We start from the raw sequence: 57,671 nt of genomic DNA, 5'->3' as shown, positions 1-57,671 counted from the left end.
CGATGAGTAACCCTGGCTTGCGCGTGCAACTTTTCCGCTTGATTGATTGCCTTCCCTCTTTGCAGAGTAAAGCGGAAATTGCTCGCCATTTGCAGGAATATCTGGGCGATAAAACTGTCGAGTTACCGGCAGCACTAAAGGGCATGCTCAACTTTGCCAATCCCGACTCCATACCCGGACAAATTGCGGCAACAACCCTTTCTACCGCAGTGGAAACCCTGGCTCATAAGTACATTGCAGGTGAAACCATCCAGCAGGTGATCAAAACCATTGAGCGTCTGCGTAAGGAACGGATGGCGTTTACTGTGGATTTGCTGGGGGAGGCGGTGATTACGGAAGCCGAGGCCCAATCTTATCTGGAGCGCTATCTGGAACTGATGGAGCAACTGACGGAGGCTGCAAACCGCTGGTCAACCGTAGAGCAAATTGACCTGGCTGATGGGGAGCTTTTGCCTAAGGTGCAGGTATCGGTGAAATTGACAGCTTTTTACTCCCAGTTTGATCCGCTAGATGAGAAGGGTAGCCAGGAAAAGGTGAGCGATCGCATCCGGCGGCTTTTGCGGCGGGCAAAGGAACTGGGGGCGGCTGTCCACTTCGATATGGAGCAATACCAGTACAAGGAAATGACCCTCACTATCCTGAAGCAATTGCTGATGGAAGAGGAATTCCGTACTCGCAGCGACATTGGCGTCACGCTTCAGGCTTATTTGCACGACAGTCATCACGATTTGAAAGACCTGATCGCGTGGGCTAAGGAGCGGGGAACTCCCGTAACTGTGCGGCTGGTCAAAGGTGCCTACTGGGACCAGGAAACGATTAAGGCGGTTCAAAAGAATTGGAAACAACCCGTTTTTAATGACAAAGAATCGACGGATGCCAATTTTGAGGCCATGACCCGGTTACTACTGGAAAATCACGAGTATCTCTATGCCGCAATCGGCAGTCACAATGTGCGATCGCAGGCCCAGGCGATGGCGATCGCTCAATCCCTCAACATTCCCCGTCGCCGCTTTGAATTGCAAGTCCTTTACGGTATGGCTGATAAACTGGCAAAAGCTATGGTCGATCAGGGGTATCGTGTGCGGGTTTACTGCCCCTACGGGGAACTCATCCCCGGCATGTCCTACCTCATCCGCCGTCTGCTGGAAAACACCGCCAATAGTTCCTTCCTGCGCCAGAATCTGGAAGAACGCCCGGTAGAAGAACTCCTGGCGCCCCCTGTAATGGCTCCTCAGGAGCCAGGAGTAGAAGGGGGAAGGAGTGATGGAGTGATAGAGTGGAAGAGTAATGGAAAGGACTATCACCCCATTACCCCATCACCCCATTACTCCATCACCTCCCCACTTCCCTTTCAAAACTCCCCCGATACCGATTACGCCGGGGTCGCCCAACGAAAACAGATTGGCTATGCACTGCAATTAGTACGGCAAGAGTTGGGCAAGACCTATCTGCCGCTGATCAATGGGGAATTTGTTCAAACTGAAACCTGTGTCGATTCGTTGAATCCTTCCAACTTTCAGGAGAAGGTAGGTCAGATTGGGTTGATCAGTGTGGACCAGGCAGAACAGGCGATCGCCGCCGCCAGAGCTGCTTTTCCGGCCTGGAAGCGCACCCCAGTTAAAGAACGGGCCGCTGTTTTGCGGCGGGCTGCTGACCTGATGGAGGAGCGACGACAGGAATTGATTGCCTGGATGGTACTGGAAACTGGAAAGGTGGTGAAAGAAGCCGATCCGGAGGTGTCCGAGGCGATCGACTTCTGCCGTTACTATGCGAATGAAATGGAGCGATTAGAAAACGGTATTGCCTACGATTACCCCGGTGAGACGAACCGCTACCGTTACCAGCCGAGGGGCGTTTCCCTGGTTATTTCACCCTGGAACTTTCCCCTGGCAATTCCTACGGGGATGACCGTTGCTTCCTTAGTGGCGGGTAACTGCACCCTGCTGAAACCGGCTGAAGTTTCTTCAGTAGTTGCAGCAAAACTGACCGAAATTCTGGTGGAAGCAGGCATTCCCAAAGGAGTGTTTCAGTATGTCCCTGCTAAGGGATCGACGGTGGGAGCACACATGGTCAAACATCCCGATGTTCACATGATTACCTTTACGGGCTCTCAGGAAGTGGGTTGTCGCATTTACGCCGACGCCGCCATTCTGCAACCGGGACAGCGACATTTGAAGCGGGTTGTAGCAGAAATGGGAGGCAAAAACGCCATCATTGTGGATGAAAGCGCAGACTTGGATCAGGCGGTGCAGGGTGTGGTCCAGTCTGCCTTTGGTTACAGTGGTCAGAAGTGCTCCGCCTGTTCCCGTGTGATTGTGCTGGAGCTAATCTACGATACCTTTTTGCGGCGATTGGTGGAAGCGGCGCGATCGCTCAACATTGGCCCCGCAGAACACCCTAGTACCAGAGTGGGACCAGTCATTGATGCCAGTGCCAGAGATCGAATCAAAGAATACATCGAAAAGGGGCGGGTGGAATGTGAGGTGGCGCTAGAAATGCCTGCCCCGGATGGAGGCTACTTTATCGGTCCCGTCATCTTCCGGGATGTGTCACCCAAAGCCGTTATTGCTCAAGAAGAAATCTTCGGTCCCGTCCTGGCCGTGATGCGAGCCAGAACCTTTGATGAAGCTCTGGAAATTGCCAACGGCACCCGCTACGCCCTGACTGGCGGACTTTACTCCCGCACACCCTCCCACATTGAACGAGCCCAGCAAGAATTTGAAGTGGGTAACCTGTACATTAATCGAGGAATTACGGGGGCGATCGTGGCACGTCAGCCCTTCGGTGGCTTCAAGCTTTCGGGGGTAGGCTCAAAGGCTGGTGGCCCTGATTACTTGTTGCAATTCCTGGAACCCAAAGTTGTAACAGAGAATGTACAACGACAGGGCTTTGCTCCGATTGAGGGTGTAGATTAGGGCAAGAAGACAGACAAACTCTCGCTTCAGATTAGCAAGTCATCGATTCGTTAATATCGATACCGTTTCAAATACTGTTTCCAATGTTCACAAACGCTCTCTTTCTAGGGATCTGAGGGAGTGACTCAAAACTTTTTATTTAAGTAGATAGCCGTAATTATAACGGTAGTCATTGTGGTTAGGTCGGGGTGCAGGGGTGGAACCCCTGGTTGGGGGCGAAGCCCCCACTCCCTCTCTAATTCCAATGTCCTAACGCACCCGCGTAGAGCTATAAAGACCACATTCAAAAACTGGCCCACTCAACCAGCTACACATTTCAGCCGCTACCTTCTTAAAGCCCTTACCCCTAAACGGTTTTATGAATTTCGCCCAAGCTTAGGAATAAGGAGCGGGGAGGCTTGACAGTACTGAACCAATCTGCGGCGAGGGGCGGTCACACAACGCTACAGGGGATCACACTGAACCGCTGGTAGTTTGTATTCCGATCTCATTTCCAACAAAAAGAATTCTCCATGTCAAAGTTGAATCAACCAGGCATCTGATTCCCGACAAAACACTGGGATGTAAAGCTGCCATGCAATCCATAGGGAACATGATGTTTCAGGTACAGGCGAGCAATTGGTCCCTGATTCAAATCACAGGCATCCAGAATGGCGAGATAGGAGCGATCGCAACTTGCATCAAATACCAGAGTCAGTAACCACCCCTCCTCTTCAGCCCCATTGGAGCGAGGCACAAAAACGGGCTCGCCCACATATCCCCTGGGAGCCGCACTCCAGAGTTGGCGATCGCCCGACTCCAGATCGACCTTTAAGATTGCCTGATTGGGAGCATTTCCCTGAGGCGCATGAGCCGCTGCCAGATAAGCGTAGCGGTAGGGTCGCCCAACCTTGCTGGGGTGAACAGAGGGAAACTCACAACAGCGGCTTTCGACAAGCTGACGCTGAACTTTCCCCGTTTCCAAATTCAGTTGAAACCGCCAGAACTGACCCGGTGAAAGCGCTTCAAAGTCGGTTTGTCGGTAATCAGCATCTGGTTCTACGGAGGGCAGGGATGCGTAGCAGATGGAATCAATGATTAACTGATTTCCCTGTTCAAACGCATTCACATGATGAAAAACAAACCCTGACGTAACTTCAAAAATTTTAGCTGGTTCTCCCAGTTGCCGCCCCTTAATGCCTGCCTGCCGCGGAATGAGAACAATCCTGGTGGGTTGATCGGGCTGAAACGTAATACATTGCCCGGCGGAGCGAAAACCCAGTGCATAGGGTAGCGGGTTAAAACTAACCGGATTCTGGAAAAAGATGCAGTAGCGGGGAGTAATCACAAAGTCGTGAATGAAGGCAAAACCCGGAACAACCTGAGAATACTGGTGAACCAGCTTGCCCAATAGGTTGAACTCGTAAATGGTGAATTTGGATGAGAGCCCCGGTTTGATGGAGAAATTGACCAGGCAGGGTTGGCCACCATTGCGATCGCAACCTGGATCAATCCGGGGATGGGCTGCAAACGCCTCTCCAGGCTTTAACAAACCGTCCAGATAGTCCAAACCCAAAGTGTCTAGAGTAGAAGGGTCAAGGCGGTGGGGTTCAGCCGCTTCCCACAATGCCAGCAACTTCCCACCCCAGTAGATGACATGGGTATTGGCGATATTCTTTAAGCGAAAGTCAAAGGCATTTGCCAGCCACCCACCAGGCTTTTGGGTGCCAAATACCCCCCGGTAGAGGATGCATCCCACTTTTTGCTCCTGACAATAGCCTTCCGTCCGAACAAAGCGATTGCGGAAGTGCACCCGTCCATTTTTGAACGAAATAGCACAGATCATGCCATCCCCATCAAAGGGGTGGTGCAGCCGTTCCCCGTTAATATCCAGCAGACCTGGACCATTGCGAAATAGCGTTCCGCACAGGTCGGACGGAATCTTACCATCCACATCCTCAATCCAGTAGTCGAACTCCTCCTTCAAAGAGTTGTAGCCCCTTTGCCAATCCTCTCGGTTGTAGGATTGTTTTGCATGAGGTGCAATCTGTTTACCAGTCAGAGTTTGCATCGCTATTTGAAGTTGTAGATTTTAAGAAAAATGGCCTTCCTCAGTCATCTGACAGGATGAGAGACTCTTCCGTTTCACGGGTTGAGGTATTGACTAGCTCGGTTAGCAGGTCGGGCATGAAGGGTTGTTCCAGGTGTTTGGAGGCGGAGGAGTCAAAATCCAGAGCAACAGGCACGGATTGAAGAGTGGGGGCGGTTTTAGAGCCCTCCTCATCACTTGCAGGTAGCCAACCTAACAGAGGCAAGGGTAACAGAGTACTAAGGTTAGTAATGACTATCAACAGAGCTAGATTGGTGAAATTGTTCTCGGTAATGCCCATCCAGTGCATCAGCAGGGCTCCCGATTCATAGGAAAGCAAACCAGCCAGATTGACCACTGACATCAACAGGGCAAACAAAGTCGCCTCAACCCCCGGAGGACAGAGCCGCGCTGCCAGTACCAGAACGGGCATAAAGGCAATCTGCCCCATGACCGTCAATACCAGGCTATCCCCGATGCTGAACCAGCGATCGCTAATGCCCAGTGCCCGGTTCGCATGGGTTACCAGTAACAGCGTTGACAGCCCCAGAATCGCAGAAATCACCGTAGACCAGCCAAAAATCACTCGATACGGTACGGTTTTCAAAAACCGCTGGAACAGCCATACCCCAATCAGAGCGGCCAGACTCGTTACCAACCGTACCCGCCCCAAAAACTCTGGGTCGAAACCCAATTCATTGGTAGTGAAGAAAAAGAAGGCAGATTCGGCGGTGGGAGTTGCCTGCCAGAGAAACAGAAAGGCCGTAGGCATCCAGATGGACTTCTGACTGACGGCTTCCCGCAGTTGCCCAAGCTGATGCCAGACAACAGACCAATCCGCTTTTTCCGTTATCCGGGATTCACTGATCAGCCACGCCACAAGAGACACAATCAATGGAAAGGTGGCTGTAATACCAAAGACAGTGCGGGTACTGAAATGCTGTAACAGAGAACCGCTGAAGTAGGCAGTTAGAAGTCCTCCCACGGCTGTCGAGCCCCAACAGAGGGACTGGAGTGAACCAGCATCTCCCAGCGACTCTTGTCGTGCCCGTTCAACTACAATGGAATCGACAATCACATCGCTAAAAGCAATGGAAAGAGAACTGAGGGCGATCGCGGCCATAGCTGCCCAGGCAGAGTGAACCACCGTTGCCAGAGCCACCCAGGCAAGCGCACCCATCAACCCAGAAAGAATCAGGTAGGGACGCCGTCGATAGCCCCAAATCGGCATTCCATCCGAGATGAAGCCAAACAGCGGCTTGACCATCCAGGGCAGGGCTGCAAATCCGACAAGAGCAGAAACTTCAGCAGGGCTGAGGCCCAAATCATCTTTGAGAAAAAAGCTTACGGCCAGTCGGGCTAAACCTAAAATTCCCTGCACAAAGTAGACCAGCAGGATCGCGATCAACTCGGCAGAGGGTTCATGCCCTAAGAAAACCTTTTCAGAGAGAGAGTTTTTGATTTTGGCTAGACCTGTGGTCGATACAATCATTGATATTTGTTAATAAATATTTATCAATCGTCCCTATCATAACGAAACCCTCTATAAAAGTCTCGTTTGTGGACAGTGGCATAGCCAACATTAGGGGAGATGGGGGACGGGGAGATGGGGGTTGTCAATTTTTTTGTGGCAATCCTGGAAAGGGGTCAAGGAAATCAGGGTTTCAAGGAGTCAGAGCCCCATTTCTAGAACAGCCTCAGTAATACCCCACCCCCTCACCCCTCACCCCTCCACCCCTCCACCCTCCCTCTCTAACCCCTCATGGAGAAAAACCGAACGAAGTAGGGCGGTTATTGCTCCCTAAAAGATCCTGAGAAGCTTTTAACAATTCGTTACAATCAGAGCATCAGCCAGAGTCAATCTCTGGAATTGGATTTAGAGGTAGCTGTTATGAACGGCAATATCCGCGTTGGGAATTTGTTTGGAATTCCCTTTTACATCAACCCCTCCTGGTTTCTGGTGCTTGTTCTGGTGACCTGGAGCTATAGTGGTGGCTTGGCAGCTCAATTTCCGGGCTTACCCATCGGGGTTCCCTTACTGCTAGGGCTATTTACCGCTCTGTTACTGTTTGCCTCCGTACTGGCCCATGAACTGGGTCATAGCTTTGTGGCTCTGCGTCAGGGAGTAGGGGTAAACTCTATTACACTGTTTCTATTTGGTGGGCTTGCCAGCCTGGAAAAAGAATCTGAAACGCCTGCTGAGGCATTTTGGGTTGCGATCGCCGGTCCCCTAGTCAGCCTGTTTCTGGCTGGGCTGATTGGTATTGTTGGCTATACCTCAGCCGCAACAGGACCGCTGGCCGCCATTCTTGGCCTGCTGGCTTCTGTCAACCTGGCGCTGGCACTGTTCAACCTGATTCCAGGTTTACCGCTGGATGGTGGCAACATTCTTAAAGCGACTGTCTGGAAGATTACGGGCAATCCCTACAAGGGCATGAAGTTTGCCAGCCGAATGGGCCAGGTTGTTGGTTGGGTTGCGATCGCCACCGGCATCCTCCCGCTATTTGTAACAGGTAGTTTCGGAGGTTTTTGGAACCTGTTAATCGGCTGGTTCCTGCTACAAAATGCGGGCCAGGCGGCTCAATACGCCTCCGTGAAAGAACAACTTGATGGGTTAACTGCCGCCGATGCCGTGACCCCCAACAGTCCAGTTGTCTCTGCCCAGCTTTCCCTGCGAGAATTTGCCGACCAGCTCATACTCAACCCAGGTCAATGGCGTAAGTTCCTGGTAGTCAATGCCGATGATCAACTGGTGGGTGAAGTGGCCGTAGACAGTTTAAGGATGGTACCAGGCGATCGCTGGTCAGAAACCCTGGTGGGAGAGCTGGCAAAACCTGTCGATGCTTTCAGAACTGTTCCCTCAAATCAGCCATTGATGGATGTGATCAAGATTCTGGAAGAAAAGCAATTACCCGCCCTGACCGTCATCCGTGATAACGGAATCCTGGTTGGACTGCTTGAGAAACCATCAATCATCAATCTCCTCCAACACCGAACCCAGGCAACCCCTGCCTGACCCTCCCTATTTCCCCTCGTTCCCAGGCTATGCCTGGGAATGTCTATTTGGGGGCTCGGTCTCTGATCAGGTAACAACACTCCCCTACCCGGCAGCCCCTACCTGTAATAACACGAGACGTTATTCCCACTTGATCAATACACTGAACCTATCCCCTATCACCTACTACAGCTTTTCTCCGTAGCCAAATACCTCGCATTCCTATAGCCAAAGCAGCCTGGTAATCTTCTTCAAAGCTATCGCCGATATGCCATGCAAACTCAGGAAGGCAATCGTGTTTTTGGAGAGCGATCGCAAAAATTTTCGCATCGGGTTTAGCTGCTCCCACTTCCGTCGAAATCGTAATCGATGCAAAATAATCCATTAAATCGAGTGCTTGGAGTACCTTGTAAAGACGTGAATCAAAATTAGACAGGACACCAAGCTGCACTCCCATTGCTTGCCATCGTTCTAAGGCCGGACGCACATCGGGATACAGAAACCAGGGTTCAGCCGCAGCAAAGTGAGCATACAGTTCAGCAAAAAATTCTTCAAAGTTGGAAAAGCGCTGGAATGCATCCACCTGCTGAAACGTTTGGATTGCGATCGCCCGCCACCACGCAAACTCCTTCCTCTGAATTGTGACCGGATCCGTTTCCTCAAACGCAGGCGCTCCTGCTGCCTTAAAGCTTCTGAAAAAAGCCCGATTCAGAGCCACCGCAGAAACCTCAACCCCAAACCGACGCGCAACTTCCCCATAAATCTCGCCAACACTCCCCCGCACCCCAAACAGGGTTCCAACGGCATCCAGAAAAATCACCCTGGGAAACTTGCGATCGCTTTTATCTCCCATCACTCATCTCCCCATCTCCCCATCCCCCACTTCTACCCCACTCCTCCCTTAAAATCAAATGTGAACCTTTTCACCCATGGAGGACTCCCCTTGCCCACCCTTGGCGTTAACATTGACCACGTTGCCACGATTCGACAGGCGAGACGGACGGTGGAACCTGACCCCGTTGCAGCAGCGGTTTTAGCAGAGTTGGGAGGGGCGGACGGCATCACCGTTCATCTGCGCGAGGACCGCAGACATGTTCAAGATCGGGATGTGCGCCTGTTACGGCAAACCGTTCGCACCCACCTGAACCTGGAAATGGCGGCTACGGATGAAATGGTCGCGATCGCCCTCGATATTAAACCCGACTACGTTACCCTCGTTCCCGAACGGCGAGAAGAAGTTACCACCGAAGGTGGTTTAGATGTGGCAGGACAGACAGACCGCATGGCAGAAGTCGTGGATAAGCTTCAGGAAGCCGGTATTCCCGTTAGCCTGTTCATCGACGCCGATCCGCGCCAGATTGAAACAGCAGCGGAAGTGAAAGCCAGATTTATTGAACTCCACACTGGCCAGTACGCCGAAGCCCAAACCGAAGCCAGCCGGGAGAAAGAACTCAAGACTTTAGCAGAAGGATGTGGATTGGCGATCGCCGCAGGCTTACGAGTCAACGCGGGACACGGGCTCACCTACTGGAACGTTTATCCAATCGCCTGCCTCCCCGGTATGGAGGAACTCAATATCGGACACACCATCATCAGCCGTGCCGTTCTTGTTGGGTTAGAGCGTGCCGTCCGCGAAATGAAGCAGGCCATCCGGGGAGATTTGTGAGTTAAGAAATATGAGATCACTTCCTTAAGTTTAAATAAAACCCTGAAATCTAAAGACTCTTGTGGACACAAGCTCCTATACTCAATATTTGGAATTAAGTAGGTAGTCATAATTAATTGGTAAGGGGGAAGTGGGGGTTGCGCCCCCAGGCAGAGGGTTTCACCCCCTCCACCCCCGAAATTATCCTTAATTTAATTGTGTCTAGCTACTTACTGGAGATTTCGCTCTTAGTCCTCTGATTCTGAGCGATTTTGTGTTTGAGACCACTCCGCCCCCTCTCCAACCTCTCCTCTTTCCTGACCCTGACCCCTTACTAACAACTAACAACTCTCAAAAATGCAAACCTACTACTACGTCCTTGCCAGCCAGCGCTTTCTGACTGAAGAAGAACCCCTGGAAGAAGTTTTGAGAGAGCGCACTCGCCACTACCAGGAGCAGGAGAAGGAAATCGACTTTTGGTTGATTAAGCAACCTGCCTTCCTGGAAGCGCCAGAAATGGCGGAAATCAAGAAAAAATGTCCCCAACCTGCTGCGGCTATCGTCTCCACCAATCCTCAATTCATTACCTGGCTCAAACTCCGCCTGGAATTTGTGGCTATGGGTGAATTCAACGCCCCGTCAGATACCATTCCTCAACCTTTGGCCTCCTTAGCCACAGCCTCTTGATCCGCTTTTGAAAATCTCCAGTAGAATAGCGCTTCAAAAGTAAAATAGTGTTTCAAACTTGAGTGCTTTAAACTTGCCAGGCGAAAAGGGCCGTCTATCACTCCCAGACTCCCAAAGGAAGGTTCTATGTACCGAACTACCCAAGCATTGAAAGGTTCGCTGAGGCTGACATTGTTAGCTGTGGGGTTATTCTTGGTGCCACAGGCGATCGCCCAGATTTCTCCTCCACCCTTTCCCTCAGACGCGCCCGCTCAGACCCCTGCTTACCCCACCTGCCAGCCCCCCAATCCCGGCGAGTATATTCTGCTGATTAAGAGCGGCACCCCCGAAGTCCAGGACAAAGCGCGGCGGACATTGCCTGCCAGCGCCAGATTTACAGTTTGCAACTATTTAGATGATGTGGTGACACGGGTGAGTGGGTTTACTACGGTAGATACGGCCAATGCCTGGGTCAGGTATTTGAATGAGTCTGCCGGATTATCGGCTTTTGTAGCTCGCCTACGGGAAACTTCAACAGCGGAAGGACAGGCGATCGCCCCTACCCCTTCATCCGAACCTTCGGTAACTCCGCCACTGGCATCCCCGCGTTCCCCAGCTGCCCCAGTTTCCTCCCAGGTTCCGGTGCAAACCGCCGCTGTTTCTCGCCCACCCACGGCCTTCAATCCCAAACCTTTAGGAGCAGGCTATGCAGTTCTGGTTAACTACTTCAATCGCCCAGAACTCGCGCTGAAAGTGCAGCAATTGATTGGCAACGAAATTGGACTGGTTTCCTATGGTCAGCGTCCCTATCTTTTGGCTGTCCACACGGCTGACCAGGCTTCTGCTAATGCCATTTTGCAAAAGTTAACCGATCGCGGCTTCTGGGCCATGGTAGTCGATAGCCGTCGGGTAACCTTGTTGCGACAAACGGTGAATTTGCAACAATCAACGGCAAAGAACTGATGGTAAAGCAAGGAGTGGGGGAGTGATGGAGTAACGAAGACAAAAGGTGAAAGATGAAAGGCGAAAGGGGGCAACTCAAACTCAAAACTTAGAACTCAAAACTTAGAATTCAAAAAACTTAGAATTCAAAACTTAGAATTCAAAACTTCCCCACTCCCTCACCCGATTACTCCACCACTCCTCTCTCCTCACCCTTCACCCACTCGCTCCTGGCTCCCAATTTTCCATTGGCAGACAGATCTGCAGTACACAACAAATCAATTACCTGATCAGCGCTGATCAAACGTTTGAGAACGACTTGACCAATGTTTTTAGCAGAGGAATCGAGCTGGGCTTCGGCGGTTGGCTTTACTTCAACCATGAGCACGGCATCCTCAACGCGGTAAAGCCACAATTTTTTTCCCTGTTCCCATATGCAAAGCTCTAGTTGGTGGATTTCAGGTTTGCGCCTCCAGGCGGTTTCATTCCACAGTCCGCCCAACTCCCAAACCCTGCCAACCGTCCAGCCATCGGATAAGAAAAAGTATTTCACAAATGTTTTCAGGCCCCTTAGAACCAATTGCTTTCAACCTTTCAACAATGTACGCGATCGCAGGAATCTCCGTTTCCCAACTTGGTCAGATCATTTACAAATAATTTCAACTGAAACGGTATCTTGATGGAGTCACTGCCCTGCTACCATGCAAAGGCAGAAAGGTAAACAATCCCTAACCTTAAGTTCATGGACATCAAGACCCTCATTCGCGAAATCCCAGACTTCCCCAAACCCGGAATCAACTTTAAAGACATCACTACCCTCCTGCGCGACGCTGAAGGGCTGCGCTACACCATCGATACCCTGGCAGAAAAGTGCGCTCCCTTGTCAGCGGATTTTGTGGTCGGGATGGAGTCGCGTGGTTTTATTTTTGGCGCACCACTGGCCTGTAAGCTAGGAGCTGGTTTTATTCCCGTTCGCAAACCCGGTAAACTTCCTGCGGCTGTCCATTCAGTGGAATACGAGCTAGAGTACGGTATGGACCGTCTAGAAGTGCATCAGGATGCTCTGCATCCACCCGATAGCAAAATTCTGATTGTGGATGATGTGATTGCAACGGGTGGCACCGCAGGCGCTACGGCAAAACTAGTCCAGCAAACTGGTTGTACCCTGGTGGGCTTTGCGTTCGTAATTGAGTTAAAAGATTTGAGTGGGCGGAAACAATTGCCCGAAGTGCCCATCATTACCCTTGTCGAGTATTAGCATAGCGGCCAGCCAGTTCCCCAATGACCACCTCCAATCAGAGCAGACTAGAAACGGGTATCGATGCCCTCTTCGCGTTTTTTACTAGCGATACCTTTGCCTACATCGTTAAGCGGGTATTGCAGGGGCTTTTAACGCTGTTTCTGGCATCAATCCTGTGTTTTTTCATCATTCAACTAGCTCCGGGAGACTATCTGGATGCCCTACGAGAGAACCCCAAAATCTCTCCTGAGCGGATTGAGCAACTGAGAAAACAGTTTGGACTGGACAAATCCTGGCCTGAACAATACCTTCGCTGGCTCTGGCAGGTTGTTTCCCAGGGAAACTTTGGTACCAGCTTTGTCTACCAGCGTTCGGTTGCATCCTTACTGTGGGAACGGGTGCCCGCTACCCTGCTAATGGCGATCGCCTCTCTCGTGGTTACCTGGACAGTTGCCATTCCCCTCGGAATTATTGGCGCAGTTAATCAGAATCGCCTGGTTGACCGAATTTTGCGTGTCATTAGTTACATCGGGCAGGGCTTCCCCAGTTTCATCGCGGCCTTGATGCTGCTGATCCTGGCACAGAATACGGCTCCTCTCTTTCCCGTAGGCGATATGACCAGCATTGACCATGCCGACCTTACTCCCCTGGGCAAAATCCTTGATATCGGTTGGCATCTCATTCTGCCTACCATTGCCCTCAGCATCACCAGCTTTGCAGGGCTACAACGCATCACCCGCGGGCAACTGCTGGATGTCCTCCGTCAGGATTATATCCAAACCGCTCGTGCCAAAGGGCTGCCCGAAAACAAAGTCATTTATATCCATGCCCTGCGGAATGCCGTTAACCCCCTGATTACGCTGCTGGGCTTTGAATTTGCCAGCCTTCTGAGCGGTGCTTTTATTACCGAATATTTTTTTAACTGGCCCGGTCTGGGACGGTTGATCCTCCAGGCGATGCAATCCCAAGACCTCTACCTGGTCATGGCCAGTTTGATGATGGGGGCTGTCATGCTCATTGTTGGGAATCTCCTGGCAGATCTACTCTTGAAAGTGGTCGATCCGCGCATCAAACTGGATAGTATAAGCTAGCACTCTGACCCTGTTCAAAGGTCATCCATGTATTCTCAAATTTATTACCTGGTTCGCTCCAAACTCGATGGCAGTTACCTGGCTGCTCACCTCAACCGTGCTCCAAAAACAGCAGATCAGAATTCAGATCCAGGCTATCTGCTTGTATTCTCCGAACATTTCGACGCACTCAGCTACCTCAATACCCACGGTTCAGATGTAGCCAATCAATTTGGTGTTGAATCCGTCCCTGGTTCCCAATTAGATAGTTTGCTTAAGCGTTGGGGGTTTGTAGGCGTTGGTGTAGTGCAGGATCCCCTGCTGCCAAAAGTTGAATTTTTAACTCGTCAAACCAATTGGTAGTAACCAGGAAACGGCAGTCTCGGTTTTATCGAAATCATCTTCCTTTAGAAATAAAAATCGGATCGCTCTCAGGAAGAATTAAACCTTTTGAGGAGAACACACACTTCAGTCGAGATATAGATGTGGGATGGGGCTTTAATTTGCGTAAATAGCAATTGTTAGACAAGAAACTCACCTGTATCTCATCACCTGTATCTCAATAGAAAAACTCAAAAACGGTTGCATTCCGACTGCTTTTAATTGCTTTTATTTTGAAGCGGTTTGCTGACTTGAAAATAGCTGTAGCGCTCCTTTTTGAAATTTGAATGGGGTGCAGAGGTTATCCCCCTGCGTGAGGGCTTCGCCCCCACTCCCCCTTGTTCAAAAATAGTTTGGGAGCGGTATAGCAGCCTATTTTCATTCAACACAGTTGTAGTCGCCAATTGTGCAATCAGCTTTGATGTTTAACCCGTTGATTCAAAATGGCAATACTAACTCTGGAGAAATTTGATATGAAACTCATCTCAGCGGTTCTAAACTCTCTGCGCTTTTTAGTGATTATTTTTACCTGTACCCTGCTAATTTTCACTTCCACCGCTCCTGCTTTTGCAGCTTCTAATGACTCCACAACTCAGGAAGGCAAAGCTGCTAAAATTTACACTAAAAGAGCCCAGGATACCCTTCAAAATGCTCCCCAGTCTATGGAGGAGGTCCAGGCAAGAACGGGTGGCGGGTTGAATGAAGTTCAAGGAAAGGCTGGTAAGGAGAATATGAAGCGCCCCTCTAACAGCCAGGGGGCAACTACTGCTCAAGAGGTCATCGAGCGGGTAATGGACAAAGTTCAAAACAAGTAGGGAGGCAGCCCTGATTAACTGTAATAACCTGTAATAACCTGATTAACTGTAATAAGGGGAATGGGGGCTGTTCCCTCTCCACCCCCAAAGCTATCCTTGATTTGATTGCGTCTAGCTACTTAGTAGCGATCGCTGTTAGTATCGCAAAATTTGTGATTGCTCTTCTATAGGGACCTTCTATGGAACCCTGCTACTGACAAAAACAACATTTTTGAAACACGACCCGATCGCTTTTCAAAAGCTTGAAAATTAGTCCTAAGAAAAAAAGGAGCAGATGTTAGTCTGCTCCTTATTACTTATTTCATAGTTAGATAAATTGCTGTCAAACTTACTTGAGGACAGCAGTTAGCTTATTTTGGATAGAAACGTAAACCAACCGTTTAGTTATAACGTCTAGTTATAACGTCTTTTGCGACGAGCAACGATCGCCTTCCGCTTGCGTTTCTCAAGGGGGGTTTCAAAGTGCCGATGAGATCTTAGATCAGCCAAAATTCCAGCCTTTGAAACCTGCCGCTTAAATCGCCGCAATGCTGAATCAATTCCTTCATTTTCACCAAGAACTACCTGAGTCATTCGTACTACTCTCTCCAAAAAACAACTGCAATGAAAGGTTAACTCTGTAGCCTACTGGAACCTGCGTATCCAGAAGCGGAAAAATACGCTGAGAGAAACTCATTCCAGCAACATCAGCCCCTGGAAAGACTGGGCCAACGCGCCGAAAATCAATCAGCACCAGTCTTTACCGCAACAAATCTAAAACATGCTTTTCTAGTCTAATCTAATATGAAATCGCTGTTGAGTGTTAATGCTCTTCTGAGAGTTCATGATAAGCGAAATAAATCAGGAAAACAAAATTCTTCCGTCAAAATCCTATTCTAGGGATTTTGTTTAAAATGAAAGATTAGCGTAAGTTCCTCCTTCCCGACAGGCTGAGAGAGGTAGTTCAGGCAATTTGATTTATAAATGAGAGATCACTTGTACTGAAGTTTGTGCTAAATGCTACATTCAAATTTTCCATTGCCTGTACAAGCCACTGCACGGCATCCCGCGCACAGGTCTCATAGTGATTGAACAGGATCGAGAAGCGTTTTTCAAGATAGGGTTTTACCTTGCGGCAAATCAGGACAATTTTCAGCAATAGTCCGGTTGCCAGGGTTGGACCAATGTTAGAAATCAAATCGACGAAAATATAATGCTGGGGTTTCTGTAAACTTTCAACCACCAAAAAGTTCAATAATTGGCTGCACGTTCTAACCACTAAAAAGTCGTTCACCTTCTGGGTGTCGCTTTCCGGCAGGGTACTTTTGAGTTGGTGATAGAGCTGGTTATTAAATTGGCGTTTGCCATACTCAGGGTCAACCGAGGCGATGATGTATTCGTAGAGGTCGTCCTTAAAGGACTGGAATGACTGGGTTTGGCTGCTGTGAGTTAGAAAGCGTTGAGCCATATCCCGGTAGGTGCATGAGCCTTGCGATCTCCCAGCAAATTGCTTGATGGCAAAACATAATTCTTTGTCACTCAGCAGCGTTGGATTTTTGACTGGTTGGAGAATTCGGCTTGCGGCTTGGGGGGAAGTCGTTCTGGCAATTTGCGATCGCCGCACCTGGTATGTCACATACTGGGACAGATCAATCTCATACTGCCGTTGTGCGCGGGCTTGCAGTTGTCTAATGGTCTGCTGGTGTTCATAGGTGCTGCCCTCAGACAACAAACAGTGTTCGTAGAGATAGGGGTACCGCCGAATTAACGAACCGATAGGCTCACTTCCCGCCAAACTACCATTCTCACTGGAATGAGCCATCACCTGCGCTAAACGTCGCAGAACGATGTACTGCTCACTTTCAACAAATTTCTTGACTAGTTCCCGCAGTCGTCTAATTGAGCGGGAACGGGAATATTCGGTAAAAGGTTTGGAGGGAGACGATTCAAAGATAGCGATGAGTTCTGGAATGGCAGCCTGAAATTGAGGGCGAGCTTGCCAGCGATTGATCAGGATATGACAGCAACGGTTTAAGACATACTGGAACTCTTGGTCAGCGGACTTTGAAGCCGTAATTCTATCAAGCGCGGCAACTATCTCTAAATCGGGATAGCCTGTCCCATCAATAAACAATGCTCGAAATCGCCCTACCATCTGGCTAGGCAACTCAATCTGAACCAGTTCTAGCAGATGATCGTAGAGCTGCTGCTCTTCCTGGTCGATTGGCCTATTGTAGTGGGACGTCCAGGTACTCACGGCGACTAGAACTCCCAAGCCCAAAAATGACGATTAAAACGTTTCCAGTACGACATCTACCGACAGATTAAAATGCTATGTCCCAAAACAACAGAAGACCTTAGCAACTTCAAACCAACACACCAGGGGCTCTGTGATGGTTATTACCTTAAATGCTACCAGGAGAGATCAACTTCTAACTGTGACCTAAATCACTCGATTTAGCCCATCAAGCTCTTAGCTTTTGATCTTGATTCCTGCTTCGGCGCATTTATCTTAGCAGGAAGTGGTTCCATCAGCAGTAGTTTTCACAACTCTACGAGTAAACACGTTGAGTAGGGGCAGAAAGGTAGCAAAAATCACTCTTCAACCTGGCTCAGACGGCGCAAGTTCAATACATCACTTAACTTTTTAATTTGGGTGAACGTGCGCTCTAGCTGCTCGTGATCCCGGATATCGATTCCCAAATTGATGGTAGCGGTTTGATCGGGGTAGGTTTTGACCTGGGCATTCCGGACGTTGATATTGTTATCTGTTAGTCGAGACAAAATATCTTTCAACACACCAACCCGGTCAATGACTTCAATTTGAATATCCACGGGATAGGTTTGGGGGCGTCCGCTTTCCTGTTCGTGGGAATTCCAGTTGACAGGAACGAGGCGATCGCCCGGAACTTGCTCGGCATTGGGGCAACCTTGACGGTGAATGGAAATCCCACGTCCACGAGTAACCACTCCAATAATTGCTTCGCCAGGAACCGGTGTACAGCAACCCGCCATATGATAGAGCAACCCTTCGACCCCAATAATGGGAGATTTACTAGAAGGTTGAACTGGAGTCGGTTTAGATACCGAAGGCAATAGCGGGATCACCTGAGCATCGTTGATCCCTTCTGATGCCCTGGCGATGGGCTGCTGACCCTTAACCGCTTCCCGCAGACGATTCAGTGTCAAGTTAAGAGTAATTTCGCCGTATCCCAATGCGGCGAGCAAATCTTCCACGCTATGGTAGTTGCATCGTTCAGCCGTGGCCTGCATAGGAGCGGACTTCAGCAGTGCTTCAAAGCCATTTTTACCCAGCTCTCGCTCCAGCATTTCCCGGCCCCGCGCAATATTTTCCTCTCGATTACAGCGTTTATACCACTGGCGAATCCGGTTACGAGCACCGGGTGTGACGACAAAGTTGAGCCAGTCCAGACTGGGGCGGGAGTTCTTTTGAGTAATGATTTCAACTATGTCTCCATTTTTCAGGAGGGTGTCCAGGGTCACCATGCGTCCATTCACCCGTGCCCCGGCGCAGTGGTTCCCAACTTCGGTATGAATCCGATAGGCAAAATCGACGGGAGTTGCGCCCCGGCTAAGGGATATGACATCACCATTTGGGGTGAAGACGTACACATCTCCGTCGAACAGGTCATCTTTGACGTTTTCCAGGTATTCCTGGGCATCTTTGAGGTCATTTTGCCAATCCAGCAGTTGCCGCAACCAGGTAAACTTTTCGTCGGCGGTGGTCATCTGGACGTTAGAACTGCCCGTTTCTTTATATTTCCAGTGGGCGGCGATTCCGTACTCAGCTACATGATGCATTTCCAGAGTACGAATTTGAACCTCCAGGGGCTTTCCCGTATTGCCAATTACAACAGTGTGGAGGGATTGATAGCGATTGGGCTTGGGGAGGCCGATGTAATCTTTGAAGCGTCCAGGAATTGGGCGGAAAATGTCATGAACAACTGCCAGTGCCCGGTAGCATGCGTCATTTGCTTTGACGATGATGCGAATGGCGGCAACATCATAGATCTCGTTGTACCCTTTCTGCTGCCGCTGCATTTTTTGGTAGATACCGTAAAGATGCTTGGGCCGACCGCTGATTTCAACGTAGTCGATACCTGCCTGGGTCAGGCGTTGCTTCAGGTTTTCGACCACTTGCGCTAACCGGGCTTCCCGATCGCCTCGCTTTTCCGCAACCAGTTCTTGAATTTCCCGATAGGCTTCGGGTTCCAGATACTTAAATGCCAGATCCTCAAGTTCCCACTTGAAGCGACCGATCCCCAGACGATTGGCTAGTGGAGCAAAGATTTCGCGGGTTTCCAGGGCAATTTGACGGCGTTTATGGTCAGGCAAGTACTCTAAGGTACGCATATTGTGGAGGCGATCGGCTAACTTCACGACAATCACCCGGATGTCCTGGGCCATCGCAATAAACATACGGCGAAAATTTTCTGCCTGCCGTTCTGTTTTACTGGAGAAATTGAACTTTGAAAGCTTGGTCACGCCTTCAACCAGCAACCGGACTTCCTTCCCAAACCGTTCTTCTAGCTCATCGGCTGTAACATTGGTGTCTTCCACCACGTCATGCAAGAAACCCGCCGCAATCATGGCACTGCCGCCGCCCAGATCACGCAACAATCCTGCAACAGCAACTGGATGAATGATGTAGGGCTCCCCTGATGCCCGCCGTTGACCTTTGTGTAGGCTGTAGGCAAATTCAAAAGCGCGACAAATTAGATCGGCATCAGAATTGGCATCATCAGCCGGATTGTCACCCGCTGATTGTCGTGCGTTCATGCACTCCCGCAGCCAGTTAGGAATGACAAACTCAATGGGAGATACAGGTTCAAGGGATGATACAGAAGCTGCTAAGTTCATGTTGCACAGCCAGGAGGTTGAAAGGCTTAAAAGGTTGTACTGGATTTTAATGCAACGGATTTTACTGCAATAATGGTCAAACACTTAACGATGAATGAGCTTTGGTCTAGCCTGGGTCTACTTTTCAGGACTCGTAAGCTAGACTGGGATCGCTCTAGCTTCTAAAACCGACCCGAAAACATCCTGGGCTCGAGATATTTCCTCAACCACTCTAGTCTTCGGACAGACTTTAAGACCGAATTGCTAAAACGAATTTCAAAGTGATAGAAGTATCAAATTATCTCTGAACAAAGGAAGCCGAACTAGAACTTACAGCTTACCTTAAGGGTATAAAGCTTTCTTTGATCTCTATCTTACCAACGCGGATAAGATTCTTTACAAATCTACTAATTTTTGTGCGTGTTTCTTCCAAGAAACACGAAGCTGAATGGATTGGGGGCTTTTTAATGATGATGAAAGAAGGGCTCAGGCAAAATGTTACTTCCACTTCACCAGCAGTCGTACGGAGAATTTAAGCAGGCTCTGAGGCAAATGAACGAGACGGTTAAGCAAGGGAATGATGGCAGTGGATTGAAACTAGAAGTTACTAAACTTCAGCAATTTTTTCAGACCAAAATTCTAACTTTGAATACAGATGAACTACCTCCTGAAGTTGAACAACGGGTGCAGTCTTACCAGGTGGAAATAGACAAACAATTACGTCTGTTAGGAATGGATGTGATGTTTTTGCAAGCAGCACGGAAGGCCGGAACAGGAGAGCAACGGCGAAAACAAGTGAGCGATCGCGTCCTGACATTAATTCGCTATTGCGATGCTTTGCTGGAGGAGGGGTAAGGTTCTAAGCAACCTGGCGACAGCTATAACAGCTCCTCACCCCTCGCCCGTCTCTCCTCGCATAAAAAAGGTGAGACAAACGTCCCACCCTGAAAGTCCAATAGCCATTGTGTGAGCCCTTACGTTCTACACATGGCTTGTTGGAGGAGGAAAAACTGGTTTAGAAGGTGAAGGTGGTGCGAACAACTCCAATCACGATGTCGTCGTTACCACGATTGTGATCGGGTGCAGTAAGCCAGATGAGGCCAGGGGTGATGGCGATGTTGTCTGTAACCTGGAACTGGTAAAACGCCTCAATGTGAAGGGATGTGTCGGGATCATCGGAAAGAGCCGCTTGTAAGTTACCGTCTACTTCGGTTACTTTGGGCTCCATGCCAACGAGAACACCGCCGACGCTACCCTTTCTGCCCAGGTCAGGAAAGGCCAACCCCACCATCCAGTTCCAGACATCAGCGTCGCCCCTGAAACCCGCTCCCAGCGATCGCGCCTTAGTGTATCCTGCAGAGCCATTAAGTACAATGCCTGGGGTAATTTGGAAGGAGGCACCAATGCCATAGGAATTGGTTGAAAAAGGCAAACCTGTGAATTCAACAAAGTTTGCTTGATTACTGCCGGTTTCACCAGCGGTTGAAAAGTCGGTTTTGTAGGAGTGAATGTAGGTTAAACCGATTTGGAACCGCTCAGAGGGGGTGATGGTTAGCTGGGCGATTGCGCCATAGGGTCCGTTAAACAAGCCATTTTTGGCAAATGGCAGATTCGCGGCTCCAGTACCATTGTCTGCCAGATAGCCCAAACCCAGCTCAAAGACATTGCCAAACGAGTGGCTGATGCCAATCCCTGACCCACCTAACAAGTAGTAAATAGGGTTGCGGGTACCAAAGTGAGTCAGCGCACCAAAGCCGCCGTCTCCATCAAAGTAAGGATTGAGAGTAGGAATAAAGTCATCCGTTGCACCCGCGTTTGCCTCGATTGTGATGGTTGTGCTTTCGCCAACGGGGAACTGATACAATAGGGCGTCGATCCCAACCTGGTTGCCGCTGTCGGCATTAAAGCGGAGGGAACCTTCTGGGGTCAGCGTCACTGGACCAAACAAGTCCAGGTTTCCAGCCTGAAGCCGGGTTCGCAGCAGGTCTCTCCCGGTGAAACTGGTGTCAAAGTTGAGACGTACGCGATCGCCCAAAACCACGTTTCGATCAATATCCTGGCCCAGAGCGTTCTCCCCAGCTAGGACTCCCGCCAAAGCGAAGATGACTTCTCCATTCAGCTTAGTAGTAGTTGAAAACTGCTGCTTTTCCAGGGTTGTGGTACGGGCTTCCAGGGCATCAACCCGACCACGCAAAACGGCTAATTCTGTCGCAAATTCTTCCTGAAGTTTTTGCAGAATTGCCAGATCTTCCTTCTTCACCAGATCAGTCGTTGCCGCTGCGATTAGCTCGCTGACGCGATCCATGCAGGCATTGAGACCCGCTGCAAACTCGTAGCGAGTCATGGCCTGATTACCCCGGTAGGTTTTGTCTGGATAGCCAACGATACAACCATAACGTTCAACCAGGGATTGTAACGCTTGAAAGGCCCAATCCGTCGGTCTCACGTCAGACAGTTGGGAAACGGATGTTACCTGAGCCATAGCTCTATTGGCCTGCCCTACAGGAGTAGTAGGCTGCAACTGGGAAACAAACATCACCCGTCCGGGCAGGGCACCAGTACTCTTTTTAGGAGTGTCGATTAAGGGATCGGTGGTAAGTTTGGGCGCAGGTTGAGATGTTGATTGATAGATCTGAGCAGAAGTCCCAGCTGCGACCATTCCCAGGAGAACAGGGCTGAGCAGCAGAGATTTGAATAACTGGTTCATCATGGTTCCTTTTCCTCACACCTAATAAATGGGCTTAATTAAATGGGCTCAACCCATTCAGCCAAAGTATTGCCGTTCATCAAGTTACTCCCAGATGCCTGCTATGGATGGCGGGTTTATGAATATCTAATAATGATAATCATAAACATTCTCATTTACCATTCAAGCTTTCAGGATAAAACTTAAAACCAAACAAAACCTTTTTGCTATCCCCTTCCCCCGGTTTTTGCAGAGATATTCTGTTATGCCGAATTAAACAATTGACAGTAGATGCCTGGTGGGAGAAGCCGGGAATCAGGAGTCAGAAGGTGCAAGGAGAGGATGAGTGGAAGGGCAAGGGGACCCCTGCACCCTGCTGCCTGTTGCCTTTATTACACTCAAAACTCATCCACTTACCTTCCCCTTCGCAAAGCCCTGCTAAGATTTTCATTTCGTCATAACCACTTGTGATACACTGACCTGGCATTGGAATTGGTTCTGGTGGGGATCAGCCACTGGAGGTAAGGGGGAAAGTGCAGTGCGAGTCTGCCGCTGTCCCGCAACTGTAACAGAAGCCATAGGGTGTTGGGGGTTGAACTAGTCAACCCAACTCAAAACCCAAAATCTTCTAAAGCCAGGATGCCCGCCAATTCTTTAGCAGAATCCTTTCATCTGCGAGGTATGGATGATGGTTAATACACGATTAAAAAAATTAGATGCTCTTGCTGGTTTCCCCGTATGCCTTAGAAGGACTGAAATTGCTCAAATTTTGGGATTGATTGGGTTTGGCTTTTGGGGAGTTGTTCAACCTGCAGCGGCTCACCATGCAATGGAGGGTAGAACCCCAGCTAGTTTTCTTGAAGGTTTTCTGTCTGGAGTAGCTCATCCAGTGATTGGGTTAGATCATTTGGCATTTGTTGTCGCTATTGGACTACTCTCGGTTAAACAGGTGCGGGGGGCTTTGCTTCCCCTGGTGTTTGTGGTGACAGCTATGGTGGGAACTGGCCTGCACATTATGAAGGTTGATTTGCCTGTACCTGAAATTATGATTGCTCTTTCTGTGATTGCGCTGGGATTGCTACTGGCAATCGCTTGTCCGTGGAATTTTGGGGTTGTTGCTGGACTGGCTGCGATCGCCGGGTTGTTTCATGGGTATGCCTATGGCGAGTCCATTGTGGGTGCCGAGATGACGCCGTTGGTGGCTTACCTGTTGGGCTTTACAGTGATTCAGTTGGCGATCTCGCTACTGGCGTTTTGGCTGGGTAGAAAAGCGACTCAAAGCTCCTCTCGAATGATCCCCGCTTTCATGCGTTACTTCGGCTATGGCGTCTGTGTCATCGGTGTCGTTTTTTCTGAGCACCTCGCTTCAAGGTTAGGAACGAAAATTAAATAATCTCTGGAACCTCACCCCGCTCGGCACCCTTCTTCGAGCCGGAGAGGGGGCAGGGGAGAGGTTAAGGACGTGGAAAAATCAGATGTTATTTAATCCATGCTCCTTAGTAGGTAGCTAATACAGCAAAACGGAAGTTTTGTTGGGGGTACAGGGGTTCCACCCCTGCTTGGGGGCTTCGCCCCCAAACCCTCATGTTGCAAAATTGAGTGTTTGCAACACGAGTACAGCACAGCGGGAATACGGATACCATTCTGGCTCCCTCCTACTTCCCACTCCCCACCCCAATGGTTGCTGGACTGATGCCATCTTTCACTAGTAAGTAGCTAGGCCGCAATTAAATAAGGATAATTTCGGGGCGTGGAGGGGGTGAAAACCCCTACCTGGGGGCGCAGCCCCCACCCCCCCCTTTACAACTAATTATGGCTACCTACTTATCAGTGTTCTAAACTGTTTTCGAATAAGGTTTGAATAAGGCGTTGTGAAAGGCTTTTCTGGATAGGAAAGTCTTTCACAATCCAAACAGAATCGCTACAGAATTGGGCAAAATAGGATTGGTAGACTTTGGACATTAGCCTTAGATTAGCTAATGTCCAATTTTTGATGGTTAACATCCGTTCTGGCGGGCGTATCTGAAGTTTGGGGGGAATCCATTGGCCATTATCTCGTTGCCAGGCTCCCGCCTGGCCATGTCGATTAGAAGCTCCCACTTCCTGTGTTGGTTCAGAGAAGCTAGAGCTTAATGGCAGGGTTACGAAGCTCCAGCTTCTTAACCAGAGTAGACTTCCCCAATGACGAAATGCACCTTCCCCTGGCCTTTCTTTACCTGATACCTGCTGTATCTCTCTAACCATGCCAATTGATTTGAGTCCTGCTTTGCCTACCTTTGTCATCACCCTGCGGGAAGGGGTAGAAGCTGCCCTTGTAGTTGGGATTGTACTGGCTTACCTGAAGAAAGCAGAACAAACTCAGCTCAATTTCTGGGTGTATGGCGGTATTGGAGTTGGCTTGCTAGCAAGTGTGTTGGTCGGCGTTCTGTTTGGCCTTATCATTACAGTTCTGGGGGCTGCCAATGAAACCTATGAGCCAGTGGTCAAACCTTTACTGAATGGGCTTTTTAGTGTGGCGGCGATCGCCATGTTGAGCTGGATGCTGATCTGGATGACGCGCCAGTCCCGCTTGCTGAAAGCTGAAGTGGAGGGGGCTGTTGGAAGCACCTTAAAGGCAGAAGCAGGCGCAGGTTGGGGCGCAGGTTGGGGCATTTTTGGACTGATCTTTTTTGCTGTATTACGAGAAGGGTTTGAAACTGTCCTATTCATTTCGGCCCGGTTTCAACAGGGTTGGGTGCCCATTTTGGGGGCAATTTCGGGTTTGCTTGTGGCTATAGGGATCGGTGTTTTGCTGTTCAAATTTGGCATCAAAATCAATCTGCGCCTGTTTTTTCAGGTGATGGGCCTCTTCCTGCTGTTAATTGTGGCAGGATTAGTGGTTTCTGCTCTGGCCCACGTGGATGTCGCCTTCTATCGACTTACTCAGATCAATCCTCAGTTTTCCAATCTCTGTTTCTTCCAGGGATCCGTTGGGGAAACTTGCTTCTTAGGACCATTGCTCTGGGATACTCATCGGCTCCTGCCAGAACGCCAATTTCCTGGCATTATTTTGCATACCCTGTTTGGCTACGAGGACACATTCTATCTGGTTGAAGCGATAGGTTATTTGGGATTTCTGGCGATCGTGGGTGGAATTTATCTGCAAAGCTTAACGGGCTGGGGAACGGCTCCGGTGAAAGTTGATCGCTAAAGCCAGGAAGGGAAAGGGTGGATAGGTGGATGAGTCAGAGTGTGGTGGGTGACGGAAACTCAGAACTCGAAATGCTCCTGGCTCCAGTCCTTTATCTTCAGCGTTACCCTTCTGTGAAGATATGGAAAATTTGCGTTCCCATTAAGATGCATTCAGGTTAAGAGAGTAATCTTTAGGTTAAGATCTGGTTAATCATCATCCAGGTTGAAACCTGGAGATTGCCCCAGCAGGAAAGACTACAAGTTTCTAAATGGACAGGGTTTAAGTCAAGACAATAAAACTGAATCCCTCCTAGTCAAATCAGTTTCAAGTAAAGGGGGAATTAAAATGAACCATTCTGAATTCTTGCTTCCAAAAACACCCTATCGGGGAGAAGTTAAGCCAGAAAATCTTGTGTTTAACGCCAATTTGCAGGAGTTTTCACAGAAAGTTAGCTATATCTGTTCTCTAGAAACAAATGGCAAACTTTCTCCAGAGGAGGCTTACTTGAAGATTAAATATCTCTGGGAAGAATTAAAGCAAAGTAAGAAGCAGCTTGGAATTGGCAGCAACAGGACAGAGTAGGGGCAGGTTTCATTGAAACACTAACTAAAGGCTGATTGTAGATTTGTTAAATCTGCCCTTATAAAATCTGCCCTTACCCAGGTTTCACCCTTTCTACGCGGCGGATAGGGGAGTGTTTAGCAATAACTGATTGATAAAAGCCTCGCAACTGGCGTGTAGCAGCAGACCATCCCCAACGTTCGGCTTCTCGACGAGCGTTGTGACGCAGGGCTTCCCGTTCTTCAGGATTGGCTAGGAGGCGTTGGGTGGCGGCGATCGCTCCATTTCTATCCGCTGGATCGAACAGAAATCCATTCACCCCATCTTCCACAATATCTGGAATGCCACCAGAGCGGGCTGCGACAACCGGGCAACCAGCTGCCATCGCTTCCAGAAGCACCAGTCCCAGTGTCTCGGTACGGGAGGGAAACACAAAGGCATCAGCGGAGGCAAAGGCGGAAGCGAGCTCGACTCCCCTGTAAGTAGCCAACAAAGTGGGTGGGTGTGCCGATAAAGTGGGCTTCCAGTGCCTGCCGATGGGGGCCGTTGCCCACTAGGGCCAGCCTGGCATCAGGAATGGCTTCTAGAACAGGTTTGATTTGCTCAATCTCTTTTTCGGCAGAAAGACGGCCCACGTAAAGCAGTAGAGGCTTTTCAGGATGCCCCTGGCTGAGGCGCGATCGCATCTCCTGGCTGGCAAGATGGGGTTGAAACATTTCTGTATCAACGCCTCGCTGCCACAGATCAACCCGTTCAATGCCATGCTGAGACAATTCCTGCATCATGGCTGTGGAGGTGCAGAGATTGAGAGCAGCCTGGTTATGTCCAGCTTTTAACAGCTCCCATAGCAAACCCTCCAGCATCCCCAACCCATAGTGCTGCAAATACTCTGGCAGGTGGGTATGGTAGGAGGCAATCAGGGGAATATTATGAATTTTGCTATAAAACAACCCCGCCAGGCCAAGGACAGCGGGGTTGACTATGTGGATAATTTCGGGATTAAAGCGCTTCAGGACATAGCCAATAGATGGGCGAGGCAGCGCCAGCTTAAGCTCTGGATAAAGAGGGAGGGGAAAGCCCGAAACTCCATAGATTCTGGCTCCTTTGTATTCGGTTAAGCCACCATCTGGAGCCACCACTAAGACCTGATCGCCCATTCGCTGAAGATGATCAATGGTATGGCGGAGGCGGGTCACGATGCCATCAACTTTAGGCAGAAATGTTTCAGTGAATAAGGCAACTCGCATACGGAACGAAAATGTCCTCCTTACAGGAAGCAATTGAACACAAAATCCAGCTATCCGCCTGGACAGGGTATAGCGGGTATAGAATCCCAATCGATATAATGGCTCATCCCAGCAGTACCTTTACTCCCTTTAGCACAGCAGTGACGTACCAGGCACCACAACCAATAGCGGGAGCAATAGAATACGAATGCCTGTACAACACTGCTAACGTTTCCAGGTGACCTTTGGTAGAATCTGGGACTCATCAACCCGGTGCTTGTACTTCATCGCAAAGTTGAGTAGCGAGTCAAGCAAGGAATCGGATAGGTAGTGGGGTTGAAGTCCCAAATCTAGCAACTTGGTGTTCTTGGCATTGAAGTAATGCTCCTCCTTTTCAATCCGGGGATTGTCGAGATGATTCACTTCCACCTTTAATCCCAGAGCGGTGCCTGCCTTTTGTACCATCATGGCCAGATCACCGACGCTGAATTGCTCAGTGAACTGGTTAAAGACGCGGAACTCGCCGGGATTAGCCGGGTTAGCGATCGCCAATTCCACACAGCGCACCGTATCCCGAATATCCAAAAAACCACGGGTCTGACCGCCTTTCCCATAGACTGTCAATGGATGCCCGATCGCTGCCTGGATGCAAAAACGGTTCAAGGCTGTACCAAACACCCCGTCATAGTCCAGTCGGTTGATGAGCAACTCATCCATTCCCGTCTCTTCCGTCAGCACCCCGTAAACCACCCCCTGGTTCAGGTCGGTGGCCCGCAATCCCCAAATTCTGCAAGCGAAGTGAATATTATGCGAGTCGTGCACCTTGCTCAGGTGATACATGCTGCCAGGTTGTTTAGGATAAGGTAGGGTATCTTTGCGCCCGTTGTGTTCAATGGTGATGTAGCCCTCTTCAATGTCGATGTTAGGAGTGCCATACTCGCCCATCGTCCCCAGCTTCACCAGATGACAGTCGGGAAAGTCTTCTTTCATGGCATAGAGGATGTTGAGTGTCCCCGCCACGTTGTTGACCTGGGTCATGACGGCGTGTTCCCGATCAATCATTGAGAAGGGAGCAGAGCGCTGTTCGCCAAAGTGGACGATCGCATCGGGTTCAAACTGACGCAGGGCTTTGCTTAAAAAAGCATAATTGGTGATATCGCCAATAAATAGATCAATGGATTTTCCAGTTAAATCCTTCCAGCGCTGAATCCGCTGGTGAATTGGAGCAATGGGAGTCAGTGTTTCTGCACAAAGCTCCATATCCCAGAGCCGCCTTACCAGGCTATCCAAAATTCCAACTTCATAGCCTTGATTAGAAAGATATAGCGCGGTTGCCCAACCGCAATAGCCGTCGCCACCAATAACAAGGACTTTCATCTTCCTAAAACTCGCTTGCAGATACTCCGCTAAATGTACCAGGATTATGCACCCTCTGCGCATCTATTTCAGGGTGAGGTGTAAGGGGGAGCGGAGGGGCGGAAGGGCAGGGGTGATAGGGTGATGAAAAACCGCTTAAGATTTAAAGGGGTTTTTTAAAGATTTGCCCCCCTCCAAACCCCTATCATCCACATGACGTACTGCCTTGGAATTTTGACTTACTCTGGCTTGGTCATGGCTGCGGACTCGCGCACCAATGCGGGAGTGGATTACATTTCAACCCATCAAAAGCTGTTTGATTTTTCGGAACCGGGCGATCGCGTCATTCTCATCTGCACATCTGGTAACCTTTCTGCCACTCAGGGAACGCTGACGTTACTTCGCCATGATCTGATTTCTAAGGCAGACACCAGTTTGCATACCCTTTCCAGTATGTATGAAGTGGCCCGCTACATTGGGGCAAAAGCACGACAAGTTCAAGATCAAGACCGTCCCTGGTTAGAAAAAGACGGAATTGATTTCACTTGCTCTTTTTTGGTGGGTGGGCAAATCAAGGGAGAAGAACCCTCCCTGTTTTTGATCTATAGCCAGGGCAACTGCATTCAGGCATCTACAGATACCCCTTTTCTGCAAATTGGCGAAACCAAATATGGCAAGCCCATTCTTGATCGTATTCTCGACTTTGATACTCCCCTGGAAGATGCCGCCAAGTGCGCTTTGCTCTCCATTGACTCCACAATGAAATCCAATATTTCCGTAGGACCACCCATCAACCTGGTGATGTATGAAACTGGCACCTACAAAATTCGTTATGAATTGCGGCTCAAATTAGGAGCGCCCTACCTGCAAAAAATCCGCAATATGTGGGAGATATCCCTCAAGGAAGCCTTTGATCGCATGCCCAATATCGACTGGGAACATTACATGCAAATACCGGGCGATCCAGGTCCAGCAGCCGATTGAAGAGATACCTCACATTTGCTATGAAACAGGTAAGGGCAGGTTTAGCGGAAACTTTCTCATGACTACCTTAATTCAACCGCCATCCAACGCCGAAGAGCAGCGGGTAGTCTTACCCAGTGTGACCTGGCAACAGTACGAAAGCCTCTTAGCAACCCTTGGAGATTACCCCGGATTGCGGCTGATTTACCTTGAGGGAACCCTGGAAATCTTTATGCCCTCTCCTGAACACGAGATGATCAAAAAGGTCATTGTAAGGCTGTTAGAGCGCTATGCGGAGGAGGCGGATATTCCGCTACATGGGTATGGATCAACTACCTTTCGACGGGAAGCGAAGGCACGGGGATTAGAACCGGATGAGTGCTACTGTGTGCATACTCTGAAGGAATTACCGGATTTTGCGATCGAGGTGAATTTAACCAGTGGAGGAGTTGATAAACTAGCCGTCTACCAAGGGCTTGGAGTTCCAGAAGTTCTAATTTGGGAGAGCAATCAGCTTACCTTGTATGACCTGCGCCAGGACAGTTATCAAGAGGTTAACCACAGCCAGTTTTTTCCAGATTTAAATCTGCAATTGCTGGCTCAGCATATTCGCCCCTATGAACAACCGCAGGCAATTAAGGACTTTCTCAGCGCTATCCGTTCTGAGAAGAAGTAGTGCTATAGCGATCCTTCTTGAAATTTGAACGGGGTGCAGGGGTGGAACCCCTGCACCCCGTCTTAAGCCTGGTGGCTATAGCTATATATCCAATCCGGTTAATCAATTTCCAATCCGGTTAATCAATTAATGCTGCTACTGGTTAATACCCTGAATCACTAATTGATAGGACATTTCTGATTGGGCTCCTCCTGCCCGGTTAAATGACCCGGAAATGGGTCCCGCATAACGATAGAAAGCGCTTGCCACTAAGGCAACATGACGGTCAGCAACTGCCAATCCTTGAGTTGGATCAAACCCCCGCCAACCAGCACCAGGCAGGTAAACCTCTGCCCACGCATGCAGATGGAATTTGCGGCTGTCTGGGTCACCTTCATTATACCCCGTAACAAACCGGGCCGCTAACCCAATCGCCCGACACACTTCCACAAATAACACCGTCAGGTCACGGCAAGAACCAGCCTGAGCCGTCCAGGTCACTCCCGGTGGAAAGGGATCCCCCGTTTCCCGGATTAATTGCTTGCAGTTCTGATAAATCTGTTGATTCAGCAGAGTTAGAAAGAGTGCAGAGTTCCCTTCTGCCTGTTGGGAAATCTCCTGAGCCAGTTGAACTGCCACTGGATCGATCGCAGAACCATAACCAGGAAATTGAGCCACTAAATAAGGTTGAAGTTGTCCAAATAGGGAGGCAGGATAATCGATCGGGAGACTGAGTGCCCACGGCTCCAGCAAATAGTTGAACGGATCGGTTTGGTGAGTTTCTACCTGTGAAAGCACCTGTACAACTAAAGACTCCGCTGGTTCTGGCTTAAACCACACTTTGATAGTTGAATTGCCATCCAGATCAAGCACCTGAGATTGGTTCATTGGCTCTGGAGTAACCAGCAAGGAAAACGACTGTAAAGTTTGACTGCTATCGCTCCGGGGACGAAGCCGCACCACATGCGGGTAGAGGGTGACCGGCTGGCTGTAACGATAAGTTGTAGTATGACTGATTTGATAGCGCACTGAGGGTTCTAGCTGGCAGCTTGCAGGGCAAAAAACGTTTCAAACATCTTATCGCCGACATCGTTCATGCGAATTTGCAAATTGTCGAGAAATTCGTGGAGACCGGTATCAATAATGTCGTCAATGGTGAGGTAGTCGAGGTCGGTGCGGAGCCGCCCCATTGACCGTTCGACGGAAGTGCGCCAGGTACCAACGGGGGTGCCTGTGATTTGGTGGAGCGATCGCTCAGCCTGCATAATGCAAAACCGAATTGAGCGGGGAAACTCCTGCTCCAAAATCAAAAACTCCGCTATAGAATTGGGTGAAATTCGGTGTTGCCCGCGTTTGCGGTACATTTCATAGGCACTGGCAGATTTCAGCAATGCCATCCATTGAAGTTCATCCAGCGTACTGCCCACGTAATTCACTGAAGGCAGCAGAATGAAATACTTCACATCCAGAATACGAGCAGTTTTATCAGCTCGCTCCATCAGCCTGCCAATCTGCCCAAAGTGCCAGCCTTCGTTGTGAGTCATCGTTGCATTCATTATCCCAGCAAATAGATGGCTGGCCATCTTCACTTCCTCGTAAAACTTGAGCACACTGGAAAGATCCTGGAGGGTTTTAGATTGAGCGGCTTCCGTCACCATCAGATAGAAAGAATTGACATGCTGCCACATCTCGGAGGAAATAATTTCCCGCACCGATCGCGCATTTTCCCGCGCTGACCGCAGGCAGGAAAGAATGGAATTGGAATAATCTCCATCAAACGTGAGAAAGCGAATCACACTTTCGGCAGTGGCCTCTCCATAGCGCTCTTGAAATAACGGCAGGTCTCCCGTTGTCAGTACAATCGGTTCCCATTGTTGAGAAACTCCGCTGGGTGAGTCCAGCAGCAAGTTCAGGTTGACATCGACGAAGCGGGCAACATTTTCTGCTCGTTCGACATAGCGATTGAGCCAATAGATAGAATCTGCAACACGGCTAAGCATTTTTAGTTATTAGTTGTTGGCTGTTATAACGATCCTGCTTGAAATTTGAACGGGGTGCAGGGGTTCCACCTTTGCGTGGGTGGGGGCGAAGCCCCCCCCCTTGTTTACAACCTATTTGTGAACGCTATGTTTACAACCTATTTGTGAACGCTATAGCTGTTAGTTTGACTTACAAACAACCCACGTATCCTTACTTCCCCCACCTTGGGATGAATTGACCACCAGAGATCCGCGCCGGAGGGCAACGCGGGTTAAGCCACCCGGATTGACGTAGATTTCTTTGCCATAGAGGATGTAGGGGCGAAGATCCACATGGCAACCTTCAAAGTGATCATCAAACAGGGTAGGAACGCGGGAGAGGCAGAGAGTGGGTTGGGCGATGTAATTACGGGGAGATGCCTGAATGCGTTTGGCAAATTCATCTCGTTGTTCCTGGGTCGCATGGGGACCCACCAGCATGCCATAGCCGCCGGATTCGTTTGCCGCTTTGACAACGAGCTTATCCAGATTGGCCAGAACGTGGCTTTGCTGATCGGGTTCCCAGCAGAGATAGGTGAGCACATTTGATAAAATCGGGTCTTCGTTCAGGTAATAACGAATCATGTAAGGGACATAGGCGTAGATCACCTTGTCGTCTGCTACACCTGTTCCCAAGGCATTGGCGATCGCCACTCTGCCGGAGCGATACACATCCATCAACCCTGGTACTCCTAGCATCGAGTCTGAACGAAACACCAGGGGATCAATAAAGTCATCATCAATACGACGATAAATCACATCGACCCGCTGCAATCCCTTTGTTGTCCGCATCTGCAAATAGCCATCCTGAACCACCAGATCCCGTCCCTCCACCAGTTCTACCCCCATTTGCTGAGCCAGGAAGGAGTGTTCAAAGTAGGCGGAATTGTAAATGCCGGGGGTAAGGACGACAACGGTGGGATCAGAAAGATGGGGTGGGGCCAGATTCAGCAGTGTTTCCAGCAGGTGACTGGGGTAGTCTTCCACCGGCTGAATTTTCATCGTGTTGAACACTAACGGGAAGGTGCTCTTCATCACCCGTCGATTTTCCAGCACATAGGACACACCTGATGGACAGCGCAGATTGTCTTCCAGGACGTACCATTGACCATCGCGATCGCGCACCAGGTCAGTTCCTGTAATATGACACCAGATACCTCCTGGCGGTTTTAACCCAATACAGGGCTTCAAAAATCCTGTTGCTGAGTAAATCAATTCGGTGGGAATAATGCCGTCACGCAGAATTTTCAGATCTCCGTAAACGTCTCCAATGAATTGATTCAGGGCATAAATTCGCTGCTTCAACCCCCTTTCAATTAACTCCCATTCCTCTGCTGAAACAATGCGGGGAATGATATCAAATGGAAAAATTCGCTCCGTTCCCTGGCCGTCGCTATATACGTTGAAGGTGACTCCCATTTTGAACATGGCAATCTGGGCAGCCTGTTGCCGCCGCCGAACCTCCTCGGCAGAGAGGGCATTGATGCGATTGACGAGGGGAATAGCCTCCGGTCGAGGTTGCCCCTTTGCAATGAAAAGTTCGTCGTAGAAATCCCCCGGTTCGTAATCGTTGAACTGCACAGCAATAAATTAAGTGTTTTTCACTACTGAATAAGGGGGGGAGAAAGGACAAACCGTAGTCCTTGATACTATTTGTCTCTCATTCCCTCGCTCAGGTGGCCATCGCCTCTGCTTCAAGGCCATCAGGCGCAACAAACCCCGCCATTCTTAAATTTTTCCGGAGAGTTGGCTGAATTCCAATTTCCAGCTTCTGCTTTAAAGGTTCAATCGCAGGTTAACCAAGATATTACTGGAGTTGCCCCAACGCTAGCGACACTCCATATTCCGTTTGAACGAATTGCGATAGAACCCAAGTTATGGTAGCTTGCTGGCACTAACTGGAGTATTGAAATGACTGTCGAAGAGTTAGAACAGGTGGTTCCGCAGCACACCGTTGGAATTGCCGACATTCAGCAATTTTTGGCCGAAAGTGCCCAACAGCAGCAGCAATTCAACCAGCAGATTCAGCAACAGATGGCTTAGGTCTGGGCTGTGGTGAATGCTAATTCTGGGCAGATTGCTAATTTAGCCGCCGGTATGGTTGAGTTACGGGGACTTGTGGCTGATTACTCAAGAGGACAGTCAGATTACTCTTGAAATTTTGCCATAGGCGGTTTATACCTCATAAAGGTTGCTTATTTCTACCGACCTGCAGACGGTCCAGTTCTCGCTAAAAGAGGAGCTGCCTGGAGTAGGGTCTGAGTGTAAGGATGTTGAGGATTGCTAAAAATTTCCTGGGTTTGACCCAACTCTACAATCTTGCCTGCATTCATAACGGCAATGCGATTGCAGAAGAATCTTGCCACCCAGAGATCATGGGTGATGAACAAGTAGGTCAGATTAAATTCTTGCTTCAACTCTCGCATCAATTCCAGCACCTGCGTTTGCACAGTGGCATCCAGCATACTCACCGGCTCATCGCAGATTACGAGTTGGGGTTGGGTAATCAGGGCACGGGCGATCGCAACCCGTTGCTGTTGCCCTCCCGATAGTTCTGATGGGTAGCGTCCATAAAACTCTTCTACTGGAGTTAAACCAACCCGCTCCAGCATTTTCTTGACCTGGGCTTCTGCCTCCAACGGTGTTGCCAGGTGATGGATCAGCAATGGGTCAGCAATACTTTCTCCTACAGTCATCATGGGGTTGAGGCAGGCGTGTGGATCTTGAAACACCATCTGCATCTGGCGTCGCTGCTGTCTGAGAGTCTGCCGATCAAGCCGCGTCAGATCTTGTCCCCAAAACTCCACTGTGCCTGAGGTCGGACGAATCAGTTGTAAGATTGACCGCGACAGGGTGCTTTTCCCGCAGCCCGATTCTCCCACCAATCCCAACGTTTCACCTAGATGTAACTCCAGGCTAATGTCATCTACGGCTTTGATTGTTTGGTTACCCCTGGACAGTAGCTGGGTGATGAAGTTTTGTTCCAGAGTATAGTACTGCTTCAGGTTTTGAATGCGGAGGAGGGGGGTAGGGCTTGAGGATTGGGGATTGGGGATTGGGGGGGATGGAAAGGAGGACTGGACTGAATTTTCGACATCACTCTTCTCTTCAACGGACTGCAGGTGCAATGCGGCTTTTAAGAGCGATCGCGTATACCCATGCTGGGGATTCTGCAAGATTGACTCCGTACTCCCGGTTTCGACAAACTTACCGTTGTACATCACGGCGATGCGATCGCAATACTCGCCAATCATTGCCAGGTCGTGGGAAATCAGCAGTAAGGCCATCTGCCGCTCATCGCAAAGCCGCGTGAGTTCCTGCAAAATTTGGGCAGATACGGTCACATCCAGGCTGGTTGTGGGTTCATCGGCAACGATCAGCTTTGGGTTCAGTAGTAGCGCCAGGGCGATCGCAACCCGTTGCCGCATTCCACCACTGAATTCATGGGGATATTGGGACCATCGGTTAGCAGGAATCTTAACCGCTTCCAAAACTGCCATCGCCCGTTCCTTCGCCTGCCTTTGAGACAATTGGGGATGGTGCGATCGCAGCGTCTCCAGACAATGTTCGCCAATCGTCATTAACGGGTTGAGCCGAGTCATCGGATCTTGAAAGATGATCGCCACCGACTCTCCCCGAAATCGGCGCAGTTCCGCAGGCTGCAAATCGAACACTGGCTGTCCGGCAAACATCACCCGTCCTTCAATTCGGGTATCTTCCGACAGCAACCGCATCGCCGCCCGCCCCAGGGTAGACTTACCACAACCCGACTCACCCACCAACCCCAGCTTTTCACCGGGGTTCAAGCTAAACGAAACACCATCAACAGCCCAGGAAATCTGTCCCCTTCCCCGTTGAGGATAGGCAACCCGCAAATGTTCAACCTGAAACAGCGCATCACTCATTGCGGCTACTTATCAAACCTCCGCATTAAATAGGCAACCCCAAAATCCCCGTTCGGATGCTGCTCTAAAATTTCAGCCAGTTCAAAAATACGAGCCGCCAGTTCGGGGCCAAGTTTGTCAATCGTGGCGCGGCGTTCCTGGGCAAATAGTTCCCGTTCCCTTACCAGCGCCTGCCAATCGGTAGAAAACAGCCGATCCAGAATGGTGTGTAAGCCTGTTTTTTCCAGTACTTCCCATTCACCGCGATCGCACCAGATTCCCTTACAGTTGGGGCAGCGTTCCACGTAAAATGGCGTTTTCGTGCTGACCTTTACCCTCGCCAGATAACAACTGCAATAAGGGCATAAGGAAGCCATCCTATCCGTAGGCGCTGGCATCGAGTCAGTTTCCAGAACCCGATCAATTAACGTAGATAGATCCTCAATTTCAGGCTGTTTCTCCTGCCAGCTAACATAGTCCTCAGGCGGAATCCACACTCCCTGACAATCCGGGCAACAGCGAACACTCAACTGTCCCATCAACACACTGCTATTCAGATCAGTCTTCCTATCCTTTGGACACTGCACAACTGGTCTCCCTGATCGTCAACATTCTAATTTAACCGGAGAGGAGGAGTTGTTAGTGGTTAGTTGTTGGCTGTTGATTGTTGGTCAAGTGAGGTGCGAGGTGTGAGGTGAAAAACTGATGGGGGTGAGGGGTTGGGGGTTGGGTGGTGGGTGGGGGGATGGGATACTACTGAGGCTGTTCTAGAAATGGGGCTTTGGCTCTTTGAAACTCTGATTCCCGAAAGTGTTCTGGAAACAGGGTTCTAACTCCCTGAAACCCTGATTCCCTTGACTCCCTTTCCAGGATTGCCAAAAAAAATTTGACAACCCCTGATTCCCTCGATCCCCTTTCCAGGATTGCCACCAAAAAACAGATCAATCCCCTTTACATCCATTACTCCATCACACCCCCCATCCCCCCATCCCCCTCCTGCCTCCTGTCTCCTGGCTTTTTTCTCTTGTTTCTTCTTTCTGTTCTCTTCTAATGATGAATCTCCAGATTGATGACATAGCGTCCCATAGCCACCCGATCTGCCCAGAGTTCATATTCGACGCGGAAGAAATCAGGCAGAGGTTTCCCTTCTAAAACAAGGTTGCGGGCATAGTTGCGCAGGCAAAGTTGGTGATTTTGGCTGGAGGTATTGCTATGCAGACAGTAGCGGCTGAATCCATACACACCCCGCTCCAGTAGATGGCGATAGCTGAATTGACCGTTTCCCTGCATTGTCAGAGTCACTCGGTAAGGAGAAAACTCCAGCCATAAAAGCCGGGGAGTCTCTCCATAGGGCATGGCAGGAATTTCTTGCCCCTCGATGTCAAAATCGCGATCGCGAACAATGGGCTCCGTTAATAGCAAATGAAATCGCTCATCATCCTTCTGGTAGAGGGTCGCGACTGTCTCAATCTCCGTGCAAATTGGAAAGTCTGTAGAGATGAAGGAGAGGCAAACAGGTCTGCGATAGTGGGTGAGCATGGGGTACGATTGCTTACGCAGTCCAATAAGTCTAACCGATCCCCATGCCAGTTCCGAGCGCAATTTCCCTGAATGTCTCAGAGTCCCAGCACGATCTAATCATTACCCGACCTACCACCGGGCTGTCTTTGCGAGGGCGCATCCGCGTTCCAGGAGATAAATCCATTTCTCACCGGGCGTTGATGTTGGGAGCGCTGGCCGAAGGAGAAACGACGATTGAGGGGTTATTGCTGGGAGAAGACCCACGCAGCACAGCTAAGTGTTTTCAGGCAATGGGGGCAGACATTTCTGAACTCAATACCACCCTGGTCAAGGTGCAGGGGATTGGGTTGGGACAACTGCTGGAACCGCTGGATGTGTTAGATGCGGGAAATTCTGGTACCACGCTACGGTTAATGCTGGGCATTCTAGCGTCCCATCCGGGTCGATTTTTCACGGTCACGGGAGATAGTTCGCTGAGATCGCGCCCTATGTCCCGTGTGGTCAATCCACTGCGGCAGATGGGCGCAGAAATATGGGGACGAAAAGAAGCTTCTCTGGCGCCGCTGGCCGTCCAGGGGCAGTCCCTCCGTCCCATCCATTATCACTCTCCCATTGCTTCCGCTCAGGTCAAATCCTGCCTTCTGCTAGCAGGGCTGATGACAGAAGGACAGACAACCGTGACGGAGCCTGCCCTCTCGCGCGACCACAGTGAACGAATGCTGAAAGCCTTTGGGGCAGACCTGACTGTAGACCTGGAGACCTGTAGCGTGACAGTGACTGGCCCTGCAAAACTAAAAGGGCAGACCGTAATCGTCCCAGGCGATATTAGTTCAGCCGCGTTCTGGCTGGTGGCGGGGGCGATCGTGCCTGGCTCTGACCTGACGATTGAAAATGTGGGAGTTAACCCAACTCGTACGGGAGTCCTGGAAGCGCTGGAAATGATGGGTGCGGATATCACCCAGGAGAATTATCGAGAAGCGGCGGGAGAACCCATTGTCGATCTCCACGTCCGTTATGCCGGAAGCACCAGTCAGATGCCCCTGAAAGCCTGCCGAATTGCGGGCGATCTGGTGCCCCGTCTGATTGATGAAATCCCCATTCTGGCTGTAGCCGCTGCATTTGCTGAAGGCACAACTGTTATCCAGGACGCGGCTGAATTGCGGGTGAAGGAGAGCGATCGCATCGCTGTAATAGCAAACCAGCTAAACCGGATGGGTGTCCGCGTGACTGAACTATCCGACGGCATGGAGATTATAGGTGGCGAAACCCTGACCGGAACCGAAGTTGATAGCCACACCGACCACCGAATCGCCATGAGCCTGGCGATCGCCGCCCTCAACGCCAGCGGCACCACCACCATTCAACGGGCAGAAGCCGCCGCTATTTCTTATCCAGACTTTGTAACCACGTTGGAGTCGCTAGTTGTTAGTTAAGTGAGGGGGTGGAGGGGTGATGGAGTCATAGGACGATGGGTGAAGGTTCAGTTGTTAGTTGTTGGTTGTTAGAGGAAATGAGGAGTAAGGGGCGTTGCTGAAAAGCAGAATGAATCGAAATGAATTTTCGAGCATACAGCACCTATTTCATATCCAAATTCAGCAACGCCGAGTGAGGAATGAGGGGTAGATAGGTGATAGGGTGATTGCTCTTTACGTCCCTCACTCCCTTACCCCTCCACCCCTCCACCCCTCCACCCCCTCACTCCCCCCGCCCCCACTTCCGCTCTACAGGCATCGGCAGAGGGTGGTTGCACCTCTACGGAAACCGTTTTGTAGCCAGCCGTGTTGAGGAGTTGGGTGACAACGAGTTGGGCGCGATCGCTGGCTTTGGTCAACAATCCATCGGTGCAGGCTGCTTCTACTATCTTCTTCAGAGCTTCCTGCTGCGCCAGCTTCTGGAGTTCGGGGGCTACATCCGGTCCCAACCCCAAAATTCCCCCGGTTGTAGTCATACACATTGGAACGATTGACATCAATCTTGCTGTCCAGAATCCGGGGTGGGGGTAACTGAACCTGAATGTTTCCCCCTGCCACCTCAACGTTTTCATCCCTAAGTTGGCTGAGGTCAACCCCTGCTTTCACTTCACCATAGGCAATGTAAAGCAGTTTCGTGGTGCCAATCACGAACCCACCCAGGCTATTATCCTGACTAGTAGGGACTACTGCCTGCATCGTAAAAGCCGCTGTAGTGAGTTCACTCATTTCCCGTACTTGTTGAATCACCCTAGACTGAACGTCTACTTTAGGTGGGGTTGGGGGAGCGTTGAAATTGAGAAGGTTGCTGAGAGCATTGAGAAAGCGATCGCCCACTTGCCAAACTTCCAATGAAGCCATTAACCCTACTGCCACCAACCCACCTGCCACCATCAAACCCAGGCTTCTCAAAAAATATATGCCGCCTTCGCGATCGCTGTAATACTCGTCGTCTTCATGGCGCATAGAACCACCCCCAAGGAATTGGCCTATAGTACAAATGTTCTATTTCTATCTAAACTCAACGGGCACTCAAATGCAATAATCTACGTCTTTTTGCCTGGCATTGTTACCCATGTTCGCCCACTTCTTGCCATTCCATCATGCCAGGTAACCAAAATATGGGTGGGTGCTGATCCTGGCACGAAAGGAAAGAGATTTGGTCGAGGCTAGTTTTTAGGATTTTCAGATCCTTAAAAAGCTCTTGCCAGAACAATTTTTGCCACAACACCAGTTGTTGATTTTGTCCCTGACAGGGGAAACTGAACTAATTGGGTACCGAAAACCCATTTGCCTATAGAGGTACCAAACATGATGGCTAAATTCCGCTGGATGGTCAGGCTAGCAGTCCTGACCATCCTTCTGACCCTGTTGAATCCGATCACTTTTGCTCAAACCCCTATTCGGAGGGGAGTCTTGTTGTTAAATCAGGTGAGAATGCTATCCGCCCGCAGCACAACCCTTTCAGGTGGTAGCCTGGTGGATCTGCGAACTGACCCTAACTTTGAAGGCAACTATCAAACCATTGTGGATGCGGCTACCACCATACTGAACGGGTACATTGTGGTTAAACACGGTGGCTACTTTCCAGAAAATCGGGGAATTCCACGCAATCAGCAGCTATCCTGGTCAGAGGTGGTTTACTACATCTTCACCCTACCCAACGGGAAAGAACTGTTTCTCTATCGCTCTCCCCTGCAAAATACCGCAGAGTACTTTATTCGTCGTAAAGATTGAACAGAATGATATGACTGAATCAATTACCCCTGAAGTGAGCGATCGCATTTGTCGGCATATGAACGACGATCACGCAGATGCGGTATTACTCTATGCCAAAACATTTGCCAATGCTGGGGAAGCGACTGCTGCAAAAATGCTCTCCATCGATGCCCTGGGCATGGATCTTTTGACTCAGGTTAATGGAACCGAAACATCTGTCCGGATTGAGTTTGACCACCCTTTGCAGGGTGCAGAAGATGCTCATCATACGTTGATTGATATGGTGAAGCTGGCAAGACAAATAGGAAAGTGAGCACTAGAGAGTCAATATTTATACAGCCGCAACCCCAAAAACTTCTAGACTTAAGTAAGTAGCTAGGCACAATTAGATTAAGGATAATTTCGGGGGTGAAGTGGGTAAACCCCCCTTTTACAATTAATTATGGCTACCTACTTATCTCTGCGAGAAGACTTGAGATAAGAAGTTTGAAGTAAGGGGAACAGACCTGTTACCTTAGATCGGTTTAGCTCCGCGATCGGTTCAGAGTTGTCAATTCGTTTCCCTAGCTTTCCTGCGATGCGCTGTCTTACCTGTGCCACCACCAACCAATCCATTTCCCTGATTCGGCAGATCGCCAGAAGTGGAGAAGGGGAAGTATGGCAAACCAATTTGAGCGGGATTCTGGCAAAGGTGTATCATTCCCCTGATGTGCGCCGGATCCGCAAGTTAGAGGTGATGGTTGCCCATCCGCCAGTGGACCCCAACGCGGAAATCAATCACATTTCTTTCGCATGGCCCAAATCGTTGCTTAAAGATGCCAGTGGAACCTATGTCGGGTTTCTAATGCCAGAGATTTCAAATAGCGTGCAGCTTCTGGACATTTACAATCCCCTGCGTCGGCAGAAGGTTTTACCCGGATTCAACTGGCTGTACCTGCATACGACAGCGATGAACATTGCCTCCATCATTTGGGCCATTCATCGGGCGGGTTATGTTTTAGGCGACATTAAACCAGAAAATATTTTGGTCAACGATCGCGCCCTGCCCGCCATCATTGATACTGACTCCTTTCAGGTACGCCATCCTGAAACAGGGGAAATTTTTCCTTGCCTGGTTGGGTCAGAAGGTTTCACCCCCGTCGAATTGATGGGAAAAACACTGGCAACGATTGAGCAAACGGAAGTTCACGATCGCTTCCGGCTGAGCATTATTATTCATCTGCTGCTCTTTGGCGATTATCCCTTCAAGGGGAAGTGGATTGGAGAAGGCGATTCCCCACCTCCAAATGAGCTGCTGCGCCAGGGCTTCTGGTGCTATGCTCCCCATAGCCTGATTCAACCAGGACCGCTGACCATTCCCTTAGATGTGATTCATCCAGAATTGCAGAATTGCTTTTTACGCTGCTTTAACAGTGGACATTCCAATCCCGACTTGCGTCCCACCCCTGCGGACTGGGTGAAGGCATTAAAGGCAGCCCGTTCGGAACTGGTGTCGTGCAGAAAGGTGAAAAATCACTGGTACAGCAAAACCTATGGTCACTGCTACTGGTGCGATCGCAAAGCCCATCTGGGGGTTGATATTTTCCCAACTCTGGCAAGCCCTTCTAACAATCCAGCCGTCAAAGCTTTGAAGCAAGCCAAAACTACGGTAGAAAAGCGTATTCAGGGGTGGAACTCTCGATCTCTTGCCGCCACTCTGCCAGCACCCAAAAACCTCCTGCAAACGATTCGAGCGATGAGCCAAACGATCGCCAATCAAATTGCAACCCAGATTCAACAGACTTCCATCAATCAATCCTCTGTCCCTCTTCCTTCCAACAGCAACCCTGTGAACTGGAGCAAGCTAGGAACCACGATGGCATCTTTGACAGGTGTTTTCGTATTACTCATCTTTCTCAGCCGCTCTAAGGTAGATACAGGTGAAATTGAGCTAACGTCCGTCGGGATTTTTCTGTGTTTGGGGCTGGTGGTGATCAGCTTTCTATGGCTCAAGGTGATGGATAAATATAATCCGTAGCGGTTGTTATCAGGTTGTTGCAGGAGTTGTATGAAGAGATGGAAGATTGTGGCGATCGCAGGTGGGCTTTTCGTCGCAGCCCTGGGAGCCATCATGGCAGCCACTAATCCCCGACAGGATGCCTACGAAGCGTTTGCAACCCAAGCTTTGATTGTCTATGCCGGAGAAAACCTTTGCCCCAAGGTGCCCCTTATTGGTAGAACCCAGTGTGAAACGCTGCTGAGTACGAACCAGGCAGAAATTCGCCGGTTCATCTCCCAGGGCACCGAGTGGCGTAACTACTTCTTTTTAAGTGTGTATACCACCGACCTGGCCATCAGCAACTGGCTGCCGTCTTACCACTTTGAAACGCTGGGCGTATTTGGACAATTTATTGTGCTGCAAGCACGGGAAGAACGGTAGCCGCATAACTCATCCCTGGTCAACGCTTCTCGCTATACTGAAAACGCTAGGTATACGTATTTTTACTCGTTGAGTTGTTTATTCAAGCATGCAGCCTACGGATCCAAACAAATTTACAGACAAAGCGTGGGAAGCGATCGTTCAATCCCAGGATATTGCCCGTCGCTACAAGCAACAAAACCTGGAAGTTGAACATTTAATGATTGCCTTGTTGGAGCAGCCAGAGGGCCTGGCGACACAGGTACTGACCCGGGCAGGGGTAGACATTGCACGTTTACTTCAGGAAATCGATAAGTTTACCCGTTCTCAGTCCAAGGTCTACAACACCAACATCGAAAACATTTATCTGGGGCGCAATCTGGATGTCCTGTTAGACCGGGCAGAAGAAACCCGCCAGGCATGGCAGGATAACTTCATTTCAATTGAACATCTGCTGCTGAGCTACTCGGTAGATCCACGTCTGGGGCTGCGCACGCTTAAGCTTCTTAACCTGGAACCGAAGCGGCTAGAAGCAGTTATTAAAGAACTGCGAGGGAGCCAGAAAGTCACCGATCAAAACCCCGAATCCCGTTACGCGGCGCTGGAGAAATACGGGCGCGATCTGACTGAACAAGCCAAGGCTGGCAAAACTGATCCCGTCATTGGTCGGGATGAAGAGATTCGTCGGGTGATCCAGGTACTTTCTCGGCGTACGAAAAATAATCCAGTGCTGATTGGAGAGCCAGGGGTGGGAAAGACGGCGATCGCCGAAGGGTTGGCCCAGCGCATTGTCAATGGTGACGTTCCCGAATCGCTCAAAAACCGTCGCCTGATTGCCCTGGACATGGGCTCTCTGATTGCCGGAGCCAAGTATCGGGGCGATTTTGAAAATCGGCTGCGTTCTGTGCTGAAGGAGGTCATCCATTCCGATGGTCAGATTGTGTTGTTCATTGACGAACTGCACACCGTAATTGGCACTGGTTCCACCCAGGGCACAATGGATGCCGGAAATCTGCTCAAGCCCATGCTGGCACGGGGTGAACTGCGCTGCATTGGAGCCACCACCCTGGATGAGTATCGCAAGTACATTGAAAAGGATGCGGCTCTGGAGCGCCGCTTCCAGCAGGTGTTTGTAGATCAGCCCAGTGTAGAAGATACCATTTCTATTCTACGTGGGCTAAAAGATCGCTACGAAACCCATCATGGCGTCAAAATTACAGATTCTGCCCTGGTTGCTGCAGCAACGCTTTCCTCTCGTTATATCTCCGATCGCTTTTTGCCCGATAAGGCGATCGACCTAGTGGACGAAGCTGCTGCCAAACTGAAGATGGAAATCACATCAAAACCGGCAGAACTGGAAATGATCGATCGCCGCCTGATGCAGTTAGAGATGGAAAAACTTTCCCTCAAGGGCGAAGATCAAATGGGAGCCCTGGCCTCTACACGGGCTTCCAAAGAGCGCCTGGCCCGGATTGAACAGGAAATTGCCGACCTGGCCCAAAAACAGACCCGGCTAGACACTCAATGGCAAGGCGAAAAGCAGGTACTCGATAAGATCAAGCACCTCAAAGAAGAAGAAGACCAACTTCGAGTGCAGATCGAACAAGCCGAGCGTGCCTATGATTTAAATACCGCGGCTCAGCTGAAATATGGCAAGTTGGAAGCTGTGCAACGCGATCGCGAAGCCCAGGAAGCCCGGTTACTGGAAATTCAGACCAATGGTTCCGCTCTCCTGCGGGAACAGGTCACCGAATCGGACATCGCCGAGATCGTTGCCCGCTGGACTGGCATCCCCGTCAACCGCCTGCTGGAATCTGAACGTCAAAAACTGCTTCAACTGGAAAAGCATCTGCATGAACGGGTCGTTGGTCAGCACGAAGCCGTCGAAGCCGTCGCCGCCGCTATCCGCCGCGCCCGTGCCGGGATGAAAGACCTCGCCCGACCGATAGGCTCCTTCCTGTTTATGGGACCAACCGGAGTTGGCAAAACCGAACTGGCCCGCGCCCTGGCCCAATTTCTGTTTGACTCCGACGATGCTCTGGTTCGCATCGACATGTCGGAGTACATGGAAAAACACTCCGTTGCCCGTCTGATTGGGGCTCCTCCAGGCTATGTTGGCTACGAAGAGGGAGGGCAGCTTTCCGAAGCTGTCCGTCGCAAACCCTATTCCGTCGTGCTATTTGATGAAGTCGAGAAAGCTCATCAGGATGTGTTCAATATTCTTTTGCAGGTGTTGGATGACGGACGCATTACGGATTCTCAAGGGCGCACGGTCGATTTCCGCAACACGGTCATTGTCATGACCAGTAATATTGGTAGCGACCATATTTTGGATGTTTCTGGTGACGACTCTCGTTACGAAGAAATGCAGAAGCGCGTGATGAGTGCCCTGCGCAAACACTTCCGCCCCGAATTTCTGAACCGGGTTGATGAGCTCATCCTCTTCCATCCCCTTAATCGCAGTGAACTGAGCCAAATTGTCGGATTACAGATCAAGCGGATTCAGGAAATGCTGGCTGATCAAAAGCTGAAGCTAGAAATCAGCCCTGCCGCCCAGGATTACATTGCCGAAGTAGGGTACGATCCCACCTACGGAGCTCGTCCATTGAAGCGTGCCATTCAGCGAGAATTACAGAACCCGATCGCCACCAAAATTTTGGAGAATGTCTTTGTGGAAGGCGATACAATTTTGATTGATCTCGTCGGCAATCGCCTCACGTTCAAAAAAAAGCCCTCCACTGTTGATAACTCTACCATCACAGTTTCGCGAGTCTACCAGACTAACAAAGCTCTACATTAAAGGATAGTTTTAATAAATAGCCCGCTGTAGACCAGCAGGGCGTAAATAAAGAGAACTTCAAGAGAACTTTGCCGAATTTTTCCAGGCACTCTTTTGATCGCCACCAATAACTTTTGATCGCCACCAATAAAAAAATCAAATACGCTTTTTTCGCCATAGATACTGGCTACAAACCCTTCAACCAGTTCCAACAAGCCGAAGACTCACTGTTGCCCAGTTTGTTCCCGCCGCTCTTCACTCCTTCGCTTCCCCCATGCTCATCTCTCCCTACTCCCAAATCGCTTTTAATGTAGGGAAATCCGATCTTTCTATTCGGTAATCAGACTCCATTAGAATGAAAGCGAGCGCCTCATCCAAACGGAAAATAACCTCTAAAGCCTTCTAATTCACCACAAAAGGGACTATGACAACCATCCTGGAACAGGGCAATATCAGTATTCATACCGAAAACATCTTTCCAATCATCAAGAAATGGCTCTACTCCGACCACGAAATCTTTCTCAGAGAACTGGTATCGAATGCCGTAGACGCCATCAATAAGTTAAAGATGGTGTCCCACTCCGGCGAATACTCCGGCGATCTGGGTGATCCTGAAATTATCATCACCATCGACAAAGAAAAGAAAACCCTTGCTGTTTCGGATAATGGCATCGGCATGACTGCTGATGAGGTGAAGAAATACATCAACCAGGTCGCTTTCTCCAGTGCCGAAGAGTTTGTCCAGAAATACAAAGCAAGTGTCGATCAGCAAATCATTGGTCACTTTGGGCTGGGCTTCTACTCTTCCTTCATGGTTGCCAGCCACGTAGAAATTGATACTCTCTCTTACCAACCAGGTGCGCAACCTGTCAACTGGGCCTGTGATGGTTCCACCGAGTTCAAGCTGTCTGAGTCAGAGCGACGCGATCGCGGCACCACCGTCACCCTTACCCTGCAAGAAGAAGAACAAGAATACCTGGAGCCCTACCGCATTCGCTCCCTGATCAAAAAATACTGCGACTTCATGCCTTACCCGATCAAGCTCGAAGTCATTGAGCCCCCCAAGGAAGGAGAAGCCGCTGCCGAAGAAAAAGCTCCAGAGCAAATCAATCGCCAGAAAGCGCCCTGGAAAGAAGCCCCCAACTCCCTCAGCAAAGAGGACTATCTGGAATTTTACCGCTATCTCTACCCCTTCCAGGAAGACCCACTCCTCTGGGTTCACCTTAATACCGACTACCCCTTCGTCGTCAACGGCATCCTCTACTTCCCCAAACTCAAACCTGATGTCGATACCACCAGGGGACAGATCAAACTCTTTTGCAACCAGGTCTTCGTTAGCGATAACTGCGAAGAAGTCATTCCCAGATTTCTGCTGCCCCTGCGTGGCGTGATTGACAGTGTAGACATTCCCCTCAACGTCTCCCGCAGTTTCTTGCAGAACGATCGCACCGTCCGCCGCATTGCCGACTACATTGCCAAAAAGGTGGGCGATCGCCTCAAAGAGCTATACCATGACAACCGCGAAGAATACATCCGTTGCTGGCAAGACCTCGGCACCTTTGTCAAATTCGGCTCCATCAATGACGACAAATTTAAGAAGCAGGTTGAGGATATTCTGATCTTCCGCACCACCTGGCAAGGGACAGGAGCTAAGGAACAGGGGTCAGGAGAAACCTCAACAGAGCCTTCAGCAGCACAGGTTCAATCGCCAGAAGGCGATGTCTGGCAGGACGTAACCTCCCCCTCTTCTCCCACATCCCAAACCCCACACCCCACACCCTCCTACACCACCCTCAAGGAATATTTGGAGCGCAACAAATCCCGCCACGAAAACCGCGTCTTCTACTGCACCGACGAAGTATCCCAGGCAACCTACGTCGAACTGCACAAGAAGCAGGGGCTAGAAGTCCTGTTCATGGATTCTTTCATTGATACCCACTTCGTCAGCTTTCTGGAACGGGAACATCCCGAAGTCAAATTCTCCCGTGTTGATGCTGACCTGGACGATACCCTGCTGGATAAGGAACAGAAATCGGAGATTGTAGATCCCACGACGAACAAAACCCGCAGTGAGCAAATTAAGGAACTGTTTGAGAAAGCCCTCAATCGTCCTAAGGTAACAATCCGCACCGAAGCTTTGAAGGCGGATGATCCGCAGGGTACACCCCCGGCGATCATCCTCCTGCCAGAACACCTGCGCCGCCTGCGGGAAATGAATGCTCTTCTCCAGCAACAGGTCATCGAGTTTCCCGAAGAACACATCCTGCTGATCAACACCGCCCATCCCCTGATTCAAAACCTGGTATCCCTCAACCAGGGAGCCATCCTTCAAAGCGAAGGGCAATCCCCCTCTGCTGAACTGGCAACCCTTATTTGCCACCATGTCTATGATCTGGCACTGATGGCTCAAAAAGGCTTCGACGCCGAAGGAATGAAAGCCTTCATCGAACGCTCGAATCAACTGTTAACTCGCCTTACTGAGAAGGCTACAGCCTGAGGTAGAGGGAAAGAGCAAGGGATGGAGCGGGAGGGTGGATGGGTGGACAGGTAGATGACTGACCTTCACCCCATCTATCCCTCATTCATTTATAATGAGAGGCTGGACAAAAAATCTGAAGGGTAATCCTGGAGACTGCAATGGCTCGTAAATGTCAACTTACCGGCAAACAGGCGAACAATGCCTATGCCGTTTCCCACTCTCACCGGCGCACCAAAAAGCTTCAAGAAGTCAACCTGCAATGGAAGAGGCTTTGGTGGGCAGAAGGCAACCGCTGGGTTCGGTTGCGACTCTCCACGAAGGCAATCAAAACCCTGGAAAGCAAGAGCCTTTCAACCTTTGCGAAAGAAGCAGGGATCGATCTCAGCAAGTTTTGAATCAGGCTCCCATGGCCTGCGTTCACTCCAGCAGGAAAAGGGGTTTTCTTCGGCACAGCTTCATATTGTGTCCTCTGCTACTTGGGATCTGTACAAGCGGATGGCTATCCGCTTGTACCCACTCTCTCAAAAACAACCCGGTGTTGGGCTTTCAAGCCAGCATAGCAAGAATCCATTGAGCTTCCTTCCACCCTCAAACTAGCGCTTAGGTTTCTGCTACAAAGTTGCGATCGCCCTTCTCCCCTCCAATTTGGACGACTTGTGAGTAAGCAGTAGACTTGCTCAATGGCGTTCCTGGCCTGAGGGATTCCTCTGATTGAAGGTTATTGGAGTCATTCAATTTTCCCTGAAAGATGGGCGAAAGGCGTTTGTATTCGTCACTCTATAGCTCAAACTTGTGAGTGAAGCTCAAACTTGTGAGTAAGCGGCTATCCTGCCTATTCTGGCATTCAGTAATGGTTATTAAATTATTAGAAGCGATCTCACATCTAAAAAGACGAATGGAAGATATCAGCAGGTTAAAGCCTCCTTTAAAGAAAAGATGAAATTTTCCGAACTGATTGTGAAATCCTTGAGGAAACCGTTTTTTCTTTGTCTTTTTTAAGATTGTCACGCCATATTATAATCAAGAGCTGTTTAAGCCTGAGACTATGTTTTGATTGAGCGCATGTAATCTGCATGTGACCCCTGAGTGTAGCTCTCAGAGATTTATCAATATGTTCAACTCAGATTTCATTACCTTAGCTTCTTTGACGAAGATTCAGCAACCGCTGCTAAAGGGTGCTACCTTTGTCAAAACTGAAGTTTTTCTTCAAAAGATTCCTACTGTAAGAATTCAGGGTGGCTTGACTCCCCCCTGAATTGCCCAGGAGCTTTTTACAATTGCTGAAGACCTGCTGGCATTTTAGCCGCAGCAGCATAAAGCTAGACATTCCAACTAAATACTGCACTAAATACTGCTCAGTAAGGACTAAATACTGCTCAGTAAGGCTAGTGTTGCAAACACTAAATTTTGCAATTCGAGGAATTGAGGACTTCGCCCCCAAGCAGGGGTAGAACCCCTGCGTCCCCAACAAAACTTTTGTTTTGCTGTACTAGTGGATATACTTAACTGACAAAACTCCCCAAATCCTGCTCCTGATGCAGGTTAGTTTAACGTAACCCAATAGAACTTATACCAATGTTTTATGAAGCTGTGCATTATCACTCCCAGCTGTCGCCGTCCCCCTTACTAAGGAGGACTACAGAGGGTTCTGATTCTACGCATCCTCATATTGAATTGGTATTAAGCTGGTGTTGAGTTTCACGTTGTTCAACCCAGCCTGTCAAAAAAGATTTGTCAGTCAACCAGCTAATGGATAGTGTTCGTTCCATAAGGCGGAAATATATTCGGATCAAGCTCAATCCAGATCAAACTTAGCCAATGGAATGAGATCAATGATTTCATTCCTCGTCAATCTCTTTCTTTTAGGTTAAATCTGAAAGCCAATCTCGGATTTTGCATTTTCTAATTGATAGTTAAAATCTGATTAATAGGTAATGTTCAATACACTTGAAGAGTTGAACTCATCATTGTTTCATTTACTCAATCATCATTTGCTTCTATCAATCCTGCTTCGATGAAAGGAGTAAGACAGCCTTGCTATTTAATTCCTACGAGTTCATCTTTTGTTTTTTGCCAATAACGGCGATCGTCTTTTTTGGGTTGGCAAAATCTCGACTCTTAAAGGCTGCAACTTACTGGCTAATTCTCAGCTCAATTGTATTCTATGGATACTGGAGCCCAATTTATGTCCCACTGTTACTTATTTCTGTAGCAGGTAATTTCTTTTTTGGCTACTGGTTAAACCTTACCGAGTCTGGAACTAAATTAGCTAAAACACTTCTGTGGTTAGGTATTGGCTTTAATTTAACAATATTAGGCTATTACAAATATGCTGCTTTTATTGTCACTTCTACTAATCACATTTTTCAAATAGATCTTCCTGTTCCTGATATCACTCTGCCATTAGGAATTTCCTTTTATAGCTTTACACAAATTGCTTACCTGGTTGATTCCTATAGAGGCGAAACTAAAAGTGGCTATAGTTTTTCTACCTACATTTTATTTGTTGTCTTTTTTCCACAGTTGATTGCAGGCCCTATTCTACGCTACAACGAGTTGATTCCAGAGTTTAAGAAGCTACGAAATTTTGTTTTTTCTCATAAGAATTTAGCAATAGGCTCGGCATTTTTTACTTTGGGGTTGGCTAAAAAGGTTTTAATTGCTGATTCGGTTTCACCTTGGGTCAACACCGTGTTCAGCCATGCATCGGATCTCACCTTAATAGAGGCATGGTTTGGTGCGATCGCATACACGCTTCAACTATATTTCGACTTCTCTGGCTACTCGGATATGGCGATCGGTTTAGGGCTAATGTTTAATATCCATCTGCCAATTAATTTTAATTCTCCCTATAAAGCGACTTCTATTATTGATTTCTGGCGACGCTGGCATATGACTCTGTCTAATTTCCTGCGGGACTATTTATATATTCCGCTGGGGGGAAGTCGCAAAGGAGAATTACGCCGGTATACTAATCTATTCCTCACAATGCTATTAGGTGGGTTATGGCACGGTGCCGGGTGGACCTACGTGATTTGGGGTGGTCTACATGGGCTTTTTTTGATAACGAATCATGGTTGGCGAAAAGTTGGAATCAAAATGCCATCTTTTCTAGCCTGGTTTTTGACATTTAATGCTGTTGTTTTTAGCTGGGTCATTTTTCGAGCTTCTAGCTTAAATGAAGCGTTAGAAATGATAAGAGCAATGCTGGGGATGAACGGAATCAGCCTACCTGAGAAATTTCAAGTTTTGTTGCCCTGGTTGAGCTATCGAGAGGTTGAGTTTATGGGTTTCCCGTATCTACCATCAGACTACAAACAGGGATTGATGGTGTTGATATTACTTCTGGCAGTGGTTATTGGGCTACCCAATACTCAACAAATTATTCAGCGGTTTCAACCATCCTGGTTGTGGGCAATTAGTTTAGGTGGCATTGCTGCACTATGCCTGATTTCGCTAAATCGGGTCTCTGAGTTTTTGTATTTTCAGTTCTGAAGATTAAATACTAAAAGTAATATGAAACGCTATCTTCGGTTTAACTGGATGGTTTTTGCGATCGCTCTGATGAGTTCAGTAACAGTAGGTTTAGTGAATGCTACCATTGATCCCTATGGCGTTATTGGCACGCCAAAAATTCGACGGTTTAATGATCTCAAACCCCGACAATTTAGCAATGTCAGACTATTTAAAGCAGCAGATATTATTCGTCTAAAACCTGAAGTGGTTTTACTTGGTTCGTCTCGAACTGATCTTGGGCTTGATCCGGCCCATCCTGCTTTCTCAAAGGCTCAATCAGTTTACAACTTAGGGTTGGTTGGTCCGAATATGTATGAGGTAAGGCGTTATTTTGAACATGCTCTTGCTAACCAACCGAATTTAAAACAGGTTGTGATTGGTATCGACTTTTTTATGTTTAATAGGTATAATAAAAATGCACCTGATTTTGTTGACAATCGATTAGGTAAGCATTTTTATAAACTGAAAGATCTGCTCGCAATCACTCTTTCGTCTATGGCCTTAAATGCCAGCCTGGAAACGATAGAGGCAAGCTTTCAATTGGATGCTTTTTACCTTTATGCTGCGAATGGAATGCGGTATGTTTATGGAGGAAAGGTTAAGGAACCAGTGAAGGTTCAATTTGAACAAAGTATTTCTGAATATTTGAATTCAGCGGAATACTATAAACAATTTCAACTTTCGCAAGCCTATTTAGCTGATTTTCGTACTCTAGTTGAAATTTGCAAAGCAAGAAATATTGACTTAAAAGTATTTATTTCACCTTCCCATGCAACGCAATTTGAAGCAATACGAGTAGCGGGGCACTGGTCAAAGTTTGAAGACTGGAAGCGAGAGGTAGTTAAAATTACTCCTGTGTGGGATTTTTCTGGCTATAACACGATTACTACAGAGCCGATCCACAATGGAATGAAATATTATTGGGATAACTCTCATTACACTAAAAAGGTTGGGGACTTAGTGTTGAATCGAATGCTGGGATATAGGGAAGAAGAAGTACCCGATGATTTTGGAGTTCTGTTGATTCCAGAGACAATTGAATCTTACTTAGACCAGGTAATTGCAAAACGAAAGGTGTGGATAGCAAAAAGTCCTCAAGCGATCGCATTCGTTGAAACCCTTGCCCTTAAAGCACCTCAATCTGCTTCTAAACAACCTCAATAGTTACTATTGAAGGGTGCCGTCCAGCTTTCCTGGGAGTTTAGTGATAAGGAAGCTGATCACCAAAACAAAATCAATATTTCAGGGGTTTTGTTTGGGGTGAAAGAGGCGCTTAAGCGCCTCTTTCACCGGCAAGCCAAGAAAACCGCCGCCCCAGATTTGACTCAGGGTGCTAACCGCTCAATTATCCATTGGTTCCCCTCCAATCGATAACACAGGCGATCATGGAGGCGACTGGGGCGTCCCTGCCAGAACTCAAGCCAGTGGGGAATGATCCGGTACCCCCCCCAATGCGGTGGGCGGGGAATTTCCTGGTTCTGATACTTTTCCTGAAGCTCTTGAAACCGTTGCTCCAGTACTTCACGGTTCGGGATCATCTGGCTCTGATTGGAAGCCCAGGCACCCAGGCGACTTTCCAGAGGCCGACTGTGAAAATAAGCATCTGCTTCTTCGTCTGAAACCCGCTCAACCCTTCCCTCAATTCGCACTTGCCGTTCTAATGCCTGCCACAGAAATACGAGAGCCGCCTGCGGGTTTTCTGCCAGTTCCCTTCCTTTGCGGCTCTCATAGTTGGTGTAAAATACAAAACCACGTTCATCAACTCCCTTTAACAGGACAATGCGAGCGGAGGGAACGCCTTTGGTCGTAGCGGTTGCCAGGGTCATGGCATTCGGTTCAGGCAATTGGGCAGTTACTGCCTGGTCAAACCATTGTTGGAATTGTTGAATCGGGTCAGGTGCCATATCCGTCTCATTAAGTTGTTGTCGGGTGTAGTTGAGACGGAGGTCAGCGATTGAAATACTCATACCAGTGCGTGCAGATATAGACTTTGCTGTCAATACCATAGTGCGTCAATACCACAGTGCAAGTACTCCAGGCAAAATTTCAAACAACTTGCGCCTTTTTGAACAGTGTGGGCAATAATTGGCAAGACCTGTATCCAGCGATTCATGAACGGTCAATCTAACGGGGATTCACAGTACAAACCAGTGGTTTCTTCGCAAGCGCAGGTTTATCCTACTCGTCAACCTGTTCGGGCACCCATGAACCGCACCATTGAGTTGACCGAGGACGATCGCGATCGACTCCGCCCCCGTTTATTGCGGGAACCACCCCCAACCCGTTTGACTGAGCCCCCTCAGGCCACCATTCATGGTAACTGTCTCCATTGGGCTCACTACCTGCCTCTTCACTTCGTAGACCTGCTGCTACTCGACCCGCCCTATAACCTCAATAAAGCATTTAATGGCCAAAAATTTTTCCGACAAACTGTTGAAAACTATACCCAATGGCTAAACGAAGTCGTCACTAGCTTTATTCCGTTACTAAAGCCATCTGCCTCCATTTACATCTGTGGTGACTGGTTCTCATCCACTTCTATCTTTACTGTTGCTTCCTCTCACTTCATCATTCGCAATCGCATCACCTGGGAACGTGAAAAGGGGCGTGGCTCCCGCACAAACTGGAAAAATGCCAGTGAAGATATCTGGTTCTGCACACTGTCTGAAAACTATATTTTTAACGTCGAAGCGGTTAAACTTCGTCGTAAAGTAGTCGCTCCCTATCGTCTGGCAGATGGCACTCCCAAAGATTGGCGACCCACTCAGCAAGGCAACTTTAGAGACACTTATCCTTCTAATCTCTGGACAGACATCACCATTCCCTTCTGGTCGATGGCAGAAAACACTAACCATCCGACCCAGAAGAGCGAAAAACTGATTGCCAAGTTAATCCTGGCTAGTACCAACCCCGGCGATTGGGTGTTTGACCCTTTTCTGGGCAGTGGTACTACTTCAACCGTTGCCAAAAAATTGGGCAGGCACTATCTGGGAATCGAGATAGATGAGGAATATTGCCTGCTGGCAGAAAAGCGGCTGGAGTTAGCACATGTGGACTCTGCAATTCAGGGATATGTTGATGGCGTATTTTGGGAACGCAACACACTAGCAGTTCAAAAGGCCAGGCGATAACAGCAGCTTCCTTTATGCAACGGCTGCCAACTCCTCTACCTGTTTATCCAATCGCCGGCCAATAGCGGCGGCAACGGGTTCCAGGCTTTGAACGAGTTCTACCATGTCTTCTAGTGAAAGCGCCTGACGGGCATCGGAAACAGACTGCTCTGGAATAGGATGGCACTCGATGATGAGACCATCTGCCCCACAGGCGATCGCAGCTCTGGCCAGGTCAGGAATTAACTCCCGCTTTCCGGTAGCATGGCTGGGGTCCACAATCACGGGCAGGTGGGTAATCTGGCGCAGGGCTACAACCGCGCCCAGGTCCAGTACGTTGCGAGTGTACGGGTCGAAACTGCGGATGCCCCGCTCACACAGCACCACATTTGGATTGCCGTGGGCCATAATGTACTCCGCTGCCATAACAAATTCTTCGATGGTTGCCGATAATCCCCGCTTCAATAAAACGGGCTTCTTAACCATTCCCAATGCTTTCAGCAGTTCAAAGTTCTGCATATTGCGGCTACCGACTTGAAGCATATCTGCATGAGCCGCAACAGGTTCAATCTGGGCGATCGCCATCACCTCCGTGACAATGGGAAGACGGTAGCGATCCCGCACTGCGGCCAGAATCTTTAGTCCATCAAGCCCCATCCCTTGAAACGAATAAGGGGAGGTGCGTGGCTTATACACACCTCCCCTCAAAGCATGGATCGAAGCGGATGAAAGCTTTCCGGCCACCTGCTCCATCTGTTCCTCACTTTCAACTGTGCAGGGACCCCCAATCACGACGACATCATTTCCGCCAATTACCACTCCCTCTGCCAGTCTGACAGTAGAACGGTGATTGGAATCAGCTTTACTGACTAATTTGGCTTCCAACACTCGAAATCCTCCTTGTAAATTATTTGTTTTGTCAGTGATCCGTGCCCATCATCAAAAAGCCCGGAACCTCAGGTCCCGGGCTTCACGAACAAGTGCGCGACAAACCTACCCGGGATGCTCCCTGGTCCAAAAGTAAAAGCCGAAAAACCAACTGGGCAGATTTGTCATGGCTTGTCGCTCAAGAGAGTTCAAAAATCAAAGAGCCGCAGATGTTATTCTGCGGCTCACCTGGAAAGTGCTCAACTGAAATTGAATTCACTTCAGGTGAACCACGCTATACCAAAAAAAGTCAAAAAACCTAGGAGTAACCATTGAAAGCACCATTTAAGAGTTTGGAGCGCTTTTACCGATTGAATTAACTTGAAGTTACCAAACCGGAGGTGGCACGTCAAGTACCCAACTGGGTGAAGAGGATAAAAAATTACTCCGTAAAATTTTTGGTAGTTTTACAGGAGAAAATACCTCTAGATAGTGTTATAGCGGCAGTCATTGTGGTTAGGACGGGATGCAGGGGTGGAACCCCTGGTTGGGGGCTTCGCCCCCACTCACTCTCTAATTCCAATGTCCTAACGCACCTGCGTAGAGCTATATTTCCTACGGTAAATAGTGAAAAATTGGTTAAGTATTGTCCAAAGCTTCGATGAAGCGGGCAATAACAGCTGTAGAAATTACTGAGATTGCATAACTCAGTAAAATTCCATAACTAACCGGATCAGGCTGGTCTTAAGTGAATACAATGAGAGTACTGGAAAAGCAGCTGATTTTTATGGGTGTCTCTCCTCAAAAAAACTGTATAGCGGCTTTGGTGTCTGGTATTCAGTTAGTCACTCTGTTTGCGATGGCGGCTTTGGCAGGATTTATGACACCGGAAGGCACTCTGCAAGCACTGGTCAATTCTTCTCTCCTGCCTACTCATGGCCAGCAAACATCAGTTCAACCTCAACTAGACAATTCTTTCAAGATCGCTGGCTTTAAACCACGAAAAGTTAAAGGCCCCAAAGGACCAACAGGTGGCGCTGGAACCCGCTTAACGGCTTAAGTAATTTCTGACCAATAAAATACCTGAGCAGAGGATGGGCACGGGTTGTCTTACTTCTGCAAGGAACAAAGTGAGGTGAAAGCAGGTGAGTGAGGTGAAAGCAGGTGCCCTTGATTGTCTTGCGGTCTTTGTAGCAGACGTACTCTCATCCACCTATTCACTCCTTTCACCTTCTCCGGCTTCTTCCCCAACCCTTTGCCCCAATCCCTAAATAGGCCGATAAACGCGATAGTTGATGTTGGGAAAGATATTATCGATTGCTTCGACCTTCTCTAGCCAGCCAGAATCGACTTTGCCCTGTTTCAGTTCGTCATAAAGTTTGTGAAAACGCATCAGGTGCGATCGCGTCCGTCGGACAGCGTAGGGCACCATCGTCCCCGTTCGCATGATAAATGCCCAGTCTGAAGACTGCGCCAGCAATACCTCTCTGGCTGCCTGGTTAAGCGCCCGCCACTCCAACTCATCCGCCGGTTCCTGCTTGGCCAACTCGATCATCCGTTCTGCAGCCTTATGCAAATGGGGATAGATCCAGGCATTGGTGTCATTCAACCAATATTCGTGAAACCCCTTAAAGCCCCAACTAGACTGAGATGGCAGACAGACCTGCTGGGTAGGGTTTTCTCGCAAATAGTCTGCCAGGTGAGTCATTGCGTAAG

The 57,671-nt window shown here is 49.2% G+C and carries 52 protein-coding genes, 1 pseudogene and 1 riboswitch (2 of these 54 cut by a window edge); of the genes and pseudogenes, 29 read left to right on the top strand and 24 right to left on the bottom strand.

All coding sequences use genetic code 11. From position 1 onward, the window contains the following. A protein-coding gene (gene pruA / locus P4D80_RS04225; protein WP_421657629.1) for an L-glutamate gamma-semialdehyde dehydrogenase crosses the window boundary here: on the top strand, positions 1–2,915 show its 3' portion. 142 nt of this gene lie to the left of the window's left edge; only the last 2,915 of its 3,057 coding nucleotides appear in the window; its start codon lies off the left edge, out of view; the stop codon is at positions 2,913–2,915. A gap of 526 nt (positions 2,916–3,441) precedes the next feature. On the opposite strand, the gene P4D80_RS04220 is transcribed toward pruA, so the two are convergent. Both P4D80_RS04220 and P4D80_RS04215 read right to left on the bottom strand, forming a co-directional pair. Continuing rightward, the gene (locus tag P4D80_RS04220) at positions 3,442–4,965 is read right to left on the bottom strand and encodes a carotenoid oxygenase family protein (protein ID WP_421657627.1); all 1,524 of its coding nucleotides are present in this window, start codon (positions 4,963–4,965) and stop codon (positions 3,442–3,444) included. 40 nt (positions 4,966–5,005) lie between these two features. After that, positions 5,006–6,475: a folate/biopterin family MFS transporter gene (locus tag P4D80_RS04215; RefSeq protein ID WP_421657625.1), complete on the bottom strand. Its 1,470-nt coding sequence runs from the start codon at positions 6,473–6,475 to the stop codon at positions 5,006–5,008. A 399-nt stretch (positions 6,476–6,874) separates the two neighbouring features. Between P4D80_RS04215 and P4D80_RS04210 the strand changes: the two genes are divergently transcribed. After that, positions 6,875–7,999: a site-2 protease family protein gene (locus tag P4D80_RS04210; protein WP_421657624.1), complete on the top strand. Its 1,125-nt coding sequence runs from the start codon at positions 6,875–6,877 to the stop codon at positions 7,997–7,999. A gap of 148 nt (positions 8,000–8,147) precedes the next feature. Here P4D80_RS04210 and P4D80_RS04205 read toward each other — a convergent pair whose 3' ends face one another. Then, positions 8,148–8,831 carry an HAD-IA family hydrolase gene (locus P4D80_RS04205; RefSeq protein ID WP_421657622.1) on the bottom strand — a complete coding sequence of 228 codons (684 nt, stop codon included), beginning with the start codon at positions 8,829–8,831 and terminating at the stop codon, positions 8,148–8,150. A gap of 90 nt (positions 8,832–8,921) precedes the next feature. On the opposite strand from P4D80_RS04205, the gene P4D80_RS04200 reads away from it, so the two are divergent. The 3 genes from P4D80_RS04200 (at position 8,922) to P4D80_RS04190 (ending at position 11,252) form a co-directional block, all read left to right on the top strand. Beyond that, a complete protein-coding gene (locus P4D80_RS04200; protein WP_421657621.1) occupies positions 8,922–9,644 on the top strand; it encodes a pyridoxine 5'-phosphate synthase in 723 nt (240 codons plus the stop codon). A gap of 336 nt (positions 9,645–9,980) precedes the next feature. After that, a complete protein-coding gene (locus P4D80_RS04195; protein WP_421657619.1) occupies positions 9,981–10,310 on the top strand; it encodes an MgPME-cyclase complex family protein in 330 nt (109 codons plus the stop codon). 126 nt (positions 10,311–10,436) lie between these two features. Beyond that, entirely contained in the window at positions 10,437–11,252 is an 816-nt protein-coding gene (locus tag P4D80_RS04190; protein WP_421657618.1) for a hypothetical protein, read from the top strand. A gap of 166 nt (positions 11,253–11,418) precedes the next feature. Here P4D80_RS04190 and P4D80_RS04185 read toward each other — a convergent pair whose 3' ends face one another. Further along, a complete protein-coding gene (locus tag P4D80_RS04185; RefSeq protein ID WP_421657616.1) occupies positions 11,419–11,784 on the bottom strand; it encodes a hypothetical protein in 366 nt (121 codons plus the stop codon). A gap of 189 nt (positions 11,785–11,973) precedes the next feature. Between P4D80_RS04185 and P4D80_RS04180 the strand changes: the two genes are divergently transcribed. The 4 genes from P4D80_RS04180 to P4D80_RS04165 all read left to right on the top strand — a co-directional run bounded on the left by P4D80_RS04180 (position 11,974) and on the right by P4D80_RS04165 (position 14,737). Then, a complete protein-coding gene (locus P4D80_RS04180; RefSeq protein WP_421657615.1) occupies positions 11,974–12,489 on the top strand; it encodes an adenine phosphoribosyltransferase in 516 nt (171 codons plus the stop codon). A 23-nt stretch (positions 12,490–12,512) separates the two neighbouring features. Next, positions 12,513–13,562 (top strand): ABC transporter permease, encoded by a 1,050-nt coding sequence (locus P4D80_RS04175; protein WP_421657614.1) that lies wholly within the window; start codon positions 12,513–12,515, stop codon positions 13,560–13,562. A 27-nt stretch (positions 13,563–13,589) separates the two neighbouring features. Next, positions 13,590–13,904: a hypothetical protein gene (locus P4D80_RS04170; RefSeq protein WP_421657612.1), complete on the top strand. Its 315-nt coding sequence runs from the start codon at positions 13,590–13,592 to the stop codon at positions 13,902–13,904. Between the two features lie 491 nt (positions 13,905–14,395). Continuing rightward, positions 14,396–14,737, top strand: coding sequence for a hypothetical protein (locus tag P4D80_RS04165; RefSeq protein WP_421657611.1), 342 nt, complete (start codon positions 14,396–14,398; stop codon positions 14,735–14,737). A gap of 393 nt (positions 14,738–15,130) precedes the next feature. Here P4D80_RS04165 and rpsU read toward each other — a convergent pair whose 3' ends face one another. The 3 genes from rpsU to P4D80_RS04150 all read right to left on the bottom strand — a co-directional run bounded on the left by rpsU (position 15,131) and on the right by P4D80_RS04150 (position 19,597). Next, a complete protein-coding gene (gene rpsU, locus P4D80_RS04160; RefSeq protein ID WP_009556054.1) occupies positions 15,131–15,310 on the bottom strand; it encodes a 30S ribosomal protein S21 in 180 nt (59 codons plus the stop codon). A gap of 370 nt (positions 15,311–15,680) precedes the next feature. After that, complete coding sequence (locus P4D80_RS04155) at positions 15,681–16,973, bottom strand: hypothetical protein (protein WP_421657610.1); 1,293 nt, start codon at positions 16,971–16,973, stop codon at positions 15,681–15,683. Between the two features lie 338 nt (positions 16,974–17,311). Beyond that, complete coding sequence (locus P4D80_RS04150; protein WP_421657608.1) at positions 17,312–19,597, bottom strand: RelA/SpoT family protein; 2,286 nt, start codon at positions 19,595–19,597, stop codon at positions 17,312–17,314. Positions 19,598–20,071: 474 nt separating this feature from the next. Here P4D80_RS04150 and patD point away from each other — a divergent pair, with 474 nt between their 5' ends. Continuing rightward, positions 20,072–20,431 carry a heterocyst frequency control protein PatD gene (gene patD / locus P4D80_RS04145; protein WP_421657607.1) on the top strand — a complete coding sequence of 120 codons (360 nt, stop codon included), beginning with the start codon at positions 20,072–20,074 and terminating at the stop codon, positions 20,429–20,431. A 160-nt stretch (positions 20,432–20,591) separates the two neighbouring features. Here patD and P4D80_RS04140 read toward each other — a convergent pair whose 3' ends face one another. Then, entirely contained in the window at positions 20,592–22,286 is a 1,695-nt protein-coding gene (locus tag P4D80_RS04140) for an iron uptake porin (RefSeq protein WP_421657606.1), read from the bottom strand. Positions 22,287–22,738: 452 nt separating this feature from the next. Beyond that, a riboswitch (cobalamin riboswitch) is annotated at positions 22,739–22,927 on the top strand. A gap of 20 nt (positions 22,928–22,947) precedes the next feature. Here P4D80_RS04140 and P4D80_RS04135 point away from each other — a divergent pair. The 3 genes from P4D80_RS04135 to P4D80_RS04125 all read left to right on the top strand — a co-directional run bounded on the left by P4D80_RS04135 (position 22,948) and on the right by P4D80_RS04125 (position 26,016). Then, the gene (locus P4D80_RS04135; protein ID WP_421657605.1) at positions 22,948–23,655 is read left to right on the top strand and encodes a HupE/UreJ family protein; all 708 of its coding nucleotides are present in this window, start codon (positions 22,948–22,950) and stop codon (positions 23,653–23,655) included. 849 nt (positions 23,656–24,504) lie between these two features. Further along, the gene (locus P4D80_RS04130; RefSeq protein WP_421657604.1) at positions 24,505–25,452 is read left to right on the top strand and encodes an FTR1 family iron permease; all 948 of its coding nucleotides are present in this window, start codon (positions 24,505–24,507) and stop codon (positions 25,450–25,452) included. A 327-nt stretch (positions 25,453–25,779) separates the two neighbouring features. Next, complete coding sequence (locus P4D80_RS04125) at positions 25,780–26,016, top strand: DUF7219 family protein (RefSeq protein WP_421657603.1); 237 nt, start codon at positions 25,780–25,782, stop codon at positions 26,014–26,016. Between the two features lie 73 nt (positions 26,017–26,089). On the opposite strand, the gene P4D80_RS04120 is transcribed toward P4D80_RS04125, so the two are convergent. From P4D80_RS04120 to P4D80_RS04110, 3 genes are all read right to left on the bottom strand, one after another. Further along, positions 26,090–26,428: a glycosyltransferase gene (locus P4D80_RS04120; protein ID WP_421657602.1), complete on the bottom strand. Its 339-nt coding sequence runs from the start codon at positions 26,426–26,428 to the stop codon at positions 26,090–26,092. Between the two features lie 7 nt (positions 26,429–26,435). Next, a complete protein-coding gene (locus P4D80_RS04115; RefSeq protein WP_421657601.1) occupies positions 26,436–27,242 on the bottom strand; it encodes a glycosyltransferase family 4 protein in 807 nt (268 codons plus the stop codon). A 204-nt stretch (positions 27,243–27,446) separates the two neighbouring features. Next, positions 27,447–28,598 (bottom strand): NAD-dependent epimerase/dehydratase family protein, encoded by a 1,152-nt coding sequence (locus P4D80_RS04110; protein ID WP_421657600.1) that lies wholly within the window; start codon positions 28,596–28,598, stop codon positions 27,447–27,449. A gap of 192 nt (positions 28,599–28,790) precedes the next feature. Here P4D80_RS04110 and P4D80_RS04105 point away from each other — a divergent pair, with 192 nt between their 5' ends. Together P4D80_RS04105 and P4D80_RS04100 are read left to right on the top strand one after the other, a co-directional pair. Continuing rightward, on the top strand, positions 28,791–29,561 hold the full coding sequence (locus tag P4D80_RS04105; protein WP_421657599.1) for a peptidase: 771 nt from the start codon (positions 28,791–28,793) through the stop codon (positions 29,559–29,561). Between the two features lie 58 nt (positions 29,562–29,619). Continuing rightward, positions 29,620–30,216, top strand: a complete 597-nt coding sequence (locus P4D80_RS04100; protein WP_421657598.1) for a Uma2 family endonuclease — start codon at positions 29,620–29,622, stop codon at positions 30,214–30,216. A 135-nt stretch (positions 30,217–30,351) separates the two neighbouring features. Here P4D80_RS04100 and P4D80_RS04095 read toward each other — a convergent pair whose 3' ends face one another. The 3 genes from P4D80_RS04095 to P4D80_RS04085 all read right to left on the bottom strand — a co-directional run bounded on the left by P4D80_RS04095 (position 30,352) and on the right by P4D80_RS04085 (position 33,794). Continuing rightward, positions 30,352–31,224 (bottom strand): transglutaminase family protein, encoded by an 873-nt coding sequence (locus P4D80_RS04095; RefSeq protein WP_421657597.1) that lies wholly within the window; start codon positions 31,222–31,224, stop codon positions 30,352–30,354. Between the two features lie 8 nt (positions 31,225–31,232). After that, positions 31,233–32,195, bottom strand: coding sequence for an alpha-E domain-containing protein (locus P4D80_RS04090; RefSeq protein WP_421657596.1), 963 nt, complete (start codon positions 32,193–32,195; stop codon positions 31,233–31,235). A gap of 159 nt (positions 32,196–32,354) precedes the next feature. Next, complete coding sequence (locus tag P4D80_RS04085) at positions 32,355–33,794, bottom strand: circularly permuted type 2 ATP-grasp protein (protein WP_421657594.1); 1,440 nt, start codon at positions 33,792–33,794, stop codon at positions 32,355–32,357. A gap of 330 nt (positions 33,795–34,124) precedes the next feature. Here P4D80_RS04085 and P4D80_RS04080 point away from each other — a divergent pair, with 330 nt between their 5' ends. Then, the gene (locus tag P4D80_RS04080; protein ID WP_421657593.1) at positions 34,125–34,256 is read left to right on the top strand and encodes a hypothetical protein; all 132 of its coding nucleotides are present in this window, start codon (positions 34,125–34,127) and stop codon (positions 34,254–34,256) included. Positions 34,257–34,414: 158 nt separating this feature from the next. Here P4D80_RS04080 and P4D80_RS04075 read toward each other — a convergent pair whose 3' ends face one another. From P4D80_RS04075 to P4D80_RS04065, 3 genes are all read right to left on the bottom strand, one after another. Next, positions 34,415–36,118 (bottom strand): dipeptide ABC transporter ATP-binding protein, encoded by a 1,704-nt coding sequence (locus P4D80_RS04075; protein ID WP_421657592.1) that lies wholly within the window; start codon positions 36,116–36,118, stop codon positions 34,415–34,417. A gap of 5 nt (positions 36,119–36,123) precedes the next feature. Further along, complete coding sequence (locus P4D80_RS04070) at positions 36,124–36,684, bottom strand: zf-TFIIB domain-containing protein (protein ID WP_421657591.1); 561 nt, start codon at positions 36,682–36,684, stop codon at positions 36,124–36,126. Between the two features lie 460 nt (positions 36,685–37,144). Further along, positions 37,145–37,636: a hypothetical protein gene (locus P4D80_RS04065; protein WP_421657590.1), complete on the bottom strand. Its 492-nt coding sequence runs from the start codon at positions 37,634–37,636 to the stop codon at positions 37,145–37,147. 44 nt (positions 37,637–37,680) lie between these two features. Here P4D80_RS04065 and aroA point away from each other — a divergent pair, with 44 nt between their 5' ends. After that, a complete protein-coding gene (gene aroA / locus P4D80_RS04060; protein ID WP_421657588.1) occupies positions 37,681–39,051 on the top strand; it encodes a 3-phosphoshikimate 1-carboxyvinyltransferase in 1,371 nt (456 codons plus the stop codon). 230 nt (positions 39,052–39,281) lie between these two features. Here aroA and P4D80_RS04055 read toward each other — a convergent pair whose 3' ends face one another. Further along, positions 39,282–39,566 carry a DUF4230 domain-containing protein gene (locus tag P4D80_RS04055; protein ID WP_421657587.1) on the bottom strand — a complete coding sequence of 95 codons (285 nt, stop codon included), beginning with the start codon at positions 39,564–39,566 and terminating at the stop codon, positions 39,282–39,284. 34 nt (positions 39,567–39,600) lie between these two features. Further along, positions 39,601–39,786: pseudogene (locus tag P4D80_RS04050) on the bottom strand (DUF4230 domain-containing protein); the annotation flags it as partial. 612 nt (positions 39,787–40,398) lie between these two features. On the opposite strand from P4D80_RS04050, the gene P4D80_RS04045 reads away from it, so the two are divergent. From P4D80_RS04045 to clpB, 5 genes are all read left to right on the top strand, one after another. Beyond that, positions 40,399–40,824 (top strand): hypothetical protein, encoded by a 426-nt coding sequence (locus P4D80_RS04045; protein ID WP_421657586.1) that lies wholly within the window; start codon positions 40,399–40,401, stop codon positions 40,822–40,824. A gap of 10 nt (positions 40,825–40,834) precedes the next feature. Continuing rightward, entirely contained in the window at positions 40,835–41,119 is a 285-nt protein-coding gene (locus P4D80_RS04040) for a DUF2470 domain-containing protein (protein ID WP_421657584.1), read from the top strand. Positions 41,120–41,383: 264 nt separating this feature from the next. After that, the gene (locus P4D80_RS04035) at positions 41,384–42,823 is read left to right on the top strand and encodes a helix-hairpin-helix domain-containing protein (RefSeq protein WP_421657583.1); all 1,440 of its coding nucleotides are present in this window, start codon (positions 41,384–41,386) and stop codon (positions 42,821–42,823) included. 30 nt (positions 42,824–42,853) lie between these two features. Further along, positions 42,854–43,225 carry a DUF4359 domain-containing protein gene (locus P4D80_RS04030; RefSeq protein ID WP_421657582.1) on the top strand — a complete coding sequence of 124 codons (372 nt, stop codon included), beginning with the start codon at positions 42,854–42,856 and terminating at the stop codon, positions 43,223–43,225. An 88-nt stretch (positions 43,226–43,313) separates the two neighbouring features. Continuing rightward, a complete protein-coding gene (clpB, locus tag P4D80_RS04025) occupies positions 43,314–46,004 on the top strand; it encodes an ATP-dependent chaperone ClpB (protein WP_421657581.1) in 2,691 nt (896 codons plus the stop codon). Here clpB and P4D80_RS04020 read toward each other — a convergent pair. Then, positions 46,001–46,198: a hypothetical protein gene (locus P4D80_RS04020; RefSeq protein WP_421657580.1), complete on the bottom strand. Its 198-nt coding sequence runs from the start codon at positions 46,196–46,198 to the stop codon at positions 46,001–46,003. The genes clpB and P4D80_RS04020 overlap by 4 nt on opposite strands. Positions 46,199–46,407: 209 nt before the next feature. Here P4D80_RS04020 and htpG point away from each other — a divergent pair, with 209 nt between their 5' ends. Both htpG and rpmB read left to right on the top strand, forming a co-directional pair. Next, on the top strand, positions 46,408–48,480 hold the full coding sequence (htpG, locus tag P4D80_RS04015; RefSeq protein WP_421657578.1) for a molecular chaperone HtpG: 2,073 nt from the start codon (positions 46,408–46,410) through the stop codon (positions 48,478–48,480). A 140-nt stretch (positions 48,481–48,620) separates the two neighbouring features. Further along, entirely contained in the window at positions 48,621–48,857 is a 237-nt protein-coding gene (rpmB, locus tag P4D80_RS04010) for a 50S ribosomal protein L28 (protein WP_421657577.1), read from the top strand. A 205-nt stretch (positions 48,858–49,062) separates the two neighbouring features. Here the strand turns inward: rpmB and P4D80_RS04005 are convergent, their stop codons facing one another. Further along, a complete protein-coding gene (locus P4D80_RS04005; protein WP_421657576.1) occupies positions 49,063–49,197 on the bottom strand; it encodes a hypothetical protein in 135 nt (44 codons plus the stop codon). Between the two features lie 1,335 nt (positions 49,198–50,532). Here P4D80_RS04005 and P4D80_RS04000 point away from each other — a divergent pair. After that, positions 50,533–51,957: an MBOAT family O-acyltransferase gene (locus P4D80_RS04000; RefSeq protein WP_421657575.1), complete on the top strand. Its 1,425-nt coding sequence runs from the start codon at positions 50,533–50,535 to the stop codon at positions 51,955–51,957. A 21-nt stretch (positions 51,958–51,978) separates the two neighbouring features. After that, positions 51,979–53,142 carry a hypothetical protein gene (locus P4D80_RS03995; RefSeq protein ID WP_421657573.1) on the top strand — a complete coding sequence of 388 codons (1,164 nt, stop codon included), beginning with the start codon at positions 51,979–51,981 and terminating at the stop codon, positions 53,140–53,142. Positions 53,143–53,303: 161 nt separating this feature from the next. Here the strand turns inward: P4D80_RS03995 and pdxH are convergent, their stop codons facing one another. Then, a complete protein-coding gene (gene pdxH, locus P4D80_RS03990; RefSeq protein ID WP_421657572.1) occupies positions 53,304–53,945 on the bottom strand; it encodes a pyridoxamine 5'-phosphate oxidase in 642 nt (213 codons plus the stop codon). A 183-nt stretch (positions 53,946–54,128) separates the two neighbouring features. On the opposite strand from pdxH, the gene P4D80_RS03985 reads away from it, so the two are divergent. Then, on the top strand, positions 54,129–55,109 hold the full coding sequence (locus P4D80_RS03985) for a DNA-methyltransferase (RefSeq protein WP_421657570.1): 981 nt from the start codon (positions 54,129–54,131) through the stop codon (positions 55,107–55,109). A gap of 12 nt (positions 55,110–55,121) precedes the next feature. On the opposite strand, the gene aroF is transcribed toward P4D80_RS03985, so the two are convergent. After that, complete coding sequence (gene aroF / locus P4D80_RS03980) at positions 55,122–55,976, bottom strand: 3-deoxy-7-phosphoheptulonate synthase (RefSeq protein WP_421657569.1); 855 nt, start codon at positions 55,974–55,976, stop codon at positions 55,122–55,124. Positions 55,977–56,017: 41 nt separating this feature from the next. Between aroF and P4D80_RS03975 the strand changes: the two genes are divergently transcribed. Together P4D80_RS03975 and P4D80_RS03970 are read left to right on the top strand one after the other, a co-directional pair. After that, on the top strand, positions 56,018–56,278 hold the full coding sequence (locus tag P4D80_RS03975; protein ID WP_421657566.1) for a hypothetical protein: 261 nt from the start codon (positions 56,018–56,020) through the stop codon (positions 56,276–56,278). 464 nt (positions 56,279–56,742) lie between these two features. After that, the gene (locus P4D80_RS03970; protein ID WP_421657565.1) at positions 56,743–57,015 is read left to right on the top strand and encodes a hypothetical protein; all 273 of its coding nucleotides are present in this window, start codon (positions 56,743–56,745) and stop codon (positions 57,013–57,015) included. 207 nt (positions 57,016–57,222) lie between these two features. On the opposite strand, the gene P4D80_RS03965 is transcribed toward P4D80_RS03970, so the two are convergent. Beyond that, positions 57,223–57,671: the 3' end of a glycoside hydrolase family 57 protein gene (locus tag P4D80_RS03965; protein ID WP_421657563.1), read on the bottom strand. The gene runs 1,141 nt beyond the window's last position; 449 of the gene's 1,590 nt are visible here — the last part of the coding sequence; the start codon falls outside the window, past its right edge; the stop codon is at positions 57,223–57,225.

This window comes from Leptothermofonsia sp. ETS-13, assembly GCF_049200465.1.
Classification (GTDB): Bacteria; Cyanobacteriota; Cyanobacteriia; order Leptolyngbyales; family Leptolyngbyaceae; genus Leptothermofonsia.
Note: the sequence above shows the minus strand (reverse complement) of the source record. Positions and strands in the feature narration are given on the sequence as shown.

What these genes read in the sequence shown, in the direction of transcription:
- P4D80_RS04220 (WP_421657627.1), bottom strand. Translation starts at nt 4,965, where the DNA reads ATGCAAACTCTGACTGGTAAACAGATTGCACCTCATGCAAAACAATCC.
- P4D80_RS04215 (WP_421657625.1), bottom strand. Translation starts at nt 6,475, where the DNA reads ATGATTGTATCGACCACAGGTCTAGCCAAAATCAAAAACTCTCTCTCT.
- P4D80_RS04210 (WP_421657624.1), top strand. Translation starts at nt 6,875, where the DNA reads ATGAACGGCAATATCCGCGTTGGGAATTTGTTTGGAATTCCCTTTTAC.
- P4D80_RS04205 (WP_421657622.1), bottom strand. Translation starts at nt 8,831, where the DNA reads ATGGGAGATAAAAGCGATCGCAAGTTTCCCAGGGTGATTTTTCTGGAT.
- P4D80_RS04195 (WP_421657619.1), top strand. Translation starts at nt 9,981, where the DNA reads ATGCAAACCTACTACTACGTCCTTGCCAGCCAGCGCTTTCTGACTGAA.
- P4D80_RS04190 (WP_421657618.1), top strand. Translation starts at nt 10,437, where the DNA reads ATGTACCGAACTACCCAAGCATTGAAAGGTTCGCTGAGGCTGACATTG.
- P4D80_RS04180 (WP_421657615.1), top strand. Translation starts at nt 11,974, where the DNA reads ATGGACATCAAGACCCTCATTCGCGAAATCCCAGACTTCCCCAAACCC.
- P4D80_RS04175 (WP_421657614.1), top strand. Translation starts at nt 12,513, where the DNA reads ATGACCACCTCCAATCAGAGCAGACTAGAAACGGGTATCGATGCCCTC.
- P4D80_RS04170 (WP_421657612.1), top strand. Translation starts at nt 13,590, where the DNA reads ATGTATTCTCAAATTTATTACCTGGTTCGCTCCAAACTCGATGGCAGT.
- P4D80_RS04165 (WP_421657611.1), top strand. Translation starts at nt 14,396, where the DNA reads ATGAAACTCATCTCAGCGGTTCTAAACTCTCTGCGCTTTTTAGTGATT.
- rpsU (WP_009556054.1), bottom strand. Translation starts at nt 15,310, where the DNA reads ATGACTCAGGTAGTTCTTGGTGAAAATGAAGGAATTGATTCAGCATTG.
- P4D80_RS04150 (WP_421657608.1), bottom strand. Translation starts at nt 19,597, where the DNA reads ATGAACTTAGCAGCTTCTGTATCATCCCTTGAACCTGTATCTCCCATT.
- patD (WP_421657607.1), top strand. Translation starts at nt 20,072, where the DNA reads ATGTTACTTCCACTTCACCAGCAGTCGTACGGAGAATTTAAGCAGGCT.
- P4D80_RS04140 (WP_421657606.1), bottom strand. Translation starts at nt 22,286, where the DNA reads ATGATGAACCAGTTATTCAAATCTCTGCTGCTCAGCCCTGTTCTCCTG.
- P4D80_RS04135 (WP_421657605.1), top strand. Translation starts at nt 22,948, where the DNA reads ATGATGGTTAATACACGATTAAAAAAATTAGATGCTCTTGCTGGTTTC.
- P4D80_RS04130 (WP_421657604.1), top strand. Translation starts at nt 24,505, where the DNA reads ATGCCAATTGATTTGAGTCCTGCTTTGCCTACCTTTGTCATCACCCTG.
- P4D80_RS04125 (WP_421657603.1), top strand. Translation starts at nt 25,780, where the DNA reads ATGAACCATTCTGAATTCTTGCTTCCAAAAACACCCTATCGGGGAGAA.
- P4D80_RS04115 (WP_421657601.1), bottom strand. Translation starts at nt 27,242, where the DNA reads ATGCGAGTTGCCTTATTCACTGAAACATTTCTGCCTAAAGTTGATGGC.
- P4D80_RS04110 (WP_421657600.1), bottom strand. Translation starts at nt 28,598, where the DNA reads ATGAAAGTCCTTGTTATTGGTGGCGACGGCTATTGCGGTTGGGCAACC.
- P4D80_RS04105 (WP_421657599.1), top strand. Translation starts at nt 28,791, where the DNA reads ATGACGTACTGCCTTGGAATTTTGACTTACTCTGGCTTGGTCATGGCT.
- P4D80_RS04100 (WP_421657598.1), top strand. Translation starts at nt 29,620, where the DNA reads ATGACTACCTTAATTCAACCGCCATCCAACGCCGAAGAGCAGCGGGTA.
- P4D80_RS04090 (WP_421657596.1), bottom strand. Translation starts at nt 32,195, where the DNA reads ATGCTTAGCCGTGTTGCAGATTCTATCTATTGGCTCAATCGCTATGTC.
- P4D80_RS04080 (WP_421657593.1), top strand. Translation starts at nt 34,125, where the DNA reads ATGACTGTCGAAGAGTTAGAACAGGTGGTTCCGCAGCACACCGTTGGA.
- P4D80_RS04075 (WP_421657592.1), bottom strand. Translation starts at nt 36,118, where the DNA reads ATGAGTGATGCGCTGTTTCAGGTTGAACATTTGCGGGTTGCCTATCCT.
- P4D80_RS04065 (WP_421657590.1), bottom strand. Translation starts at nt 37,636, where the DNA reads ATGCTCACCCACTATCGCAGACCTGTTTGCCTCTCCTTCATCTCTACA.
- aroA (WP_421657588.1), top strand. Translation starts at nt 37,681, where the DNA reads ATGCCAGTTCCGAGCGCAATTTCCCTGAATGTCTCAGAGTCCCAGCAC.
- P4D80_RS04055 (WP_421657587.1), bottom strand. Translation starts at nt 39,566, where the DNA reads ATGACTACAACCGGGGGAATTTTGGGGTTGGGACCGGATGTAGCCCCC.
- P4D80_RS04045 (WP_421657586.1), top strand. Translation starts at nt 40,399, where the DNA reads ATGATGGCTAAATTCCGCTGGATGGTCAGGCTAGCAGTCCTGACCATC.
- P4D80_RS04040 (WP_421657584.1), top strand. Translation starts at nt 40,835, where the DNA reads ATGACTGAATCAATTACCCCTGAAGTGAGCGATCGCATTTGTCGGCAT.
- P4D80_RS04035 (WP_421657583.1), top strand. Translation starts at nt 41,384, where the DNA reads ATGCGCTGTCTTACCTGTGCCACCACCAACCAATCCATTTCCCTGATT.
- P4D80_RS04030 (WP_421657582.1), top strand. Translation starts at nt 42,854, where the DNA reads ATGAAGAGATGGAAGATTGTGGCGATCGCAGGTGGGCTTTTCGTCGCA.
- clpB (WP_421657581.1), top strand. Translation starts at nt 43,314, where the DNA reads ATGCAGCCTACGGATCCAAACAAATTTACAGACAAAGCGTGGGAAGCG.
- htpG (WP_421657578.1), top strand. Translation starts at nt 46,408, where the DNA reads ATGACAACCATCCTGGAACAGGGCAATATCAGTATTCATACCGAAAAC.
- rpmB (WP_421657577.1), top strand. Translation starts at nt 48,621, where the DNA reads ATGGCTCGTAAATGTCAACTTACCGGCAAACAGGCGAACAATGCCTAT.
- P4D80_RS03995 (WP_421657573.1), top strand. Translation starts at nt 51,979, where the DNA reads ATGAAACGCTATCTTCGGTTTAACTGGATGGTTTTTGCGATCGCTCTG.
- pdxH (WP_421657572.1), bottom strand. Translation starts at nt 53,945, where the DNA reads ATGAGTATTTCAATCGCTGACCTCCGTCTCAACTACACCCGACAACAA.
- P4D80_RS03970 (WP_421657565.1), top strand. Translation starts at nt 56,743, where the DNA reads ATGGGTGTCTCTCCTCAAAAAAACTGTATAGCGGCTTTGGTGTCTGGT.